Source organism: Dyella sp., assembly GCF_035503745.1.
Classification (GTDB): domain Bacteria; phylum Pseudomonadota; class Gammaproteobacteria; order Xanthomonadales; family Rhodanobacteraceae; genus Dyella_B.
On sequence record NZ_DATJTC010000028.1, the window covers coordinates 1 to 56,560 of the forward strand.

Genomic DNA, 56,560 nt, shown 5'->3' on the forward strand with positions numbered 1-56,560 from the left:
ACGCGGGACCTGGTTTCCAGGTTGGCGCAAAACCTGGCCCCTATTGAGCCCAATGCTGTAGCAAAGCGCATTGGCCGGGCCCTGATGCAGGGACTGGGCACAAGCACCCTTGTGCTTGTGGCGCTCTACGGCGTGCGCGGGGATATGCCGGCCATGATGGCCAAGCCGCTCTTCTGGCTCAAACTCCTGTTTCCCCTGGCCATCATCGTACCGGCGCTCAAACTGACGGAGCGGCTTGGGCAACCGGGTGTTCCAACCAAGCGAGCGTGGATAACGGTTCTCTTGCCTATCCTGACCTTGTGGATGACCGCAGCAATTGTTTTGCTGTTCACCCCCCGCGGTTACCGTTTGGAACTCATGCTGGGATCAACCTGGAGGGTGAGTACGGTCAATATCGTGCTTCTTTCGCTACCGCCATTGGGTGCGGCGATGAAGTCCATGCAGGGACTTGCGCCGACCCAACTCGCGCTGGCTGGCGCCGGCGTGGGTCTGCTGGCAGGTGCGGAAGGCGTACTGGTGTACACGCTTTATGGCGTGGAGATGTCAGTGCCTTTCTGGGGCATCTGGTACGTATTAGCGATCGGAATAACCACCATCATCGGCGCGCTTCTGGGTCCAAAGCTCCTGGATTGGTAGCCATACCCGCGCATGGCGTCGCGCTTGCGACCTAAGCCATCGGCGGGCGCTTCTCGACTTGGGCAATGGCACCGGCCATCAGAAGCGAGGAAACACAGTGGCCCAGATCCATGCCCGGTTCGCGCCCTAATGCCTGGTTGGCGGCCGATTCGAGATCGCACCCGTCGGCACACGCATCGAGGAACGCACAAGCGCCGATCGAAATGGGCTGCCAAACCACCTTGCTCGAAGGCCGTGCAAGCAGCGCCCCCTCGCCTTCCCAAACCAGATCGGCGGGAACGTCCACGCCCTCCCGATTCGCTCGCCAGATGGTGTAGGCCGGTTCATGCGCAAACCAACGCCAGCGGGCCGCCGGATGCACACGAAGCCTCGCCCGCTCCAGCTCTTGCGGCGATGCCGCCGCCAGATCGCCCACTGTCACATGCGCCTCATCGAGCGCGCTATGCGCCTCTACCCAGAAATAATCGAGTCGAGCGACGCCAGGCAGATAGGGCAAGGATTCGGCGGGTTCGAACGCGGCCAGAAAATCGGGAAACGTATTGCCGTAATGCAATAGCTGCGTCTGTGTCGGTGGCGATTGAGCCGCATACTCGGCAGCCGCCGCCCGAAACCACTCCTTGCCCACAAGGCGCATGACAGCGGGAAAATTCGCTTCCAACGCGTCCACGCACCCTTGGAAGACCGTGTTTCGGTACACCGCAAACCCTGGTTGGGCCGCCATGGCCGCCACGCGACTGTCATGCGGCGCTCGACCGTAGAGAGCATCCACAAACGCATCCTGAAACGAGGCCAGCGAAGGCGTCATGCCGCCACTCCCACCGATGCCCCATCAAGTACCGACTGCGCGCGCCTGCGTTCGTCCAGCAGGATAGGGAACTGCGGCACCTTGTCGTCCCGCTCGATCAGCACAGGACGCGGGCCGATCCGATCGATCAGGTACTGATAGAGGCTCCAAACGCCCTCGTTGATCGCCGCATCGTGAGAGTCGATCAACAGCATGCCATCGGCGTCGGCGCTGTGGCCGGCCAGGTGGATCTCCATGACGGCATCGGCCGCAATGGCGTCAAGGTAGCTCATCGGGTCGATGGTTAGATTGTGGGCGCTGACGAATACATTGTTGATATCCACCAGCAGGCCGCACCCCGTACGGCGCACGACTTCGCTTAAAAAGTCGGTTTCGCTCCAGTCGTGCCCCGGAATGGTCAGATAATGCGTGGGATTTTCAATCGCCATGCGACGACCCAGGGTATCCTGCGTCCGACCGATGTTTGCGCACACCCTCGACAACGCTTCCTGCGTACGCGGAAATGGCAAAAGGTCGGGGTGATACTGATCTCGCCATGCCGACCACGCCAGGTGTTCGGACACCAGCGCCGGTTCAACACGTTCTATTAAGGTCTTCAGACGCTGCAAATGCGCGGCATCGGGCTCCTTGTCTGCTGCGAGCGACAGCGATACCCCGTGCAGCGACAAAGGGTGGCGCGACCTGATCGTCTCAAGCCATGCAAGCCGGGGACCGCCGTCCACCATGTAGTTTTCGGGATGAACCTCGAACCACAAGCCGTGCTGCGCTACGGCATACGCGTCTTCATAGTGCTGCGGCTTCAGGCCGAGGCCGGCGCCGAGGGCACTGCTTGTGAGGTGTGGCAAGACCATGGCGATGCCTGCGATAGGGGCGGCGGTATCCGTCACCACGCGTCGGTGACCCAGCGTTTAATTCGTTTGCATGAACCCATCGGTTACACGGCGAAAAACACCGTAAACCCACGGCAAAACAGCCTCAACGCTGTAACCGACCGGCCCCCTACCCGAACTTAATGGCAACAGCGGCATGCTTGGGTCTTCCGGATGCCGCCGGCAAATGCCGGTGCGTGGCTCAAGCCACTCGCCGCTCGATCGCGAAATGATCCGACCTGCGGTAGGCGTTTGCTGCGCTTTGCTTGATCGCCAACATGAAGACAGTCACCTGAACCCGATGCCATGAACACTGACCTCCTCGTCTCGCTACTTGCCACGGACATCGCGCCCGCGCGCGGAGACATCGTTAAGCGCTATTTGAGCGCATCGCTGCTCGTGGCATACATCTGCGCCTGCACGCTTGCGCTCGTCGGCTACGGGCTGCGGCCGGACATGGCGGCCATGTTGGTGACGCCCCTCTTTTGGCTCAAACTCGCGCTGCCGCTGTCTCTGGCCGCTGGCGCATACATGATGCTTGAACGGCTGGTCAGGCCAGGCCAAGCCGTGGGACGGCGGTGGACCGGCATTGCGATACCCATCCTGTTTGTCTGGCTCGCGGCGTTGACCGTGCTCTGGGAAGCACCCGATGGCCTGCGCGCATCGCTGCTGATGGGCAAGACGTGGCGCACATGCCCGTTCAATATCGCGCTTCTATCCATGCCCTGCCTGTGCGCGGTGCTTTTCGCCGCCCGGCAACTCGCGCCCACGCATCGCACCCTCGCGGGCGCCGTCGCCGGGCTACTTGCCGGAGCACTTGGCACGCTTGCCTACTGCCTGCATTGTCCCGAAATGGGCGTGCCGTTCTGGGCCACCTGGTACCTGCTTGGCATGGCTATCCCCACCGTCACGGGAGCCTTCCTCGGCAGGCAGCTTTTGCGTTGGTGATACACGTCCGTGGAACCCAGCGCCGCGGGATCGTCGAGAACGTGGAGCAGACCCTCGCCATGCGTCCATGGCGAAGGCCCCGGACCGACGAAGTGAGCACCTTCGCGATAATCTGGTGGTGACGCGTTTCAGCTGTCCTACGGAGTAAGACACCATGCGTACCTTAGTCGCTTCGCGGATCGGTGCAGCCTGTTACGCTGCCTGGGGCATTTTCCACTGCAAGGTGGCCTACGACATTTATCGTTTGGGAACGCATCAGGCCGCGCTCGCGCAAGGCCGGCTTTACCAGCTCGCCGCCTACATGCTCAGTATTGCCGTGTTCGCCGTGGCGATCGCGGCACGATACAACTGGCGCAACGATCGACGCGGATACTGGTTGAACCTGTGCGTCGTGGGATGGGCCGATGCGATCTGGGTAGCGGTGGTGGTACTACCCGGCTACGTCGACCTTTTTCGCGGTCTTCTTCCGCCCGCCATCTATGTGGCGGGCGCTTTGCTGACGACCTACGCGCAGCATCGGCGGTCAGGGCCGGCCTGAGTCGCCGACCGGCTCCACCGACGCACTCAAGATATCTCCGCCATTTTGCACTTGAACGAGCACGGCGGTTTGAAGTCCCGCGAGTGAAGGCGCCGGCAGCGAAAACGCCGCATCGTCCCCACGCCACTCCCCGAGTCGCACCAGTTCGCGCACGACATTGCGCTGATCGAGCGTGCGACCGCCGTTTTCGCCGCCGCCAATGGGCACGTGCAGCGTGCGCGGATCATAGCGCACCAACCACACCTCGCTCGGCTCCAGAGGCCGCGTGGATGCCTTGATCTGGACATGATTGGCGGACGGCCAAACGATGGATGGCCCCGAACTCTGCGCTTCGCTTATGGCTTCATTCAATTCAAAGCGATTATTGCCAACAAGGTCCGCATGGCCATTCACATAGACCTGGGGTGTCCAAACGGTATCGCGGTGGCGGTAGTGGGCGTAGCGCCACTGTCGCTGTGTATAGGCATCCGTAGCGAAGGTGTCTTTCCACCCCAGATCATCCCAATAGGTGACACCAAAGGACAAGGCAAGCACGTGAGGGTTGCCCGCGACCGCGTTGAGGTTTTCTTCGGCCGGCGGGCACGAAGAACAGCCCTGGCTTTGGAAAAGCTCGACGACGGTGAGGTTGTTCGTGTCTACGCCCGAAGGGCTCTGCGCCCACGCAGAAGGATACAGAAACCACGCGCAGAGCGCCGCAGATAGGTAGTAAGGCCGTCTTTTCGTCATGGAACACCGCAGGTTTGTGTGGCACCGAGTCACGCGCGGCCGCAGCCGCCCGTAGGATGTTTCGTCGATTCATGCAGATAAGTTACAGGGTGCCTGCACCAAGCCGCCGATGCAGTGGTTTTGTCATGTGCAAATTTCGTGATGACGATACACGCATCACAAATAGCGCCATGAATCACTCCTCGATGTAACCGAGTTCGCCCATTCCCGAAGTGATCCACGGCCGACATGCACGGTCGTGGGAAGTAACCCTTCGCGGCAACACACGCTGCCGCAATTACTCACGTTTACAACGAGGAACAACCATGAAAATGGCAATCTATGGATCGGCGTTGCTCGCGTTGATGGTCGCAAGCGCAGTCAATGCACAGAGCAATGGTTGGAACGACGGTGATCTCATTGTCACCGCATCGAACACGGCCAGTAATCAGCTGCTGGTGTACAACACCCAGGGAACGCTGGTGGAGCAGTCAAAAACGGGCGGCGCCGGCGGCGTAACCGGCAATTCCGGCGGCATTGCGCAGAATCGCGATCTACTTGCCGTCGTCAACTTCGGATCGGGCAACGTCTCCATCTTCCAAAAAGGTGGCGATCGGGTGCCGCTGCAGCTGGAAAAGCTTGTCCCGGCGATTACCAACCCGGTAAGCGTCGCATTTGGCCGCAATCATCTTTATATTCTTACCACCACGCATATCGAATCGCATCTCATCGACCGCAATGGCGTAAGCGCCCAGGCCGACGGCGAAGCACAGCTTGTGATGGCGGACGGTTCGGCAGCGCAAGTAGGTGTACTCAGAGGGCAACTGATTCTTGCCGAAAAGAGCAACGCCATTGAAACGGTCAACCTGACCGATGATGGCGCGGTATCGGGCGCCACCCAACTGGTGGCCAACATCCCCGCTAACGTCAATACGCCATTTGGGCTTGCCACGCGCGGCAATGACGCTTACGTAAGCATCGCGCACGCCAACGAGATCAGCCTGGTTCGCAACGATGCAGTCTTGACGGTGACCGGATCGGGCACGCAGTTGGCGCCGTGCTGGGTGACGCTCGATGGCCCGTTCCTGTTCTCGGCCAACTCGCCGAGCCATTCGGTTTCCCGCTTCGCCGTTTACGGCCAGAAAATCATCCTGGATGCGGAAGTGGTGGCGACCTTCAACGGCAATCCGACCGACATCACCTACCGCGATGGCCTCGCCGCCGTCGTCGACGCCAACGGATCGGTCTCGCACGTATCCATCTTCAACGTTGATGGCGACGGAGATTTCAACCTCAAGAGCAGTGTCACTATCAACAATGTCGCTACCAACGGTATCGCCATTGTCCGGAACGACGGCCGCTTCAACTATTAGTCGCGTTTCGTGTCCATGCCGTACTGGGGAAGGCATACTCCCCAGTACGGCGCTCTCTTGCTTCGTCCAGGCAGCCCATCCTGGCGGGGCTTCCTATTGCCGTTTGTAACTTCTCGCCCGGCAAGACCGAACAAACCATACAGGCCACCCGGGGAAGCCATGTCCGATTTCAATTTCAGCTGCACGCAGTGCGGCAAGTGCTGCCACAACCTGAGGCTTCCCCTTACGCACTCGGAGGCCTCGGCCTGGTTGCAGCGCGGCGGAACCGTTGAGATCCTGTGCGAGGCGATTCCCTGGGTCACCGAGCCGGCTCTTTCAGACGCGCCCGCCATGCATAAGCGCCGTCGCTCCTTTCTCGCCTGCAGCGGGGAGTTGCCCATACGGGTCATCGTCATACTCACGGCAACGTTCGAGGGTGCCTGCCCTCACCTTGGCCGCGACATGCGGTGTGGCATCTATGACCATCGACCGCACGTTTGCCGCATCTACCCGGCCGAGGTCAACCCCTTTATCGCCCTCTCGCCCAGCCACAAGCAGTGCCCACCGGAGGCATGGGCATCCCCAACGCCCTTCATGCGCGCCAACCAGGTCGTGGACGCTCAGACACAGTTGCATATGTCGCTGCTACGCCATGGCGACCAGCTCGACACAGGCATCAAGGCGTGGATCTGCCGGGAATTGGGTATCCGCAGCACCAGCTTGTCGAATGAAGGCTTCATGGCTCATTGTCCTTCCCGTGAGGCACTCCTGTCCCTGCTGCAGAACATTCCACCTGACGTAGATGGCATGCCATCGCAGAATGATTGGTCGATGGTAACCAATCAAGCAGCAACCTTTGACGCGCTGGGCCGGGCCGGAGCCAAGCCCGTGTATGCGGGATCGCTCGCGAGCGGACCTTCGCAATACTTGGGCTTTCGCCCCGACGCGCCGCCGATGGAGGGGCCGGTTTAGCCGGTAATCAACCGAAACACATAGCATCCCGCAGATACGAAAAGTCATTCAAAGGAGTTTCCATGCGTCCCGTGCTCGCTCTTATGGTTTCCACGCTTTTTGCCTTCGGTGGCTTGGCGATGTCCAACCCCGCCAAGGCCGCCACGACTCCGGACGTTCACTCGGCAAGGACATCCGACGTGACCTTCAAGGCGGCCGATGGGGTGAAGATTTATGGCAGGTACTATCATGCCGCCTCACCCAAGGCACTTATTGTGCTCTTTCATCAAGCGCACTCCAGCAAGGATGAATATAAAACCATTGCACCGCGGCTTGTCGCAGCCGGATACAGCGCACTTGCCATCGATCAACGCTCCGGCGGCAACTTGTACGGCCCGAATCAAACTGTCCAGGCATTAGGCCGATCCGCCGATTATCTGGATGCGAAACGCGATCTTGAGGCGGCCCTTTCCTTCGCCGAAACGCAGAAGCTTCCCATCATTCTTTGGGGAAGCAGCTATTCCGCGTCGCTGACCGTGGTGGTGGCCTCCGAGCACGTCAACGAAATCCGCGGCCTGGCCGTGTTTTCACCTGGCGAGTACTTTGACCAATCGCCGACCATGATTCGCACCGCTGCGTCGAAAATCACCGTCCCCTTCTTTGTAACCTCTTCAAAAGACCCCGAAGAAGTGGCTGCGGCGAAGGCCATCCTGGCAGCGTCGCCTTCGACACTGAAGGTTCAGTACGTACCCGTCACCGGCGGTGTACATGGATCTTCCACCTTGATTCCAAGCCGCAATCCCGCCGGGGCCGAAGACAACTGGAAAGCCATCCTGGGGTTCCTTGGCCGGCTCAATCTCTAATTTGGGCGCAGATGCCCCATCGCGCACGCCGTAGCGATCGCCTACGGCGTGCGGCGAGCCAAACCCGTAGCACTTTTGGGTCACCTTGGCGAGCAAGGCGTGCCAGGCTGCTCACGCGCTGGCACAGTCGCATGAGCGTATTTAAGCGTTCTTCCGACGCCGGTCCAACCATGCATCCAGCGACCATGGGCCTGCTCCGCCAATGCATAGCGCCAGCAAGCCGGCGAGATAGAGCATATCCGTCTCGTAACCCGGTTGCCCAAAGTGCGCACCCGAGGCGTCGTAGGACATCAGCTTGATCGAGCTGAATCCGTTAGGCAGATGAACGGTAAAGGTCGCAACCAGTAGCACCGCGATCATCGGAACCGAGGCGACGGGGATCAACGCGCCGAGGAGAATCATCAAGCCACCCAGCACTTCGATTGCGATGGTTGCCCATCCGAGCAAGTCGGCAAATGGCATGCCGATGGCGTGGAGTATGCCGATGAACCCTTCCGGACCCCGGGCGAGCTTGGCATAGCCATGCTCCATGAAGCCATAACCCAAGATCAATCGCAAAGGGATGGCATACCACTCATAAGGAAGCGGCAACGGGGAAATGGCGTATTTGCCGAGAAAAGAGATTTTGTTCATGCCGGCCTTGTCAAGGAATGTCGCGCCAAGTGCGGATCTCGGCGCGTTTAAAGCGCCTGGTTTTTCACCTCGGGCCAATTGTCTTGCGCATGCTGAATGATTCCCGGCGTATCCTTTTTAAACAGCAAGGATGCCTTGGCGTTGTAGTTGAGGTAGAGCTTCCCATTCACCACCACGCCTGTCGTGGGGTCGGTGTCGACTTTCTTGCCATAGGCCGTTCCCACCGCGCAAAAGCCACCGAATTGCGGCAGATATTTTCCGGGATCGGACACAAATAGCTTTCGATCTGCTTCCGAGACGAATAAGTAATGCGCACCGGCATAAGTAGCCGAGATTTGCGCCTTGCCCTGCGTCGGCTTGCCCAACACAAAGTAGGCCACCGGGTCATAACCACGCAATGCCAGACCATGCTCATCGGTGTTCGTCGCCGATGTCGATCCGGGCACACCCGCGTGGACGACCGCCGCCGGCAGTACCGCCAGGGGTATCGCCATCGATAGCAGCATCAGGGCAGCGCTTTTCGGTAATGCACGGAACATGACGACTCCTCCAAGTGGTGGCTATAGGTGCCATGTTTCATTCGTCAATTTCGACGCAAGAGTTACAGCGATTCGTGCCCTGCATTTCAACGTGACGGCCCTAGCCTGCGCCAAAGAAGCGGGGATACCGCCAGTGCGCCCTGCAAGTCGCCCAACGATCCGCAACGCGTGGTTACTAGCGGCTTTAGCCGACGCCCTGGCATGGCCAGGCCCTTGACCCGGCCGCACACACCAACCGGAGGTAGCAAGAGACATTGCGTGTCGTATCACTCAATCGCGCCGACCATCCCTTCACTCATCCAGGTGGCCAGGAATTCGCCTGCCGCAGAGGCGCCGTGATCATCACCCAGCAGGTGCGCGAGGTTGCCACATAGCTCCGCAAACGAAGCGCCGTTGGCGACGGCGTTGATGGCGCGCATCTCAAGCTCATCGATCGTTTGAAAACGACAGCGATGCTCTTCGCGCCAAACCCGAATGGCAGCCGGATCGGTAAAGTACTCCACCGCGGGCGGAACCTTTTCCGAGGCCATCGCGGACCATAGCGCACCACAATTGCTTCGCACGGCAAACATGCGCAAGGTGGGTACAAAGCGGATCCTGGCGCTATCCCAGTCGATTTCCCCACTGATTGCCGCAACGGTTAACGCTTCACCATCGGGGCCGTCAAAGGCGCGGCGTAATGTCCAGTCCAACTGAGCCAGCTCGCCGACTTCCGGACTATCGGGATAAAGCACATCCAGCGCATCGGCGAAATGCTCGCCGTAGTCACTGATCGTCCAACTGCCCGGCGAGTGTTCCTCGATGTAGCGATGCACGGCCTCTTGGAAGGCATCATCTCCCAACCATGCCCAAGTGCGCTCAAACGTGTCACGCATGCACTCTTCCAATTGAGCGCGATAGGCGTGATGGTAGACAGCCAACCCCGGCGCAGCGCTATGGGGCACGTATTGGTCTAAAACGTGGGGGCCGTCCACCAAAAAGGCGCGAAATTGTCGCTGCATGTCCAGGAGGCTCATGCGATGGATTCCTCCACCTGGCGGGCCACGGACGCGACGGTACGCGCCATATCCAATTCATCCAGCAACTCACTAAGCGGCGGAATGTTGTCGTCACGCTCGATCATGCTCGCGACGGAACCGAATCGCTCGCACGCTGCGCGATAAACCGACCACACCGCATTGGGAACAGGCTGATCGTGGGTGTCGATGAGGCGATCCCGCCCCTGGCTGTGACCGGCCAGGTGCATCTGCCTTACGTAACCCTTAGGAATGGCAGACAGGTACTGGTAAGCATCAAAACCCTGATTGACTCCGCTCACATAAATATTGTTGACATCCAACAATAAGTAGCACCCCGTGCGTCGGCACAATTCGGCCAAAAACGCCGGCTCGCTGTAATCGGCCTGTGTGTAGTCCAGGTAAGTGGAAGGGTTTTCCAGCAGAATCGGCCGCCCCAGAAAATCCTGCACCTGATTGACGTTGGCGCAAACCAGATCCATGGCTTCCTTGGTGTAAGGAAGTGGAAGCAAGTCGTGAGAGTTGAAGCCCTCCACGCCCGTCCAACACAGGTGATCGGACACCCAAAGCGGGTCGATGCGTTCGGCCAGACTTTTCAATCGCTGCAGGTAATCGAGCTTTAGCCCATCGGCCGAGCCAATCGACAACGACACGCCATGCATAGCGATCCGATAGCGCGCCCTTACAGCCTCCAAGACAGCCAAAGGCTTGCCGCCTTGGACCATGAAATTCTCGGAAATCACCTCGACAAAATCGACGGAAACGTGAGTGTCGAGAAACTCCTGGTAGTGCACGGGGCGCAAACCCAGGCCAAATCCTTCGAAAGCAGGTAGATCACGCGTAGACATAACCAATTCCCAGAAAGAGAGCCCGACTGGAGGGAGCAGCCGGGCTCTGTCGATCACTTCGACGGAGGGGTGAGGCTGCCGCCCTGCGCCTGGCACTCGCTGGCGGTGATCTTCTTGAAGCCCTGTCCCTTGCAGGAGTTCTGGCCCTTACAAGCGTGATCGCCGGATTTGCAATCGGACTGTCCCTTACAGGCATTGACGCCGTAGCACGGCTGCGCCTGATCGCCCGCCGCGGGCGATGCATGAGCCGGGCTCACCTGAGCAAGGCTGGCGAAAGCGATGAACGCTGCGGCTGCGGCAAGGCTGGTACCACTGGAGAGCTTGATCATGGAACAACTCCTACGTTGAAAGAATGGATTGCCGTGATGGCATGAAGCAGTTCGCGATCGTTTCCAAAGAAGTTACACGGCATCCGCAAATGACATTTCACAAGGTAACGAAAACCCCACTTTCCTTGCGGCGCCGCAGCATTGAGTACGTACCCCACCGCCCTTAGGTCATTTGTCATGTAACAACCAGCAAGCGACGGACGAACCACTAACAACGACGCTGCTTCTTCAGATGAACCTTTAGAAGCAGTCGCGATCGCGGAGGTGGCATGAAACGCAGGCGCTTTCTCCAATGGGCAGGTGGCATGGCGATTGCAGTGTCATCGCCATGGCGGGCCATCGCCCAACCGGATGAAAACCCAGTTGACGTTTACGATCGGCTGAAACAGGCACTCGATCTTCATTTCGTCATAGCAGGCGGAAACATCAGCATCGCCATCGATGGCAATCCATCGACCTTGGACAAGAATCGCATCGAAGCCTGGGTCCGCCGAAGCGCAACGGCCATCGCGGCCTACTTCGGACGGTTTTCCGTCGAACAGTGGGGCCTGCTTGTCACACTCAACGACGGTGAACGCATTGGCCCTGCTACAACGTGGGGACATCCCACTTCCATCACGCACGTTGCACTAGGACGCAATATCAGCGATAGCGCCCTGCACCATGATTGGATCATGGTGCATGAAATGACGCACCTTGCACTTCCCACCGTCCCCCAGAGCAGCAAATGGTTCATGGAGGGCAACGCGACATACGTCGAGCCCATCGCACGCGCGCAAGTCGGTCAACTCACACCGCAGGAAGTGTGGCGTTGGGCGGTGGAGGATATGCCTAAAGGACAACCGCGCGATGGCGATGAAGGGCTCGATCACACCCATACCTGGGGCAGAACCTATTGGGGTGGCGCCATGTACTGGCTGCTCGCCGAAATCGCCATCTACAAGAACAGCCAGGGCCGATATCGGCTGCAAGATGCACTACGCGCCATCAATCGCAAAAGCGGCGGCAATACATCGTTCTGGAGCGTGAATCAAACCATCCATATCGGAGACAACGCCGTACGAGGCGACGCCCTTGCCTCACTTTACAAGCGGCTCAAGGACCGCCCCGTGACAATAGACCTTCAGGGCGCCCTCCAACAATTAGGCATTTCAGAGACCGATGGCGTGATTCGCTTCGACGATAACGCGCCGCTGGCCAACCTTCGCCGTTCCATTACAACCATGGAAGCACCCACCTGACCACGCGAAACAGTGCACGCAAAGCGGCACGTCGATCGAGTCGTACCACCACAAGACGTTCATGAGCCCGAACTCTTGTGTCTTTAATGGTTGCGCTTCGGACCTATACCTATCCCCTCGTAGGTTCGGAGCGCAACCATTCTTTTTGGAAGCGGTGTAGACGCATCGGCGTGCAAATTGCCCGCCCCCTTCCAGCGCCAAGCTGAAGCACGATGCCCGAATTTCTCAAACCACTGCGTACAAGCATCTCTCATGGGAGAGCCCCCATGAAACACGAAAATAAGAGCTTTGTTGCGGGAGTTCCCATGTTTAACGTGTGCCACCTCATGCGCGGCAGGTGCGATGAGATATACCCGGGAGGAAACTTCCACCACCTTCCACGAGAATGCGATCACAGCGTTCTTTTCGATAATGACCAATGCTTTCGTAAAAAAGCCGACACTCGAGCTGGCTTTTTCATGCCACTAACCAGCGTTATCCGCCCACCCCGATCCTGAGCGCGTCGCAAAACAAACTGCGAAAACTTCAGCACCCCAACCATCGGCGACCATTCGCCTCCGGCCCGCCATCGACGCTCAAGATCGAATATCAGGTGGATGCGGTTCTCACGCGAATGGTTGAACACCTCATGCGGCTTCTTGTTATCGAGGTGCATGACGTGGCCGTCGGACTCATGGCAAGAAAGCCTGGACGCCGGAACATAGGCAAGATCGAATGCTATGCACACCATAGCTGGTCCATGTTGATTCATGGATTCATCGGCGCCTGAAATGCCGGGTTGCCTACATAAACGGCTAATTTAAACCCGTTTTGCCGGCTGGTGATGCATGGCGACTTAACAGAACTTATCATGAAACCTTATCACTCTCCCGCGGCAGTCAAATCCCCTGCAGGGCGTACTGCAGCGGCGCCTTCCTGGACCATCGACCATCCACATATTGTGCTGGTGCTGCAAGGAGGAGGTGCACTCGGTGCCTATCAGGCCGGTGTCTATGAGGCGCTACACGAATCTGGAATTGAACCGCACTGGATCATCGGTACTTCTATTGGTGCAATTAATGGTGCGTTGATAGCCGGTAACGAGTCACACAATCGGCTAAGTCGGCTGCAAGCATTTTGGAAGTGCGTAACCCAGCAGCCATCCGCGGCACTGAAGACCATGGAGCAATGGCTTCGCTCCTTGGATGCATTCAGTCCGGCCTGGGAGGCTTTTGCCCATTGGCAACATAACAGCCAAGTAGTGATGCAAGGCATCCCGAAGTTTTTTACGCCAAACCCGCTGAGCTGCATGAATCCGTGGCTATCGCTCGGCGTGGAAAAAGCTGCTTACTACAGTACAACGCCCTTGCGCGAAACATTGTTGGAATTGGTGGATTTTGAGCAGCTAGGAGCGGGAGATGGCGGCCCCACGAGGCTTACCGTTGGGGCCGTAAACGTAAGAACTGGGCAGATGCGTTATTTCGACAGCCGCAGAGAAGTATTGGGAGTGGACCACGTTCTGGCTTCGGGTGCATTGGCACCGGTCTTCGGCGCGGTACGTATCGATGGTGACCCTTATTGGGATGGGGGACTGTATTCCAACACACCTATCGAAGCCGTACTCGACGATAAGCCGCGTCGTCATTCGTTGATCTTTTCGGCGCAGATGTGGAAGCCTCACGGACCTGAGCCTCACTCGATATGGGATATACAAGGCCGCATCAAGGATATCCAATACGCCAGCCGATCCGACAACCATATCGAGCGTCAACGTCAACTTCACCATTTGCGCCACGTCATTCGGGAATTGGCCATGCACATTCCGGAGAAATTGCGCGAAGATCCCGCTATTCAGGAGCTCGGCGCCTGGGGTTGCAGCACGGTCATGCACATAGTGCAACTCAACGCCGCGCCACTGCCCGGCCAGGATCAAACCAGGGACATTGACTTCACGGCCCAGAGCGTGGAGCTGCGTTACCAGGCAGGCTACGCCGACGCCATGCATGCCATTCAAGCCCAGCCATGGAAGTCGGAGCAACTGGATTCACTCGAAGGCGTGTTCGTACACGAGGTCAACCCATGAGCCACAAGAGGAATCTAATCCTGGTTGGTGCGGGCTTCGCGGGCCTGTCATTCGTGCGGAGACTTAGACGCTTATTGCCGCCGGACTGGACTTTGACACTTGTCAGCGAAGAAAGCTATACAACCTTCAATCCACTATTGCCCGAAGCGGTTGGTGCATCGATTTTTCCGGAACATGTGATCGCACCTGTGAGAGAGGTCATAAGACCCTCAAGCCAGTGGTGCTTCATCATGGGAAGGGTGAGTGCAATCGATTTACAAAGGCAACTACTGAACTGCGAAACGCTGGACGGTGAAAAAATGCTCCCGTATGACGGCTTGGTGCTGGCCTTTGGCAATCGCGCGCGCCTTGATTTCATGCCGGGAATGGAAGAATTCGCATTGCCCCTAAAGACCGTCGGCGATGCCATGGAAATCCGAAATTCGATCCTGCGCCGTCTCGCGAAGATGGAGTTGGTGACCGATCCAGAATTGCGCAAAGTGCTGGGATCATTCATTGTTATTGGCGGCGGATTTTCTGGCGTCGAAGTCGCCGGTGAAATGATCGACTGCCTCCACAGCATGCTTCGCTACTATCCCAAGGTGCGCAAGGAAGAAGTCCAGGTCACCGTGGTGCAGGATCAATCCAGGCTCCTGTTGGAATTGCCAGAGGGCCTGGCAAGCTCGGCGCAGCGATCGCTGGAACATCGCGGCGGCAAGGTGTTGCTCGGCGAACGGGTGCAGTGCATACATGCTGATGGCGTAACACTTGCCAGCGGGATGCGACTTATCGGGGCAAGTGTCATTTGCACCATCGGCACACGGCCGAATCTGCTTGCGGATAAATTGGCGCGGGATCTGGATATACCGTTAGAGAGAGGGCGCATTCCCGTCCGGGGCGACATGCGCGTGATGTCGTCCAAAGATCACTGCAAAGCGGGTATCTGGGCCATGGGAGATTGCGCACAGATTGAGAATGCGCGCGACCACTCTGTGTGTCCCCCGACCGCGCAGTTTGCGGTACGACAGGGAGCGTGCGTCGCAGACAACTTGATTGCGCACTTGCATGGCAGGAGCACTCGTCCTTTTCGCTACCGCGCGCGGGGAATGCTAGCCTCGATCGGACATAAAAAGGGCGTGGCACAAGTGTTTGGATGGCGTCTGTTCGGGTTGCCCGCCTGGCTGCTCTGGCGTGCTTACTATCTGTTATTGATGCCCACTGCCGGACGTAAAGTGCGGATATACGTTGAATGGACATGGGGCATGTTTTTCCCTCCCGACATCACGCATCTCCGCTATCTTCGGAGCAAGGATCTTTAATTCCAGGGAACCCGTCGCGCGATTCAGCGGTTTGGCGCCTGTGCACATAAAGAGCCGCGTACGTGGCGGAGCCAAGCGATCGACCGAGGATCAGCCTTTAAAGGCTTGATCCACAACATTTTGCTTTTCCAGCATAAACACTGGTTCCGGAAAAATTCAGCCGAACGGCTGTCATATTCGTCGACTAAGTGAGCGGGAAGTGGGGCTTAACAGACCTCTGGTTGTTGCAATCGGTTGAATTGGCGGTTGCAAGCGATCATGCAACTTGATTCAGCTCTGTCCACCTGCGGGTTTTATCACTGGAAAGTTTTATTTTTCGAACCAGCACGCTGCATCTTATCGCATGGCCACACGTCGTACAGCGCTAAGTAGACTTCGTCTTCTGCCGGGTATTGCCACTTTTCCGGATTGACGTCCACGTACTTCATGACCTCAACCGCTTCCTGCCCGATGACAACTCCTTGTGGCAGGCAAATTGAGCCACTCGCATTAGGTGCGTCAGCCACCCCATGCACGTACCCATACCCCATAGATCCAAAGCGACGAAGAATGGAAAGCTCTTGGAATATCCGGACCGATCCGAATAGACATCGATCAAGCCGCTCACTAAGAGTCTTATAATGACGCAGCAAATTCTTTTTTGGAGCCCAGTCAATGAATCCCATGATGGCGGTTCTGATCGTTGCCGGCGTTTTGTGTTGCGACACCATTTATTCGATTAATGACCTCAACAGCCCTATACGGTATGTTGATAAACAACAAGGCTATTTTATTGGTATTAAAAAAAATGAGTTCATAATAGGTACGGCGATCGCCGATATAAAAAATCTGGCCAACGATTTGCCGCAGGCCGATGGGCATGTTGAAAATTGTTCCTCCCACGGGTTCAGATGTCGATCCATCGGTTACTTCGTATTCGCCATCCCGAATGGAGAGCACCGTTCTGCAGAATATATAGCTGGGCCAAGGATATCAATTAAGCGACTTGCAAATGGCGGATGGCGTGGCTCTGCAACGTGCTCAATGATTACCCGAACAGGTTGCGCACGGCATGTTGACGTCAACAAGCTAGTTGTGGCCTATCAATATGACGTTAGTTCGACGGGTATTTTAAAGTCGGTAAAAATTCAGAATTGGAATGATAGCGGACAGTTATTGAATACCCAAAATTTAATTCTCGTAAGTGAGATTGGGCTTAAGTTGAATTAACAAAATGAGCGTGGATACTGGACTGCTGCCGGTTCGGTGGACACCCATCACCTTAAGCTAATTCCACCTGCTGGCCGCCGAATGGCTGCCTTCGGTCACTTGCTTGACCGCCGCGATCTTGAAATCATCCGTGTACGGCTTGCCACTTATGTTGGTCTTCCCAATAGGCCGGCCAGCTCACCCTTAAAAGTTGAACAAATCAAATGCCGACCAGCACAAAAGCCAAAGCTGGCAATCCAATGGCCAGCCGTATCCCAGTGCTCCATCTTCGTATCGACCTTGACCGAACCATGCCCTTGGTTTGGCGTCGAATCGAGATCCCCGCATCATCCACGTTCTGGGATTTGCACGTGGCCATCCAAGACGCCTTTGGCTGGCTGGACTACCATGCGCATGAATTTGAGGTCGGCCCCATTACCATTGGCGTACCCGACGAGTTTGCCGACAAGGACATGGCGCCGGGGTGGACGGTGCCACTATCGGTACATTTTGGGCGAATTAGAACTCTGACTTACCTTTACGACTTCGGGGATGACTGGCATCACACCATCCATCTTGAGGAAGTCAGGGATGCGGATGGCGGTCCTTATCCACGCTGTTTGACGGGGGAAAACGCGACGCCTCCAGAAGACTGCGGGGGCGTTTATGGCTTTGAGCAGCTCAAGGAAGCGCTTACCAAGCCGAAGAGCGCGAAATTTCGGGAAATGCGGGATTGGTTGAAAAACAACCACGCCAAGGTCTACTGGCCGTTTGATCCATTGGCATTCGACCCGACAAAAATCACTTTTCGAGATGCGGCCGAGCGGCTCAATGAACTTCTTCTGTAGGTGGAAGATTAAGCCAATTACCGGATCTCCTTCGTAAGTGGTTTTAATGCTTCCTTCCGAGCTTCCGAATTTCATGCAACCGACAGACGTGCGCGGTAGAAAATGAAAATTTGTCTGTCATTCGCTTGGAAAAATCACAGCTAAGTCGGTGCCACCCCACATCGCGAAAGAGACGTCTGACACGCGGTGCAGAATGCCTGGCATTGGATGACCGAACCAGGATCCAACTGACTTGCAGTTAGTGTTTGCAGCCAAACTTGTCAGAGCATTTGGCTTAGGAAATGATTTAGCCAAACAACTTCGTTTGAGATGCTATGCGTGACTGAAGCCGATAAATGCAAATCGCCACATTAGCGTTTGCGAACACTTCGGAAATTTCAGAGATCAAATGTGCTTATGCCCCACACTTCGCGCACCCTCGCATTAATCTTGGTCGTACTTGCCCTGGTGAGCCACCATTCAATAGTGTTGTGCCAAGCGGCTCCGGCTTTGTCATGGAGTGAGGCTAACTTAGTAGGCATGCACCTATCTTTAGTATCACCAAAAAAAATCGGGCTCATCGACGGATTTAAGATTTTCCGACAAATATCTTTCGATAGACCGCCGCGATCATGACTGGTGTACTGGGCCTTTGACTGTTTGGAAAATTGAGGGAAATCGGCTCAAGATCGGATACACCCCTGACAAGGGAGCGACCCTAATTGGTGCGTCTGCCTCTAGGCTTGTAATGCGCAGCAGTGACGGCACTGTTTATACTTATGCAATCGTGCACCCATAGGCGGCTACAAAATCTCTACTCCGGCCATCCCCACGAACTGCCCCCTGATATGAGGCCTGAATACTCATTTCACACTAAAGAACTTGACGTAACGCTCGTCGCCGACAGCGATCTGCGTGCCGTCTGGACTAACCGCAATCCCACCCTTACCGCCTTGAAAGCCGCTCAACAATTTCCCCGTCCTCGCGTCGACAATCAGATTGTCGTCGCCATCATTCGGACTGCTAGAGCCACCACCGAGATACAGGTAGCTTCCGTCGGGGCTCATTGCAAAATCTCTTGGTTGCAGCGCGGCCGGGACTTTGTGCGCACTTATGTCTTCGCTGGTTGCGTAGGTAAGCATTTCCAGCGTCGGCACATCGAGAATGTTGCCTAGCCCAATCGCAAGAGTCTTCCCTTCGGCATCACTCACTAAAAACATCGAACTCTGCTCCTGAGTCTGGTTATATGTGAGGTACCGCCCACCGCTTTGGACCGTGGTCGGCTTGGACGGAATCAGCAATTTCGTTCGACTTGCTACCACACCGGATGGATCAATCAGGCGCGCAATTACGTCATTTATCTTTAAACTTCGTAGCACGTCGCGATCACCGGATCCAATCGCGCCCGCTGCGCCATCGCCCACTTTTCGCCAAAGACCCACTGCCACAATTCGGCCTCCGGGAGCCCAAGCCAACTCCTGTACCGCCATGCCACCCTCATCGAACTCTTTGTAGCTCCAATTAGTCGTGTCGTAGACGCGAAACGTTAGACTTCCTCCGGCACCAGGGGACGCAAGCGCCTGAGTGCCCTGTCTGTTGAATCGCAGCGATGCAGCCACAACCGTGGAGGGTGCCTCTGAGACAACCTGTCCGGTCATGGCATCCCAAAACTTAATAGGACTGCCACCGCCACCGCGCCCGAACGTCAAGCGCTTTCCATCGGGGGTCCAGGTCAAAAGGGCGTAGGGATCAAGTGCAAAATTGGGAGTCAATCGTTCCGTGTGGGATTGCAATTTATTGCGCTTCAAGTCCCAGACAACGATGTGCGTCGCTCCCGCCCCTACCGCATCCACAATAGCCAAGTAATGGCCATCGGGGCTGTAGGTCATGCTCATCGCGGTGACTTTTGAATGGCCCTCCACGGTGGCAAGGTCAATCGAGTCTTTATCAGCGACCACAGTTACCGGGCCGGCCTTGACTAGATTGCCCACGACATGACGCGCTTGTGTACCGGACGCTTTGGCGGACCACGGCATGAAGCCCATAGCTAGAGCAATTGCGGCGACGATAACGGAAGTGCCAACGCCACGAGAAACTCGGCGGGCCGTCTTGTGCAGCAAGTGGCTAAACATATCTCCCCTTTTAATATAGTAAGCGCTACCAATCTGAAGCTGTTTAGCGCTGAACCACCAACTCATCGAAAAATCACGCCCGAATTTTCTGGGCCTGCGCAACCAAAGATCACCCAGGGTAGACAGGCATGTTGCTTACGTGGATCAGATGTTCTGCCGCATCCTGCTTAGGTAGGCTGTTTTTTGGCGCAAAGGCTACGAACGGTCGCCAGCGCAATGCGTTGCTAATTCTCCCTCATCACGGCCATTCCGGGATAGTTGACGTCAATGCGCTTGCGAATCACGTCATAGCAAACTGTAAAGCCGCAATGGCTAAGCTAAGCATGTGATGCATGCTGGTACCCGTGTCCTGTGGGCAACCTTGCGTGTTCACGTCGGGCCAACTGGTGAAACCGACGGGCTGGTCTACTTGCTTGCGTTGGCCGGTCTGAGAAGGTTTACCGCCCGATGGAGACACCTGTAGGTACATCCCCTTTTCGTCGTACAGCTGATATGGCTTATCGGCAAGCTTGGCCTGCTTGATGTCGAGGACGGTATGGGACATAGGGCATTCCTTCGCAAAGGACTGAGGCAATTTCTTGCATTACCCCAAGTCTGCTCTCACTGAGAGGATGGATTGCAATGGACGCCCCCCGGACTGATCCAGTCGATCGGGCAATAAAAAACCCGCCTAAGTGGCGGGTCTCTTTAGTCTTTTTGGTCTGTATTGGACCGTATCAGACTGCTTAATGGTGCCCAAGGGGGGACTCGAACCCCCACGACTTGCGTCGCTACCACCTCAAGGTAGTGCGTCTACCAATTCCGCCACCTGGGCAGGTGTCTTGCGTTTTTAGTGCTTGCTGGTCGATGCCGCCGCCGGGGCGGTGGCTGTCGGTACTTCGCCCTGCTGCGCCTTGGCCGGTGCCGGCTGCGCGGTCGGGACTTCCCCATTGGCCGGAGCGGCTGGCGCCGGGATGGCGGCCTGCGGCTGGGCCGGCACGACCGGGTGCGCATTCTGCGTCGCGGCGGGCTTGTTGCCAAGACTGCTCATTACGCCCAGGTCGTTGTTGGCGGCCTGCTGGCGCAGCGAGTTGCCGTTGTACTTGAGGTAAATGCCCATGCCGATGCTGAGCAGGAAGAACAGCGCGGCAAGTACGGCCGTGGAACGGGACAGGAAGTTGGCCGAACCGCGTGCGCCGAACACCGTTGCCGAGGCGCCGGCACCGAAGCCGGAACCCGCGTCGGCGCCTGCACCGCGCTGCATCAGGATCAGCACGATCATGGCCGCAGCGATCAGGATGTAGAACACACTGAAGATGACGAACATGGTGTCTCGCGTAGGATTCGATATGGCTCAGTGGGCGGCGTTGCAGATGGCCAGGAAGTCGGCCGCCACGAGCGCGGCGCCGCCGATCAAGCCACCATCCACGTCCGGCTGCGCAAAAAGCTCTGCAGCATTGGCCGCCTTGACGCTGCCGCCATAAAGCAGCCGGGTCAGACGGGCAATCATAGCATCCCCTTGGGCAAGTTGGCTACGGATGAATGCATGCACATCCTGTGCCTGCTGGGGGGTGGCGGTGCGCCCGGTGCCGATCGCCCAGACCGGCTCGTAAGCGACCACGGCGGTGTCGAAGCTGGCAATGCCGTTGAGGGCCAGCACGGCCTGCAGCTGGCGGCCGATGACGGCCTCGGTTTCGCCGGCCTCGCGCTGCGCCAGGGTTTCGCCCAGGCAGAGGATCGGGGTAAGCCCGGCGGCGCGGGCGGCGGCGAATTTGCGTGCGACCAGCTCGCTGCTTTCACCGTGGTATTGGCGGCGCTCGGAGTGCCCCACCAGGGTCCATCGGGCGCCGACATCGGCCACCATCGCGGCAGCCACTTCGCCGGTATAGGCCCCCTGCCCCTCGTGCTCGCTGACGTCCTGCGCGCCGAAGCCTATCCCCGAGCCGGCGTAGGCGGCGGCCAGGGGCTGCAAGTATGGAAACGGGGGAAACATCAGCACATCGATATCCGATGGCTTGCCTTGCGCGATTTCATGCACCAGGCCTTCCGCCATGGAACGGCTGCCGTGCATTTTCCAATTACCCGCCACGAGTTTTTTGCGCATAGCAGCACCCGCCCCAGAGAAAACGCGCAAGCTTAGCGACCCCGGCACAGCCCAGCAACGGCGTTTTTTCTGGGTAACTTGTCGGTGTTCAGCCGCCCTGCCGTGTAGGAAAACCGCCCGCCCTATTGTTAGCGTTAACCATTCGCACCGCATTGCAGACGAGCCATGCCGACGATCCGGCAAAACGCCCGGCTTGAAGAAATGGGGCAGTCACGTAGTGTGGTCACCATTCGCCACTGCCGCAGGGAAACCCCATCCATGACCCAGGCTCGTCCGCTCAGTTTGATCACCGGTGCCTCTGCCGGGATTGGCGCTGCCTTTGCCCGTGCCCTTGCCGCGCTCGGCCACGATGTAGTGCTGACGGCGCGCCGCACCGACCGCCTGGAGTTGCTGGCCACGGAACTGCGTGCGGCGCATGGCATCCAGGCGACCGTGCTGACTAACGACCTGGCCGACCCGCACGCCGTCGAACAGCTGTGCGCGGAACTGGATCGGCGCGGTCTGCAGGTGGATTGGCTGATCAACAACGCAGGCTACGGCGTGCCCGGACGTTTCGATGCGAACGCATGGGCCACGCATGCGGATTTCCTGCGCGTGCTGGTGACCGCGCCCACGGAACTGGCATGGCGCTTGATCGGCGCCATGCGCGAACGCGGCTACGGACGCATCGTCAACGTGGCGTCGTTGGCCGGGCATGTACCGGGTTCGGCGGGACACACGCTGTATGCGGCAAGTAAAAGCTTCTGGATTCGAACCAGCCAATCACTTGCCTTGGAAAACGCTGATAAGGGCGTGAATGTCTGTGCCCTGTGTCCGGGTTTTACCTGGTCGGAATTTCACGATGTCACGGGCACGCGAACACTGATGAACAAGTTGCCCAACTTCATGTGGCAAACAGCCGACGAAGTGGTAAAGGAAGGCATTGATGCCGTAGAACGTGGCGAAGCTGTGCGGGTCACGGGGCGTACCAATCGTTTCATCAAGACGGTATTTAAGCTCATGCCTGACAAGTTGGCATTGAAGATTTCGGCAAAGCAGTCCAAGCGATATCGGGCACAGGACAATCATTAAATATACGCTCAAATACCAGGCACGAACTTCGCCTAGCGTTACCAAGCCTCTTGACCCTGACGCAACGTCAGACCGTAGCTTGGCGATATTCGAAGCCAGTCGGGGAATAGCAAACAATGCGATTGAAGATAGGTGAACTGGCGCAACGTACAGGCCTGACCGTCCGTTCCCTGCACCACTACGACCACATTGGGTTGTTGAAACCGTCTGTGCGTTCGGATGCCGGCTATCGGTTATACACCCAAGAAGATATAGAGCGACTGTATCGCATCATCGCTTTGCGTCAGCTTGGACTGTCTCTGGCAGATATCGGCACCGCCCTGTCCGGCCCAGAAACGTCAATAAAAATCCTGATCAGCAAGCAGATTGGCGTGCTCGAAAAGACTATGGCACGCGATCGCATCCTGTATCACCAACTCTGCGAACTTCGTGATGAACTGGCAACCGGGCAGCCCATCGATCCATCCCGCTGGATGGATACATTGGAGCTATTCACCATGTACGAGCATTATTTTTCACCTGAAGAACTAAAAGAACTCCCGCTTTACAACAATCCCAGCGTTCAACCTGAATGGAATTCGCTGGTTCAACAAGTTCAAGCAGCCATCGACCGAGGGGCCAAACCCGGAGATGCTGACGTGGATTGGCTTGCATTCCAATGGATGCAGATGATTAGCCGGGATACCGGAGGAAATCCAGATTTTCTGATGCGCCTCCACACCATGAACAAGCAGGAACCAGAAATACGCCAGCGAACTGGCATCACGGAAGAACTCGAACACTTCGTCGAACGGGCTATTGTCCAAGCGCGACTGACCATCTTTGAACGCTATTTGTCGCCGGATGAAATGGTTCGCATGAGGGCAAATTACGGCAAACACATGTACGAATGGCCACCGTTGATTTCTGCCTTACTCAAGTCGAGAAACGCCGGCATATCTCCCGATGATCCCGAGGTTCGAAAACTTGCGCGCCGCTGGATGGAGCTCTTCACGGCATATGCGGGTGACGCCCCGACGACCCACAGTCGTATTCGGGAGGCTTATGCGAAGGAACCCCATCTTCGCAGTGGCTCTGCCGTCGATGAGAAACTATTCGCCTACGTAAGGTCATCTTTGGAAGGGATGACTCGATGAGAAAAAATCCACGTAGAAAACTATCTGAATAAACATTCGCTCGGGGGTTGGAAGCACCACCACCCCCCTGCACTTATAAGATCAATTAGAACAATCAGATAGGAATGCGTGGCACGCCCCCCAAAAGCCATAAAAGGCAAGGCGAACATGATCAAGTTCTCGCAGTCACTGGCGTTGAAAAACCAGGCCCATGGCGTGCACGTCTGCACACTGCGCCTCTCGGCGCGGCAATCGCATCGCTACCGCGCGCAGGATTGATCAACCACCGATCCAGCGCGCAAGCGCGAACGCGGCGGCGGAAGCGAGGCCGCCTACCAGCATGGTCTGCAATGCCCCGCGCAGCATGCCGATGCCGGTGAAGCGGCTTTTGGCCGCGCCAAACAAGCCCAGCGCGATCAATGTGCAAACCACCGATGCACGCAGCGCCGGCTGCAGGCCATCGATCAGCATGTACGGCGCCAGCGGCACCAGGCCGCCGACGATGTAGGCGCCGCCGATGGTGAGGGCGCTGCGCAGGGCGCGGCCGGGTTCGGGTTTTTCCAGGCCCAGTTCAAAGCGCATCATGAAATCCACCCAGGCATCGTGGTTCTGGTGGAAGTGTGCGAGCACCGGTTTGCATGCTTCGCGGTCGAGGCCGTACTGGGCGAAGATCTGCACGATCTCGCGTTCTTCCTCGCGTGCCAGCTCGCGCACCTCGCGCACTTCGCGGCGGCGCTCGGCATCGTAGTGATCGGCATCGCCGCGCGCGGCAAGGTAGCCGCCAAGGCCCATGGCGATGGCGCCGGCGGCGATTTCCGCCACGCCCGCCACCACCACGACACGGCTGGCGACAGCGGCACCGGAGAGGCCGGCGGCGAGCGCGAACGGCACCGTGAGGCCGTCAGCCATGCCGATGACCAGGTCGCGGACGACATCGGAAGCGGTGAAGTGCCGTTCGGTGTGATGGTGATGATGCTTGGCAGACATGGCGATTCCTTGCGGTGCACGCAACTTTAGCCGCACGCGGCGAAGGGTGCGGCAATGAGACGTACACGTATTGGCTTTTGCGATGCGGTGGTTACGGTGATGCGCCCGGGCGCGGCCGGCATGAAAGCGGGAGCGGCGGTCGCGTCGCGCCGAAGCGGCTTTTCGGGAAGATGGCCCCTCACCCCAGCGCTCTCCTTGAAGCGCAGAGGGCGTGTGTGAGAAGGCGATGGAAGGGGCGTTCGGCAAGACGCCCCTCGCCCCAACCCTCTCCCCCAAAGGCGAGAGGGCGACCATCGCGTCAGATCAGTTTGATTTCGCGCAGGCGTTGCATGAGGTAGTCGTGGGAGCTGATCGCGGTGTCGTAGCGGCGCGGGTTGTCGGGCGAAATGCACTGCGGCAGCGGATCGAGCATCACGTCGGGATTGGGATGCAGGAAGTAAGGCACCGAATAGCGCGGCTTGCGCGCGTTGGCGTTCTGCGGGTTCACCACGCGATGGGTGGTGGACGGATAAACGTGGTTGGTCAGGCGTTGCAGCATGTCGCCGATGTTTACCACGATGGCATCACCTTCGGTGGTGATCGGCAGCCAGTTGCCCTCGCGCGTGAGCACTTCCAGGCCTTCGGCGCTGGCGCCGACCAGCAGGGTGATGAAGTTGATGTCCTCATGCGCGCCGGCACGCACGTTTGGCAGGTTTTCCTCGGCGATGGGCGGGTAATGGATCGGGCGCAGGATGGAGTTGCCCTGGTCGATCTTGTCCTCGAAGTAGGTTTCCGGCAGGTCGATGTGCAGTGCCAGCGCGCGCAGCACGCGGCTGCCCAGGTGATCGAGCGCCTCGAACAGCTCGTAGCCCAACGCGTGGAAGCCGGGTACTTCGGCCGGCCAGATGTTGGGCGGCATCACGTCGGCGAAACGGGAGTCGCGGTCGATCTCGCGGCCGATGTGCCAGAACTCTTTCAGGTCCGGATAGCGGCTGTCCTTGGCCGTTTCGATCTTGAACGGGGTGTAGCCGCGCGCGCCGCCGGTCCCGGGCACGTGGTACTTCATCTTGGTTTCGGTGGGCAGCGCGAAGAAGCGCTGGAAGGCGTCGTAGGCGCCATCGATCAATGCCGGGGTGATGCCGTGGCCGCTGATGCAGCAGAAACCGAACTCGCGGTACGCCGCGCCCAGTTCGGCGACAAAAGCCGCGCGATCGGTGTCGTAACGGCGTATGTCGAGGGTCGGAACCTTCTTGATGGATGTGTCCATGATGTTTTCCACAGGTTGGCGTGCGGTCGATTTGTGTTCCGCCACCGCAGGGGCGGTGCACGTCGGGCCTGTTCCTTGGCGACCTGGGTGTGGAGCCGGCGCCGGTTAAGGCCGGCCAGCCCCACTTGGTTCACGAGCGTTCGGCTGAGGATTTTACGACGTCGGCGAGGCGCTGGGCCAATACCCTGACTTCGGCCGCGTCGGCGGCCTCCACGGTGACGCGTACCAACGGTTCGGTGCCCGAGGCGCGCAGCACCACGCGGCCGCGGCCGCGCAAGGCCTGCTCGGCCTCGGCCAGCGCCTGGCGTACGGCGTCGGTACCAAGCGCCTCGCGGGCGCCATCGGCGCGGACGTTGATCATCACCTGGGGCATCTTGTGCAGGCCCCGGCGCGCGCCAGCCAGGTCCTGTTCCAGGGATTTGAGCGCTTCGAGCACCGCAAGCGCGGCCACGATGCCGTCGCCGGTGGTGGCGCGATCCAGGCACAGCACGTGGCCGGAGGTTTCGCCGCCCAGCACGCCGTCGTGTTCTTTGAGTTTTTGCAGCACGAAGCGGTCGCCCACGTTGGCGCGGATCAGTTCGATGCCCTGCTCGCCCAGTGCCTGCTGCAAACCGAAGTTGCTCATCGAGGTGCCGACCACCGGCCCCTTGAGCACGCCGCGCGCGTGCCAGCTGCGCGCCAGCACGTAGAGGATGTCGTCGCCGTCGCCCAGCTCGCCGTTACGGTCGACCATCTGCACGCGATCGCCATCGCCATCGAAGGCGAAGCCGATATCGGCCTGCTGCTCCATCACGGCGCGTTGAAGCGCCTGCGGATGCATCGAGCCGACGTCACGGTTGATGTTGAAGCCATCGGGACGGTCGCCGATGACGAACACATCCGCGCCAAGTTCGCCGAATACTTTCGGGGCCACCTGATAAGTGGCCCCGTGCGCGCAGTCGAGCACGACTTTCATGCCGGCCAGGCTGAAATCTTCCGGCACGGTGGATTTGCAGAATTCGGCGTAGCGCGTAACCGCATCGGTGACGCGCACGACCTTGCCGAGGTTTTCCGAATCGACGGTGGTGAACTGGGCATCAGCCTCGCGTTCGATGGCCTCTTCGATTTCGTCGGAAAGTTTTTCGCCATGCGCGGAGAAAAACTTGATGCCGTTGTCGTGATGCGGATTGTGCGAAGCGCTGATCACGACGCCGGCATCGGCGCGCAGGCTGCGCGTGAGATAGGCGACGGCGGGCGTGGGCATGGGCCCGAGCAGGCGCACGTCGGCGCCGGCGGCGGCCAGGCCCGCTTCCAGTGCCGATTCGAACATGTAGCCGGACACGCGCGTGTCCTTGCCGATCAACACCAGCGGACGGCCCGCGGATTTCTTGCGCTGACGCAGCACCACGCCCAGCGCTCGCCCGAGGCGCAGCATGAAATCGGCACTGATCGGCCACTGCCCGACGCGGCCGCGGATGCCATCGGTACCGAAGTATTTGCGTTGGTTCATGGAAAGTCCTGCGTCAAAGCCATTTTTACTCCTTCCCCTGCTCGCCGGGGAAGGTCGCAGAGGGGTAACCCCATCGTGCCCAAAAGCCTGTGAAGAGCTTTACCCCCTCCTAGTGGGCCGTTGCAAGCAGCGGCAGGCGATAAGGCCTGCGCAACGGTAGAAGATGAAGTGCCGCGTATTCAGTCGTCGTCGGGCCAGCGCGGCGCCTTGGGCGTATCGCGCCGCTCGGGCTTGTCGCCCGCTTGCACGGCATGCCACACCTTCAGGGCATCCACGGTGGCGGCAACGTCGTGGACGCGCACCATGCGCGCCCCGCGCTGAACCGCGATCAACGCGGCGGCCACGGAGCCCGCGGCACGCTCGGCCGGCTCCTTGCGGCCGGTAAGCGTGCCGATCATCGACTTGCGTGACAGGCCCACGTACACGCCGCTGCCCAGATCGGCGAAACGCTCCAGCCGACGCAACAGCGCGAGGTTGTGTTCCAGGTCTTTGCCAAAGCCAAAACCGGGGTCGACCACCACCTTGCGCCGGTCGATGCCGGCCAGCTCGCAGGCAAACAGGCGATCGGTGAGAAAACGATGCACTTCGCCGACCACGTCTTCGTAATGCGGCGCATCCTGCATGCTGCGCGGCTCGCCCTGCATGTGCATCAGGCAGACCGGCACGCGCAGGTCCGCCGCCGCATCCAGCGCGCCGTCGCGACGCAGTGCGTAGACATCGTTGATCATGCCCGCACCGGCAGCCACCGCCGCGCGCATTACTTCCGGCTTGGAGGTGTCGATGGCGATGGGCAGCGAGATTCGCGCTGCCAGTTGCTCGATCACCGGCAACACGCGGCGCAGTTCGTCTTCGACGGACACATCCGCAGCGCCTGGCCGGGTGGATTCGCCGCCGATATCGAGCATGTCCGCGCCCTCTTCCACCAGGCGCACGCCGTGTGCCACGGCGGCGTCGAGATCGGCGAACTGGCCGCCGTCGGAAAACGAATCGGGCGTGACGTTGACGATGCCGACCACGCGCGGACGATCCAGCGTCAGCGCACGGCCGTTGCAATCGAGTACGGTGGCAAACAGATCCGTCGACATGCCGCCTTACTCCGCACCGCCCAGTGGGCCCATGTAGCGCCGGTAATAGCGCAGCTCGTCGATGGAGTCACGAATGTCCGACAAGGCCGTATGCGCCGACTCCTTGCTGAAGCCGCGGCCGATCATCGGTGCCCAGCGCCGCGCCAGCTCCTTGAGGGTGGACACGTCGAGGTTGCGGTAGTGGAAAAACCGTTCCAGCTGCGGCATCTGCCGGTGCAGGAAGCGGCGGTCCTGGCAGATGGAGTTGCCGCACATGGGCGACTTGCCCGGTATCACCCAGGGCTTGAGGAATTCCAGCGTGGCCCGTTCCGCATGGGCGTGGTCCACGGTGGAATCGACCACCTGGTCCCACAGGCCCGAACGGCGATGCTGATTGCGGTTCCAGGCGTCCATCGCCTCCAGCCGTTGCACCTCGTGGCGGATGGCGAAAACCGGCCCCTCGGCCAGGATGGCGAGGTCCTTGTCGGTGACGATGGTGGCTATTTCGAGGACCGAATCGTTGTCGGTGTCCAGACCGGTCATCTCCAGGTCGATCCAGATGAGGTTGTCTTCGTTGACTTGGCTCATGCGCCCTCCGTTGGACCAGTTTAACAGCTCATCATGCGATGATCCGGTGATGCAGACCCTCTTCTGGCACGACTACGAAACCTTCGGCACGGACAGCCGCCGCGACCGGCCGATCCAGTTCGCCGGTATCCGCACCAACATGGAGCTGGAAATCGTGGACGAGCCGGTGATGTTCTTCGCTCGGCCGCCGCGCGAGATGCCCCCTTCCCCGGAGTCCTGCCTGATCACCGGGATCACCCCCCAGCAGGCCGAAAGCGAGGGTATCGGCGAAGCGGACTTCGCCGCACGCGTGCACGAGCAACTGGCCGCCCCGGGCACCTGCGGCGTAGGCTACAACTCCTTGCGCTTCGACGATGAATTCACCCGGCAGCTGCTGTATCGCAATTTCTACGAACCGTATGCACGAGAGTGGGAAAACGGCAATTCGCGCTGGGACCTGATCGACCTGGTGCGCATGTGCGCGGCGCTGCGCCCCGAGGGCATCGTGTGGCCCACGCGCGAGGACGGCATGCCCAGCTTCAAGCTGGAGCATCTGGCCCAGGCCAACCATCTGCGGCAGGAACGCGCCCACGATGCCTTGTCCGACGTGCATGCGCTGATCGACCTGGCGCGCCTGATCCGGGTGCGCCAGCCACGCTTGTGGGATTGGCATTACGGGCTGCGGCGCAAGCAGCGCGTGTTCGAGTTGCTGGACGTGGCCAACATGACGCCGCTGGTGCATGTTTCCTCGCGCTACCCCGCCAGCCGCCACTGCCTGGCGGTGATCGTGCCGCTGGCCGTGCATCCCAGCCGCACCGGCGAAATCATCGTCTACGACCTGGCGCAGGACCCGGCGGATCTGCTCGCGCTGCCCGCCGATGAAATCGCCGACCGCATGTTCACCACGCGCGCCGATCTACCGGAAGACATCGAGCGCATACCTTTGCGCACCATTCACGCCAACCGCTCGCCGGCGCTGGCGCCGTTGTCGGCGCTCAAGGGCGTGGACATGCAACGGCTGCAACTGGACCTCGACCGCTGCCTTGCGCATGCCGACCGCTTGCGCGCCGCCAGCGGCTTGCGCGAAAAATTGCGCGAAGTGTTTGAGCACGCCAGCAGCCCGCCGCCGCCGGAAGATCCGGAGTTGGCCTTGTACGGCGGCTTTCTGCCTGATGCGGACAAGCGATTGCTGCGCGACGTACGCGCCACGCCACCCGACCAGCTTGCGCAGCGCCGCTTCGACTTTCGCGACACGCGCTATCCGGAGCTGCTGTTTCGCTACCGCGCGCGCAACTGGCCCCAGACACTGACCCCGGAAGAACGCGAACGCTGGGAAACCTTCCGGCTGCATCGCCTCACTCGCCCCACCGCGCTCACCGCCATGACGCTGGCCGATTACTTCGCCCGCCTGTCCGAGCTGCGCCACGATCCGGCGCACGCAGAAAAACACCAGCTGCTCGACCGGCTGCAGGCCTGGGGCGAGCAACTAGCCATCGAAGCCGGCATTACCGCCTGATCCACGGAACCATCGACACCATGCCACGCACTTATTTCACGCCCGCCACCTTCCGTTTTCTTCGCGCCTTGAATCGCAACAACAATCGCGAGTGGTTTCTTGCGCACAAAACCGATTACGAAAAAGACGTGCGCGATCCGTTCCTGCAACTGATTACCGATCTGCAGGCGCCACTGGCCAAGATCAGCAAGCATTACCGCGCCGATCCGCGCACGAACGGCGGCTCGCTATTTCGCATCTACCGCGACACGCGCTTCTCGGGCGACAAGGACCCGTACAAGCCCTGGGCCGGTGCGCGCTTCTTTCACGAACGCCGGCATGAAATTCCCGCACCTTCCTTTTACCTGCATGTGCAGCCGGGCGATTGCTTCGTCGGCGGCGGCATGTGGCATCCGCAAGCCGATGCCTTGAAGCGGATTCGCGCTTTCATCGCCGACAATCCGGCTGCGTGGAAGCGCGCCACGCAAAGCAAGGCGTTCCGCGATCATTTCGAGTTCTGGGGCGAATCGCTGACACGGCCACCGCGCGGGTTCGATCCGGAGCACGAGCTGATCGAGGATTTGAAGCGCAAGGATTTCGCGGCGGGCGAAGCGTTTGAGGAGGCCATGGCGTGCTCGGCGGAGCTGTTGCCGCATGTAGTGGAGCGCTTCAAGCGGGTGGCGCCGATGATCGATTACCTGTGTGCTTCACAGGAGTTGGATTTTTAGGATCGCCGCCGAATACAGGCCACCGCGGGAATGACGGCCGAGGGACACAAGCGCTTTCGTTTGGCATAAAAAAGCCCGCTTTCGCGGGCTTTTCTCAACCTCAGGCTTCCGGCCGCATGTACGGAAACAACAACACATCGCGTATCGACGACGAACCGGTCAACAACATCACCAGTCGATCGATGCCGATACCCAGGCCGCCGGTCGGCGGCAAGCCCACTTCCAGGGCACGGATATAGTCCGCGTCGAAGTGCATTGCCTCGTCGTCGCCCGAATCCTTGGCATCCACCTGCGCCTGGAAACGCGCGGCCTGGTCTTCCGGATCGTTCAATTCGGAGAAGCCGTTGGCGATCTCCTTGCCGTTGATGAACAGCTCGAAGCGATCGGTGATGCCCTTGTCGACATCGTTCTCGCGCGCCAGCGGCGACACCTCCACCGGATGGTCGATGATGAAGGTGGGCTGCACCAGCGTGTGCTCGACCGTTTTCTCGAAGATTTCCAGTAGCAGCTTGCCCCAGCCGTAACCCGGCTTGACCTGCACGCCCAGCCGCTTGGCATGGGCAGCCATCGCGTCGCGGTCACGCAGTTCCTCGCGCTTGATCTCGGGGTTGAGCTCAAGCACGGCATCTTCCATGCGCCAGCGGCGGAACGCGGGACCCACATCGATATCGGCGCCTTCCCAGCTGAGCTGAGTGGTGCCCAGCACCACTTGCGCCGTGTCGCGGATCACGGACTCGGTGAGGTCCATGATCTCGTGATACGTGGCGTAGGCCTGGTACAGCTCCAGCATGGTGAACTCGGGGTTGTGCCGGGTGGACACGCCCTCGTTGCGGAAATTGCGGTTGATCTCGTACACGCGATCGAAGCCGCCCACGACCAGGCGCTTCAAATACAGCTCCGGCGCCACGCGCAGGAACAGGTCGATGTCCAGCGCGTTGTGATGGGTAATGAACGGTCGCGCCGTGGCGCCGCCGGGGATGATATGCATCATCGGCGTTTCCACTTCCATGAAACGGCGCGGCTCCGCTTCCAGCCATTGGCGCATGTAGCCGATGATCTTCGAGCGCAGCGCGAAAGTGCGGCGCGCTTCCTCGGTGACGATCAAATCGACGTAACGCTGGCGATAGCGCTGCTCCACGTCGGCCAGGCCATGCCACTTGTCGGGCAGCGGGCGCAGGCTCTTGGTCAGCAGGCGCAAGGCATGCACCTTTACCGACAGCTCGCCGGTCTTGGTGCGCATCAGCACGCCTTCGGCGCCGACGATGTCGCCCACATCCCAGCCCTTGAAGGCCTTGTAGGTATCCTCGCCGACCGTGCCCTGGTGGATGAACAGCTGGATACGCCCGCTGAAATCCTGCATCTGCACGAACGCTACCTTGCCCTGGTCGCGCTTGAGCATGATGCGGCCGGCCACTTTCACATGGCGCCCCAGCGCTTCGATGGCTTCGGCGGTATGCGCATCCTTGTCAGCGAATTCCGCCTGCAGGTCGCCGGCGAAAGCATCGACCTTGAAGTCGTTCGGAAAGGCGATGCCGGTGTCGCGCAGCGCGCGCAGCTTTTCGCGGCGTTCGGCAATCAGCTTGTTTTCGTCGGTGGTTTCAGTCATGGATGGTCCGTGTTGTCCCGACGCCCGCGCGGGGCGCCGAATGCTTCTTTAATGTGTCGATGGCTACACCAGCGCAGCGCGGCTTGCTTGCGATAACCAACGTGCCGTCAGTGGCTTTTGTGAAACACCTGCTTGACCGCATGCGTAGTCGCGTTCCAGCCCTCGCGCGCGCCATGCGCAATGCCGTGGCCTACATCCGCCGCGCCGTGCCCGATCGACTTTGCCACATGGGCCGTTCCGTGGCCGACGGTCCTGGCTGCCTGCGCGGTGCCGTGGCCGATGTCGCGTGCTCCGTTGCCGATCCCGTGGCCGACGGTTTTCGCATCCTGCTTCATGTCCTGGCCGAAGCCCCCAGGCGCGGCGCTCGCCGTGCGCGCCGACAACGCCAGCAGCGCACAGGCTAGCAGCATGCCGGCGGCCTTCGCACCGGTCATGCAGCGGCTCCGCGGGCATCGATCAGGCGCATCGGTCCATCATGCGTCGACGCGCTTGGCGCCGGCGTCCAGGCCGGATTTGAGGCTGGCTTCGACGAACTCGTCCAGGTCGCCGTCCAGCACTTTCTGCGTATCGGTGCGTTCGATGCCGGTGCGCAGGTCCTTGATGCGGCTCTGGTCCAGCACGTAATTGCGGATCTGGCTGCCCCAGCCGATGTCCGATTTGGTCGCTTCCAACGCGTTTTTCTCGGCGTTGCGCTTTTGCATCTCGATTTCGTACAGCTTGGCGGCCAGCATTTTCATCGCGCGGTCGCGGTTGGCGTGCTGGCTGCGCTCGGTCTGGCAAGCCACCACCACGCCGCTGGGCATGTGCGTGATGCGCACGGCCGATTCGGTCTTGTTGACGTGCTGGCCGCCGGCGCCGGACGAGCGGTAGACGTCGGTCTTGAGGTCGGCCGGGTTGATCTCGATGTCGATGTCGTCGTCCACTTCGGGCGAGACGAATACCGAGGTGAAGCTGGTGTGGCGGCGGTTGTCCGAATCGAACGGGCTCTTGCGCACCAGGCGATGCACGCCGATTTCGGTTTTCAGCCAGCCGTAGGCGTAATCGCCTTCCACGCGGAACGTGGCGGACTTGATGCCGGCAACTTCGCCTGCGCTCACTTCCATCAACTCGGTTTTCCAGCCGCGCCACTCGCACCAGCGCAGGTACATGCGCAGCAGCATTTCGGCCCAGTCCTGCGCCTCGGTGCCGCCGGCACCGGCCTGGATGTCGACGAAGGCATTGGCCGAGTCCATCTTGCCGGAGAACATGCGCTGGAATTCCAGCTTGCCGACCTGCCCTTCGAGCTGGCCCACGTCGGCGACGACGGATTGGACGGTGGCGTCGTCGCCATCGGCGGCGGCCATCTCCAGCAGTTCGCCGGCGTCGTCCAGACCGGCGGTGATGCGGTCGATGCCGCTGACGATGGTGTCCAGGCGGGCGCGTTCGCGGCCCAGTTCCTGTGCGCGCGGCGGATCGTCCCAGACGTTGGGGCTTTCCAGTTCGCGGCTTACTTCTTCCAGGCGCTCACGCTTGGTGGCGTAGTCAAAGATACCCCCTAAGCGATTCGATGCGGCCCTTGAGGTCCGCGATCTGCGCGAGGATCGGATTGGTTTCGATCATGAGGTGGAGCCTGAAGGTGGTGCGCCATGGCGGCGCGAATCAATAGTTTATGGTAACAAATCCGCCGCTGGGGGCCTAGGCGATGGCACCGGAGCCTGATCCGCACAGGCAGCCGCGCCCACCGCCGCGCGCCCTTCCCGCATCGATTGGCCATAGCCTGGCACTGCAAGCGATCTTATTGCACACCCCCTATCGCCTACCTACACTCCGCCCCGGCACTGACGCAAACCTTATGCGCTACAAGGAGCTGTTCCGTGAAATTCCCATTCGCGACTTCGGCTGTTTTGTTCGCTGCCTTCATCGCCTGTGCCGCCTCGGCGCAATCGTCGATCACGGACGGGAGCGGTACCGGCGCTGTCTCCAGTGACACTATCAAGACCATCGTCACCGCGGTCGCCAAGGCCGACCTCGGGACGCTGGACGCGTTGCGCCAATCCTCCACCGACGACGCCACGCGACGGCTGGCGGCCATGGCCGCGGAACGCATCCAGGGCGACTTCGACAAATCGAGCGCGGACGCAGCGGTCTGCGCGAGAACGTACTTCGACAGCGCCGTGCAGACGGCCCTGTTCTGCGCGCGCTTTCGCATCGGCAACCTGCGCCTGGCCGGCCGGGAAAGCGACGCGGACCAGGCCGACCAGGACATGGTCAAGCGCTTCCAATCCAAACTGCCGGCGCAGCAGGCGCAAAACATCCAGAACGCCGCCTCGGCCTACGATGCCTTGCCGGTGCTCAGCGTGCAGCGCCCCGGTAACGGCTTTCGCATTCCCTTGCTCTACGCCGAGCACCTTGAACGCAACGGCGGCATCACCGAAACCAGCAAGCGCGACATCGCGGTAACCGCCAACGGGCAAACCGTAAACATGCGCTTCGCCACCGGCCCGGCTTATCTGCAACTGGATGAAGACACCGCCAGAAAACTGGGCGTGCGTATCCTCGATGCGCACGTCGCGGCCAGGACTGCGTTCAACGATAAGATCACGGCGCAGACCGGCGTGCTGGACAAGCTGAGCTTCGATGGCGTTACGGTAGAAAACGCTCCGGTCGTGGTCGTGCCCAGGACCGTGCCGACCATCGGCATCGGCATCATCAAATACCTGGGCGCGATGCGTATTACCAAGGACGCCATCATGGTCTACGGCCCCAACGATCCGCGCCCGGCCGGCAGCGATCCGATCCTGATCGGTAGCCGTATCAATGGCGGCAACATGCACATCGTTACCTCGCTGACGATCAACGGCGCGGCACACCTTACCGTGATCAACACCGCCGACCCGTTCTACCTTACCGGCAGCAAGGGCGCGATGGCGGATCTGGACACGCGCTTCGCCGGGCAATTGCAGCGGCGCAGCGCGAGCAACGTGAGGCACGGCGAAACGATCGACCGCACCCTGGCCGACGTGTTGATAGGCGGCCAGCCGATGCGGATGAAATTTGGCGTGCTTGCCGACGAGAACTCGCCCTGGAACTACCAGCTCGGGCGCAGCGCACTGCAGGATATGGACATCTATCTGGACTTCCAGCATCGCCGCCTGGCGCTGATCCCGCGCAGCGACATCCGCTGACGCACCAGGAGAGCCGGCCGCGCGGTGCAGCCAGCTCCCCTTGCAGAAACACCCCTCACACGGTTGCCTGCAGGGCGTGCGCGTGCACATCGCGGACAGCACGCCCGGAAGGATCGGCCATGGCCGCGAATGCGGGATCCCACGCCAGGGCCGCGGGCGAGGAGCAGGCAATCGACTTGCCGCCGGGCACCGTCGCGGCGCAGGCTTCGCCCGGAAAGTATTTTTCGAAGATGCGGCGATACAGGTAGGCCTCCTTGGTGGCCGGCGTGTTGAACGGATAACGTGATACCGCCGCCGCAAACTCGCGGTCGCTGATGGCCTGTTCGGCATGCGCTTTCAGTCCGTCGATCCAGCCATAGCCGACGCCATCGCTGAACTGCTCTTTCTGCCGCCACAGGATCGCTTCGGGCAACGCACCCTGGAAGGCTTCGCGCAGCACCGCTTTCTCGATGCGGCCCTTGCCGGCCATCTTATGCGTGGCATCCATGCTCATCGCCACTTCCAAGAAGTGCAGATCCAGGAACGGCACGCGCGCTTCCACACCCCAGGCCATCATCGATTTGTTGGCGCGCAGGCAGTCGTAGCTGTGCAGCGCATCGATCTTGAGTACGGTTTCTTCATGGAAGGCTTCGGCGGAGGGCGCCTTGTGGAAGTACAGATAGCCGCCGAAAATCTCATCCGAGCCCTCGCCCGAGAGCACCATCTTCACACCCATCGCCTTGATCCGACGTGCGAGCAGATACATCGGCGTGGAAGCGCGGATGGTGGTGACGTCGTAGGTTTCGATGTGCCGGATCACTTCCGGCAACGCATCCAGCCCTTCCCAGAAGGTGTAGACGAAGCCGTGATGCACGGTTCCCAGCGCATCGGCCACTACTTTCGCCGCCGCCAGATCGGGCGAACCGGCAAGGCCGATGGCGAAGGAATGCAGGCGCGGCCACCAGGCTTCGCTGCGGTCGTCATCCTCGATGCGCTCGCGTGCATAGCGTGCGGCGCACGCGGCCACCAGCGAGGAATCCAGGCCGCCGGACAGCAGCACACCGTACGGAACGTCAGTCATCAGCTGGCGGTGCACAGCCTGTTCGAACGCCTCACGCAGTCCGCCCGGCGTAAGCGATTTATCTTTGGTCGCCGCGTAATCGCGCCATGGACGGCTGTAGTAGCGCTGCAACTGACCGGTGGCGCTATCGTAGACATGCCCCGGCGGAAACGGCGCGACATCGGCGCAAATGCCTACCAGCGCCTTCATTTCCGAGGCCACGCACAATCTGCCGTGTGCATCATGGCCCCAGTACAGCGGGCACACGCCGATGGGGTCGCGCGCGATGAGATAGCGCTGGGCATCGCCGTCCCACAACGCGAAAGCGAAAATGCCGTTGAGCTTGCCCAGAAAATCGGCGCCGTGGTCGGCGTAGAGCGCGTTGATCACTTCGCAATCGGAGCCGGTGGTGAAGTCGTAGCCGCTCTTCGCGCGCAGCTCGCGATGGTTGTAGATCTCACCGTTCACCGCCAGCGCCAGCTTGCCGTCACGCGAACGCAAAGGCTGCGCGCCGCTGGCGGGGTCTACGATGGCCAAGCGCTCGTGCACCAGGATCACCCCGGCGTCCACGAACACCCCGCTCCAATCGGGCCCGCGATGGCGCTGGCGCTGCGACAGTTCCAGGGCCAGTAGGCGCAAGGCAGCGAGGTCGTCGCCCGGTTGCAGATCGAACATTCCGAAGATGGCGCACATGACACATTTCCTTTGCTTGGGTGGGTAAGGCGTAAAAACAAAAGGGCCCGCACTTGGCGGGCCCTTTTGCGTGTGTGTTTGGTCTCTTGCTGCTACACGCCGGCCCACCCGTGATGACGGGTATTGTTATTGGCGTTGTTATTGAGGCCGTTCGCAGCCACGCGCACCTGCGCCGGCAAGGCGGCGATCAAGGCGGGATGGCTAGTGCAGGAGGCGTTCATGACCCGACTACAGCACAAGGCTAGGCGGCGCGCAAGCTGTAACAGCTCCGAAACAGCATCCAGAACGTGCTTTTGCCAGAGCCATAGCGCGCCCGGCGCTGCCCTGCGCCCGCTAAAGGCTGCTCAGATCTGGGCGACCCAATGCAACGCGTCGTCCAGTTCGCTGTTGCCGAACAGCTTGAACTGCGTGGGCATGGCAAAGCCGAACATGCTGGACATCACGCGTACCCAGCCCACGTCGGTAACCAGGGCGGTGCGCTCCCAGCCGGAAATGTGACGAAAGCCGAGCTTGACGTCGTCCCACATCGCGCCGGGCGCAAAGCCAACAAAGTCCTCGCCCAGGTGGATCAGGATGCGTAGCCGGCGGTTGAGGGCGAAGGCCGCCTCGATATCGGGCACCATCACGCTTTCATAGTCGCTGGCGGTGACCATACCGTGCATGCGGAAGCCAAGGATGCCGGCGGGAAGGCTGGGAATCTGTTCGATCATGATGGCGCTCCTGCATGCTCGCTGCCCGGCTCTATCCAAGCGCCATTTGCGCCGCCGCACAAGCGCCGGAGTGTGAACGGGCACGGTACCGGCCGGGAAAGCGGATCAGGCCGGCTCGATGTGACGCAGCAGCAGGCGCGGCGATTCACGCCCTTGCCAGTCGTTGATGGTCAGCTCGTAGGCCGCGCGCAGCATGGCGGGCGGCGGCTGGCCGTGGTAGCCGTTGAACATCACCGCATCGTGTAGCGTATCGTCGCGCGGATCGCGCAGGCTCAGGCGCAGATGACGCTCGCCCATCGGGCGCCAGCTGAAGCATTCGAAGCGGTTGTCGAACACCGGCTCGGGAAACGCCTGCCCCCACGGGCCGGCAAAACGCAGGGTGCGTGCCAGGTCCAGGGTGAACATGCCGGCGGGCAGCTCGCCATCGGTGTAGAGCACGGCCTGAAGTTGTTCCTCGTTCAACCATTCGCGCGCCACCGCGTCGAACGCGGCGGCAAAACGCGCATAGCCGGCCGCCTTGAGGCTGAGCCCGGCGGCCATCGCATGGCCGCCGAAGCGCTCGATCAGGCCGGGATGGCGCGCATCGACGGCGGCCAGCGCGTCGCGTACGTGGAATCCGGCGATGGAGCGCGCGGAGCCACGCAACAGCTCGGGCTCATCCTCGCTTGCCGGGGCGAACGCGATCACCGGACGATGCAAGCGCTCCTTCAACTTGGACGCCACCAGGCCTACCACGCCGGCATGCCAGCCCGGCTCGAACAGGCAGACGCCGACCGATTGCGTATCGATGCCCGCGGCACCGGCGACCATCGCTTCGGCCTCGGCCACCATCGTCGCCTGCAGGTCGCGCCGTTCCTGGTTGATCGAGCTTAGCTGCTCGGCGTAACGGCGCGCCTGCAACAGATCGTCCGTGAGCAGGCTTTCCACGCCCAGGCGCATGTCTTCCAGGCGGCCGGCGGCATTCAGGCGTGGACCGACCGCATAACCGAGGTCGCTGGTGCACAGCGCCCAGACGCTGCGCTGGCTCGCTTCGATCAAGGCGGTAATCCCCGCGCAGGCGCGCTGGCTGCGTATGCGCTTCATGCCCGCTTCGACCAGCACGCGGTTGTTGAAATCCAGCGGCACCAGATCGGCGACCGTACCCAGCGCCACCAGATCCAGCAGCGTGGACAGATCCGGCTCCGCGTCCGCCGCAAAGCGTCCCTGCTCTCTCAAATGTGCGCGCAGCGCCAGCAGCACGTAAAACATCACACCCACGCCGGCCAGCGCCTTGCTGGGAAAACCGTCGCCGTGCACGTTGGGATTGACGATGGCGTCGGCCGCCGGCAACCGCTCGCCGGGCAAGTGATGATCGGTCACGATCACGCGCATGCCGCGTGCCTGCGCCGCCGCCACGCCGGCCACGCTGGCGATGCCGTTGTCGACGGTGACGACCAGTTGCGCGTGTGCGGGCAGCGAAGCGACCAGTTCCGGGGTGAGGCCGTAACCGTGCACGAAACGGTTAGGCACCACGTAATCCACACGGCGCGCGCCGAGCATGCGCAAGCCGCGCACGGCCACGGCGGTGCCGGTGGCACCATCGCAGTCGTAATCGCCGGCGATGATGATCGATGCATCGTCGGCCAGCGCCTGCCCCAGCAGCGCCACGGCCTCGCGCATGCCGCCCAGTTGCCGCGGCGGCAACAGGCGCGTCAGGCGATGCTCGGCGTGCTCAGGCCCAAACACGCCCCGTGCGGCGTAGACGCGCTGCAAGATGGCCGGTACCGCGTCGCTCCATCCAGCCGGCTCGCCCAGCAACGGCCGCCGTTGCAAGCGAATGCTGCTCATGGCGCGTTTCGCCGCCACAAACGCAGGCGATGCCAGGGACGATGCAGCCAGCGTTCGCCGCTGGCGAAAGCCAGCATGACCTGTTTTCGGCTGCACAAAGCCTGCAGCGACGGCAGCCACTGCCGCGCCACGTCGTCGGCGCTCTGATCCTGCAGGTCGACCAGCCAGCCCGCCTCGACCGTCGCGATCGACGGCGCGCTGCGATGCTGCATGGCGATCCCCGCACGACGCGCCAGCGCGAGCAACAGCAAGTCTTCGCCAATGACGCCTTCGAGCGTGGCCGTAACGTTAGAAGGCAACGCACCACCGCCCCAGAACCACACGCTGTTGATGGGCGGCAAGCCGCGCAGGCGCCGTTCGGCATTGACCGGATGCTGGTGCAACACCACTTGCGCGTCGTTGAACAGCGCCCGCCAGCGGCGTGCATGCAATCCGTGCGGAAGATGTTCGTAGAGATCTTCGCCCAGTGCCTGCTCCGGCGCTGCGAAGTCGGGCAGCGTGTCCGACGAGGGAAGACGAAGGTGCCAGCGATCCGGCGCGGAAACCTCCAGGCTCATGTCGGCTTCGGCGAAGATCGGTTTCAAGGGCTCGGCAAGCGAGCGCGCTTCATCCATGCTCAACGGCAGCTGGCCGCAGGCGAGCAAGCGTGCGCCGCTGAGGTCGGGCTGCACCCAGGCCGGATCGGCACTAAGCCATGCGGCGGCTTGCGCCGCATCACCGGCCAGATGATCGCGCGTGAGCGCCGCCGCGGGTAGCCCATGGCCGCAGTCGAAGTACGCGGCCAGGCCGCCCAGATAACCTTTTGCGCCCTCACCCATGCGATCGGCACGACCCAGCAACGCACGCAGGGGGTGCGAGGGCTCGAAACGCTGCAAATGGGGCAGCCAGCACTCCACGTGTCGCATCGACATATCCGCCATGGCTCAGGCTTCGAGCTGTTCGTACAGTTCAAGCCACTCCGCTTCCAGCGTTTCTTTCTCCTTGCGCAATTGGGTCTGGCGCAGACCAAGCTTCATCAGTTCCGCGGTGGAGCCGTTGTAGGTTTGCGGATCGGCCAGTTTCTGTTCGAGCGCGGTGAGATCCTGATCGATCGCCGCCACGCGCGCTTCGATTTTTTTCACGCGCTGACGCGCGGCTTTTTCGTTTTCGCGCTGGGCCGCCGCGGCGCGGCGCCGATCCGCCGCCGATTCGACCGGCACGGCCTGGGCGCTGACGTTTTTCTTCGGCGCATTGCCGCGCGCGCGTAGCCAGCGCGCATAATCGTCGAGATCGCCGTCGAACAGTTCGGCGTTGCCGTCGGCGACACGCCAGAAACTATCGCAGACCATACCCAGCAGATGGCGATCGTGCGAGACCAGCACCAGCGCGCCATCGAAATCGGCCAGCGCGTCGGCCAGCGCTTCGCGCATGTCCAAGTCCAGATGGTTGGTCGGTTCGTCAAGCAACAGCAGGTTTGGCTTGTCCCATGCAATCAGCGCGAGTGCAAGGCGCGCCCGCTCGCCGCCGGAAAAACCATCCACCGATTCAAACGCGCGGTCGCCGGCGAAATTCCAGCCGCCGAGAAAATCGCGCAGCATCTGTGCGGCGACGCCGGGCGCCTTGTCCTGCAGATGATCGAAGGGGCTGGCGCCTTCGCGCAGGCTTTCCACCGTGTGCTGCGCGAAGTAGCCAATTTTCAGGTCCTTGTGCGCCTTGCGCTCGCCCCCCAGCGGCGGGAGTTCGCCGACCAAGGTTTTCACCAGCGTGGATTTGCCCGCGCCGTTGGGCCCAAGCAGGCCGATGCGCTCGCCCGCCTCCAGGCGGAAACGGACGTCCTGAAGAATGGTGGCGGGCGGTTGCCCGGCCTCGCCCGCATAACCGGCGGCAACGTCTTCCAACTGCAGCATCGAATCGGGCAGGCGATCGGGTACCGCGAACTGGAAGTGGAAGGCCCGTTCCGCCCGCACCGCTTCGGTGCCGGCCATCTTTTCCAGCCGCTTCATGCGCGACTGCGCCTGCTTGGCCTTGCTGGCCTTGGCCTTGAAACGATCGATGAAAGATTGCAGGTGCGCACGCTCGGCCTGCTCGCGTTCATGGGCGATCTGCTGCAGGCGCAGTTGCTCGGCGCGTTGCAGTTCGAATGCGCTGTAGTTGCCGGCGTAAAGCTTGGCCCGGCCCTCGTTGAGGTGCAGCGTGTGAGTGATGACGCCGTCGAGGAATTCACGATCGTGCGAAATCACCAGCAGCGTGCCCTGGTAGCGACGCAGCCATTCTTCCAGCCACAGCACGGCATCGAGGTCGAGGTGGTTGGTGGGCTCGTCCAGCAGCAGCAATTCGGATGGCGCCATCAGCGCGCGCGCAAGGTTCAGGCGCACACGCCAGCCGCCGGAAAACTCGCACACGGCGCGCTCGTGGGTGTCGGCGCTGAAGCCCAGCCCGTGCAGCAAGCGGCCGGCCCGCGCCCGGGCGTCGTAGCCGTGCAGTTCCTCGATGCGATGATGCGCGCGCGCCATCGCCTCGGTGTCGCCGCGCGCCTGGGCGTCGAATTCGTCGCGCAGCGCCGTGGCCAGCTCGACGTCGCCGCCCATCACGTATTCGATGGCGGGATCCGGCAGCGCGGGGGTTTCCTGGGCCACCGAGGCCAGGCGCAGCCTGGCGGGCAGGTCCAGCTCGCCGCTGTCGGCCTCCAAGTGCCCTTGCAGGGCCGCGAACAGGCTCGATTTGCCGCAGCCGTTGCGGCCGACCACGCCCAGGCGCCAGCCGGACTGGATGACCAGGTCGATGTCCGAAAGCAGCAACCGGCTGCCGCGGCGCAGGGCGAAATGGCGAAACGCGATCATGGGTACTCGATGAAGATCCGGGGGGCCAGCGCCCGCAGCCGTGCATGATAGCGGCCAAGGCGCGCCCACGCCGAATGGCGCGGCGTCACATCTGCCCGTTTTGCTCGTGGCATGGCGCAAACAGTTCTGCTACAACGACGCGTCAACGCTTTACGCGGAGAGGGGACCCATGTTCAAGCACCGTACCAACCTGCCCTTGCTGGCCGCCATCGTGGTCGGCGCCGGCCTCGTCGCGGCCCAGGCCGCCCACGCCCAGGAAACCTTGACCCAGCGCGTGCAGGACGAAAAAAGCATGCATCTGCCGGCGCGCGGCTTGTCCATGGCGCAAGTGGAGAAGGCATACGGCGAGCCGCTGCGCAAGCTGTCTCCCCGTGGCGGCGATTCGTCCAGGCATCCCACGATCAACCGTTGGGAATATTCCAACTTCATCGTCTATTTCGAAAACACCCACGTGATCCACTCGGTGCTCAACACGCCGGCCGGCAATAACCGGAATCCCGCCGCGGTGAACTGATCGGCGGCGGCGCGGGGCGAGGGGGCGGCAGCTTCGCACCCGCCCCGTTACGGCCGGCTGCATCGCGATCTCGCTACTCGCCGCCCGCCCCTGCCTGTAAACTTGCGCATCTGTCGCGCCCGGCCCTGTTCCGGGCGCTTTCCCCCTGCGCGAGCGTCGTTCTCATGACCGATTCCAACTTGCGCCTGCCGGCCGAATGGGAGCCGCAGGCCGCCGTTCTGATTGCCTGGCCGCACGCCGGCACCGACTGGGCCGAACGGCTCGATGCGGTGGAATCCACGTACGTGGCGCTGGCCGCGGCGGTGACCCGCTTTGAGCCGTTGATCATCGTGGTGGCCGACGAAGCCCTTGAAGGTCACGTCGTTGCCAAACTGCAGCAAGCCGAGGCGGATCTCAAGCGCATCCGCTTCGTGCAACTGCCCTATGACGACACCTGGCTGCGCGATTCCGGCCCGATCACCCTGCGCGATGGCGACCGCTTCCAGCTCACCGATTTCCGCTTCACCGGCTGGGGCGGCAAGTTCGGCGCCGAGCAGGACGATGCCCTGATCGGCGGCCTGGTCGAAGCGGGCGTTTTCGGCAACGCCACGCACGAGCGCATCGACTGGGCGCTGGAAGGTGGCGGCATCGAGAGTGACGGCCAGGGTACCGTCCTCACCACCTGGCGCTGCCTGGTGCAGCGTCATCCGGAGCAGTCGCGCGATGAAATGAGCGCGATCCTGCGCAGGAGCCTGCACGCCGAACGCGTGTTGTGGCTCGACTACGGCTACCTCGAAGGCGACGACACGGACGCGCACATCGACACGCTGGCGCGTTTCGCGCCCGGTGACCGCATCGTGTTCCAGGCCTGCGGCGACCCCACCGACGCACACCATGACGAACTGCACCGCATGGGCGACGAACTGGCCGCGCTGCGCAACGCCCAGGGCAATCCTTACACGCTGTATCCGCTGCCGTGGGCACAGCCGGTCATGGATGAAGGTCGTCGCCTGGCGGCGTCTTACGCAAACTATCTGATCGTCAACGATGCGGTGCTGGTGCCCGCCTATGGCGATCGCGCCGATGACGTGGCCTCCCGCATCATCGGCCAGGCCCATCCTGGGCGCACGGTGGTGCAGGTGCCCTGCCGTCCGCTGATCTGGCAGAACGGCAGCCTGCATTGCATCACCATGCAATTGCCTGCCGGCCTTATCTAGGGATGCCCTGATCCACGCTTCGCCGGTGGCCCTGTGGCCTGCGAACAGACAGAGCCGGTGACACCTGCGAAGCATGGATCAGAGCATCCCTAAACATCCATTCAACACCCGTCCATTAAAATGGGACGGTTTTGCAGTCGTCAGGACATACTCATGATCCGCAAGCTTCTCAAAGTGGCTCTGTTGCAGGAAACCCACCGCGGCAGCCGCGATGCCAATCTCGACGCGATCGAAACCGGCCTGCGCGAGGCGGCCAAGACCGGCGCGGAACTGGTTCTGCTGCAGGAATTGCACAACGGGCCCTACTTCTGCCAGCACGAATCGGTAAACGAGTTCGATCTGGCCGAAAGCATCCCCGGCCACAGCACGGCGCGCATCGGCGCGCTGGCCCAGGAGCTGAAGCTGGTGGTGGTGGCATCCCTGTTCGAGAAGCGTGCGGCCGGCCTGTACCACAACACGGCGGTGGTGTTCGATCGCTCCGCCAGCATCGCGGGCAAGTATCGCAAAATGCATATCCCCGACGATCCGGCGTTCTACGAGAAGTTTTATTTCACGCCGGGGGACCTGGGTTTCGAACCCATCGATACGTCGGTCGGCCGGCTGGGCGTGCTGGTGTGCTGGGACCAGTGGTATCCGGAAGCGGCGCGACTGATGGCGCTGGCCGGCGCGGAGCTGTTGCTGTATCCCACCGCCATCGGCTGGGATCCGAATGACACGCAGGATGAAAAAAATCGCCAGCGCGATGCCTGGATCACCGTGCAGCGCGGCCACGCGGTCGCCAATGGCGTGCCGCTGCTGTCCTGCAACCGCACCGGCTATGAGGCCGATCCGGCGGGCGTGGGCGCGGGCATCCAGTTCTGGGGCAGCAGCTTCGTGGCCGGACCGCAAGGCGAATTCCTCGCCCAGGCCGGCACGGACGGCGGCCAGTTGCTCGTGGTCGAGATCGACATGGCGCGCAGCGAGCACGTGCGCCGCATCTGGCCGTTCCTGCGCGACCGCCGCATCGACGCCTACGGCGATCTTTTGCGTCGTTTTCGCGATTAATTGACATCGGGGACCCGGGCCGGTCCTCGGATTCACGTTTCAGCTTGCACTGTTGGCGGCTAATCCCCATGCTGGCTATCGTCCCTTCCCTCTTTCCCCAATCCATCGCATGAGCGTTACCGAAACCGATCCCCTCGTCCTGTCGGATCTGCACGACCAACCGATCGAACGCGTGCAGCGCGACGGCGTGGAGTACGTAGTGCTGGGAACGGCGCACGTATCGCGCAGCAGCGTGGAGGCCGTACAGACCTTGCTGGCCCGCGAGTCGTTCGATGCCGTGGCGGTGGAACTGTGCGAAAGCCGCGCCCAGGGCATGCGCGATCCGGAAGCGTTCAAGCAGATGGATCTGTTTCGCGTGATCCGTCAGGGCAAGGCCGGCATGGTTGCGGCCAGCCTGGTGCTATCCACGTTCCAGAAGCGGCTGGCCGATCAATACGGCATCCAGCCGGGCGCCGAGATGAAAGCGGCGATGGATGGCGCCGATCAACGGCACGTCCCCGTGTGGCTGATCGATCGCGAAGTGGGCACCACGCTCAAGCGCGCCTGGCACAGCGTGGGCTTCTGGCAGCGTTTCGGGCTGCTCGGTGGGTTGCTCGCCAGCGTGTTCGAGCGCGAGACGATCGACGAAAAGGAAATCGAGAAACTCAAGCAAGGCGACATGCTCGAAAGTGCGTTCAGCGAATTTGCCAGCGAATCCGAACCGCTTTACCGCAGCCTGATTGCCGAGCGCGATGCCTTCATGGCCGCGCGCCTGCGCGAGGAAGCGGCCAAGTCGGCGAGCACCGAGCCGCGCAAGGTGCTGGTGGTGATCGGCGCCGGCCACTTGAAAGGCATGTGCGAGAATCTGCGCACGCAAGCGGCCGATCCGGCCGCCACCGCGGCGACGCTTGCGCAAACGCCACCGAAGTCACAGTGGCCCAAGTGGCTGGCGATCGGGCTGGTGCTGCTGGTGTTCGTGGCGATCGGTTATGCGTTTCATCGCAACACCGCGCTGGGTGCGCAGGCGCTGCGCGACTGGGTGCTTTATACCGGCGGTTTCTCGGTACTCGGTGCCTTGATTGCGCGTGCGCACCCGCTGAGCGTGCTGGCCGCGTTCGTCGCCGCACCGATCAAACCGTTCCGGCCGGGTATTCCTTCCGGCGGCATCAGCGCGATGGTCGAAGCGTGGGTGCGGCGTCCGCGCGTGGCCGATTTTGAAAGCCTGCGCGAGGACATCGTGCATTGGAGCGGCTGGTGGACCAACCGCGTCGCGCGCACGCTGCTCAATTTTTTCCTGGTCAGCCTGGGCACGATCGTGGGCGAATACGCCGCCGGCATCCACATCCTCAAGAGCTTGTTCTAAGGGTCAGGCAAGCCCCGCCGCGGTGTCGGCACCCGGACGGGGAGCGGCCTTTTGTCACACTCCCCCGCCCCTTCCCCGCCCATTGTGACGCCTCCCGAGCAGCCTCTATACTCGGTTGAGTTGCACGCATCCGCTGGAATCGTGGGGATCCTCTTGATGACTCGATTGCAATCGTTCGGCGTGGCCGCCGCTGCCTTGATGCTTTTGGCGAACGCCGCCCATGCCACTGGCGACAAAGCCAATGGCCGCACACTGGTCTACACCTGCAATGGCTGCCACGGCATACCGGGCACCTACAATGCCTATCCGCAGTATCCGGTGCCGAAAATCGCCGGCCAGAACGAGCAGTACATCATCAGCGCGCTGCACGAATACAAATCGGGCGATCGCACGCATCCGACCATGATGGCCCAGGCGCAAAGCCTCTCCGACCAGGAGATCGAGGACATCGCCGCCTATCTTTCCAGCATCGCTGCAAAGTAATCAGCCAAGGATTCCCCCTGCATGAAACGTGCGCTTACGCTGCTTTCGTTCGGTATTGCCCTTGCGCTGGCTTCGGCCCCCTTGCTGGCTAGCGGCAACGCGGAAAACGGCAAGGCCAAGGCTGCCGCCTGCATCGCCTGCCACGGCGCCGACGGCAATGCGGTCGATCCGCAATATCCGCGCCTGGCCGGTCAGTACTACGGGTACATCAAGGAAGCCTTGCACGAATACAAGGACGGTCGCCGCAACAATCCCATCATGAAGGGTTTTGCCAGCACGCTGTCCGATCAGGATATCGAGGACATCGCCGCTTATTTCTCTTCGATGCCGTCGAAACTGGATACGCTCAAGGGGCATATCCAGGGCGACTGAAACCTGAGGCTGCGCCATCCATAAAAAAGCCCGCCCATTGGATTGCGGGCTTTTTTTGTGCCTGCGCGCAGGATCAGCCCATCGCCGACTGCCCTTCCTTCTTGCGGTAATACGGATTGTTGCCGCCGGCATGGTCGGTGGCATCACGCACCGCGGTAATTTCCGGCACGCGTTCGCGCAAGGTCTTCTCCACGCCATGCTTGAGCGTGACATCGACCATGCCGCAACCGTGGCAACCGCCGCCGAATTGCAGTAGCACCACGCCGTCGGCGTCGACCTCGAGCAGGCTGACGCGGCCACCGTGCGCGGCGATGCGCGGATTCACTTCGGCTTCGAGCACATAGCGCACGCGCTCGACCAGGCCCGCTTCCATGCCCGGCAATGCGCCCTTGATCTTCGGCGCGCGGATGTTCAACTGCCCACCGGTCTGGCTGGGTTCGAAGTCGATGTTGGCGCCTTCCAGCCAGGGCGCGCTATCGCCTTCGACATGGAAATCGAAACCCCTGCATTCGACCGTCCATTCGTTGCCGGTAAGCTCCTGCGGCTCGCAGAATTCCAGCTCGCAATCGGCGGCGGGCGTGCCGGCCGCGATGACGCGCACGCGGATGCCGAGCCCTTCGATGCCTTGCTGGGAAAGAAGGCGCAGGAAATGCTGCTGCGCGCGTTCGGAAATCTCGATCATGCCTGCTCCGCAACTGCCATCGGTGCCCGATTGGACGGGCCATACAGCACCATTTTAGTCCTGTTTAATCCAAAAATGTCCGACGGCGGTTTTTTCGCGTACAGTTTCGGCGCTTTGCCGCTTCAATCCCAGGAGATCGCCATGACCGCCCTTCCGCTTGCCGCCCAACACTGCCAACCCCGCAAGGGCAAGGAACACGCGCTGGACGAAGCGGCCGTCGCGGCGCTGCTGCCGCTGGTGCACGGGTGGAAACTCACCGAGCAACGCGATGCGCTGGTGAAGGATTTCCGTTTCGAAAATTTCCATCACACGCTTGGCTTTATCAATGCCGTCGGCTTCATGGCCAATCATGAAGACCACCACCCCGATATCGAGGCGGGCTACGGCCATTGCAAGCTGCACTGGTCCACTCACGATGTGGGCGGTTTGTCGCTGAACGACTTCATCTGCGCCGCGCGCGTCGACGCCCTGCTCGCCCGTTGAACCAGGCCAAGCGCGCGCAAGCGAGGTGGCCCTACGCAGGCTATGCGTTGGCTGCCATCATCGTCTATCTCGCGCTAGGCTGGCTGGCGGCACGCATCACCGCCGCGCACTTGTTGAATCAGGCGCAGTGGCAGCTGGCGCGTGTGGAGCATCACGAACCGCTGTGGGAATGGCGTCTGCGCAAGCCGCGCGACCTGATCGCAAGCCGCGCTTTCGGCAACGCCAAGGTGACCGGCGGCGAGGATGCGCTGGACATCACCAGCCTAGACGGCACGCCGTTCGAACTCGGCCTGCCGATTGCATGGTCGTTGGACCTGGCGCACTGGCCGGTGCTTCAGCTGCAATTGCAAAGCAGTGCGGCGGGTACGCTCGGGCTGGTCTGGCAAGGCCCCGGCCGTGCGCCCGCATGCCTTGCCGCGGCTGCCGGCTCGCTGACGCCCGACACCCGAACCCTGCGCATCGATTTGCGCGACCTGGTATGGCATTCGGCGGGCGATGGTTCCTGCCCGGCACCCGGCGTCGCGCAGCTGTTGCGCTTGCGTGTGCAGATACCGCGCAACGCGACGCTGCGCCTGAGCGCGGCGTCCCTGATGGCAACCCAGGCACTGCCGCCGCTGGCCGATACCCGCATCGATCTGCCGGCGCACGCCAACAGCGATGAACTAGCGCGTGCCACGGCGCCAGCCCAAGACTGGGCCATGCCCTTGTTCCGCCTGCCCGCGGGCATCGGCGCCGAAGCCATGCTGCGCCTGCGCGACCCACTGCGCGAGCGTTGGCCGGCGGCCTTGATCGTGCCGGCTGGCGCTACGCCGCAAGCGGCACCCCAGCACTCGTACCGAGCGCTGACGTGGCTCGCCTGCGTTCTTTACCTGGCGGCCCTGGCGTGGCTGCAGTGGAAACCGCTGCGGGGCCGGCTGCGACCCTGGCTTGAGATAGCCGGCTGCCTGCTCGGGCCGCTCTGGCTGGTGGCCGGCCTCCATTGGGGCTTGTATCCCACGCCGCTAGGGGTGACGGCATTCGCCGGCGGACTGGCCTTCGCCCTGATGATCGAGCGCCGCCACCTGCCGCGCCTGTGGCAATGGCCCCAAACCCGCGGCACATGGTTATGGCCGATGGCAGCCATGCCGGCCACATGCCTGCTGATCGCGCTTTATGGCCACGCCCCGCACGCGTTGCCATTCGGGCACGTGGTGGCTTACTTCGGCTGGGCGTGGCTGCAGCAATGGCTAATGCTGGTGGTGTTGCTGCGGCGCTTCGAACGGGCGCTGCCGCGACCGGAATGGGCCATGCTGGCGGTCGCCACCGTGTTCGGGCTGTTCCACACGCCCAATGGGCTGGTGATGCAACTGTGCTTCGCGGGCGAACTTTGGTGGGTGTGGTGTTTCCGGCGCTCGCGCTCGGTATTGCCCATCGCCCTGGCGCACGCGGTGTGCGCCTTGCTGATCGAATCGGCCCTGATCGGCGGTTGGCTGCGTTCGCTGGAAGTCAGCGCCCGCTTCTTCCTCTAGTCGCGGCAAGCGCATCGAGGAAGCTTTTAAGTTCTTCCGGCAATGGGGCCGAGAAGCCGTAGGCGCGCCCGTCCAGCTCGAAGGACATGTGTGAGGCATGCAGAAACAGCCGGTTGAGCCCAAGCTCGCGAAAACGCTTGTTGGCCTCGCGCTCCCCATACTTGCTGTCGCCGGCCAGCGGATGGCCGATATGGGCGGCATGCACGCGGATCTGGTGTGTACGGCCCGTGCCCAAGGTGGCCTGCATGAGCCGCGCACCGGGGTACTGCTCCATCTCCCGGAAGAAGGTCAGCGAGGGCTTGCCGCTTTCCGCGACCCGCACCATGCGCTCGCCGCCCTGCAGGATGGACTTCTGCAGGGGCGCGTTGACGTCGAAACGGGCCTTGGACGGATGTCCCACCATCAGGCACAGGTACTGCTTGGTGACCTCGCCGGCACGAATCGCCGCCTGCAGGCCGGTCAACCCGGCCCGGGTGCGGGCGAAGACCAGTACGCCGCTGGTATCGCGATCCAGCCGGTGAACCAGCTCCAGATGTTCTTTCGGACGTGCCTGCCTGAGTAGTTCGATCGCCCCGTGACTGACCCCGCTGCCGCCGTGGCTGGCCATGCCCGACGGTTTGTCGATCACCAGGAAATGCTTGTCTTCGAAAATCACCGCCTCGGCCGCCGCCGCGATGGCTCCCTGGGAGGCCCCCTGCTCGGCCGGCCGCTCGGCCACCCTCACTGGCGGAATGCGCAGCGTATCGCCCTGGCTGAGACGCGTATCCGGCTTGGCGCGCTTGCCGTTCACACGCACCTGTCCGGTGCGCAACAGTCGGTAAATCATGCTCTTGGGCACGCCTTTGAGCAGGGTCATCAGCGCGTTGTCGATGCGCTGCCCGTCTCGTTCCGGACCGATCTCGACTTGACGCACCCCGTGAGGAAGAGCAGGGGAAGTTACCGTCTGCATTGAAAAAAACCTGGGTAGAGAGGATACTCGCACAGCGCTTAGCCCGGTCCGAGACACAGATTTAAGGATCAGGCGCCCGCCTGTTGCGTAGGCGATGTTTGGGTCGGCCGCCCTCGCGGCAGCCGGTTGCAAACACCCTTTCATCGTAACGGTTCGGGTAGCCGCTTGTCCGGTCTCAATGAGTAGACAGACAAGTCGGCGTGCGTGCCACGAATCAACCCGGTATCGGGAACGTTACCGTTTATTTGCCGCTTTACCGCAGCGGCGCGATCCCCGGACAGGCCGCCACGCCAGGCGCCACCGCGGCGCGCGACGCGCGGCCAAGCCGAGGAATTACAATGAAAAGAATGTTGATCAACGCAACTCAGCGTGAAGAGTTGCGTGTGGCCATCGTGGATGGCCAGACTCTTTACGATCTCGATATCGAAATCCCTTCCCGCGAGCAAAAGAAAGCCAACATCTACAAAGGCCGCATCACTCGCGTCGAACAGTCCCTCGAAGCCTGCTTTGTCGATTACGGCGCCGAACGCCACGGTTTCTTGCCGCTGAAGGAAATCGCGCGCGAATACTTCACGCAGGGCCTGGACCCGTACAAGTCCAACATCCGCGAACTGGTCAAGGAAGGCCAGGAAGTCGTCGTCCAGGTGGAAAAGGAAGAACGCGGCAACAAGGGCGCCGCGCTTACCACCTTCATCAGCCTCGCCGGCCGCTACATGGTGCTGATGCCGAACAACCCCAAGGCCGGCGGCGTATCCCGCCGCATCGAGGGCGAAGACCGGCAGGCGCTCAAGGAAGCGCTGGACCATCTCACCGTACCGGACGACATGGGCCTGATCGTGCGCACCGCCGGCATGGGCCGCGACGCCGAAGAACTGCAATGGGACCTCGACTACCTCCTGCAGCTGTGGAAGGCCATTTCCGGCGCCGCCCAGGCGCAGAAGGCGCCGTTCCTGATCTACCAGGAATCGAAGCTGTTCATCCGCGCCCTGCGCGACTACCTGCGCAGCGACATCGGCGAAATCCTGATCGACGAGGAATCGCTTTATCAGGATGCGCGCGACTTCATGCAGCAGGTGATGCCCAACGCCCTGCGCAAGCTCAAGCTGTACAAGGACGACACCCCGCTGTTCTCGCGCTACCAGATCGAAACACAGATCGAGAGCGCGTTCGATCGCAGCGTGCGCCTGCCCTCCGGCGGCTCGATCGTCATCGACCAGACCGAGGCGCTCACCGCCATCGACATCAACTCCTCCAAGGCCACCAAGGGTGGCGACATCGAGGAGACCGCGTTCAACACCAACCTTGAAGCGGCGACGGAAATCGCCCGCCAGCTGCGCATCCGCGACGCCGGCGGCCTGATCGTCATCGACTTCATCGACATGGACAGCCCCAAGCACCAGCGCGAAGTCGAAGAACGCCTCAAAGATGCCGCCAAGCTCGACCGCGCGCGCATCCAGATCGGGCGCATCTCGCGCTTCGGCCTGCTGGAAATGTCGCGCCAGCGCCTGCGCCCGTCGCTGGGCGAAGCCACCCAGATCGTATGTCCGCGCTGCGAAGGCCATGGCCACATCCGCAGTGTGGAGTCGCTGTCGCTGTCCACGTTGCGATTGATCGAAGAGCACGCCATGAAGGACAACACCGGCCAGGTGTTGGTGCAGGCGCCCCAGAGCGTGGCCAACTTCATGCTCAACGAAAAGCGCGCCAGCGTGGTCGAGATCGAACTGCGCAACAAGGTGCACGTCGTCATCGTGGCGGACGACAAGCTGGAAACGCCGCACATCGAAATCCAGCGCATCCGCGAAGCGGACATGGGCGAGCACAGCAAGCCCAGCTACGAGCGCCTTACCACGCAGGAAGAAGCCCCGCTGCCGAAAATGGGCCAGATGCTCGGCAGCAGCGAGCAGCCGGCGGTGAGCGGAATCGTGCCCTCCAGCCCCGCTCCGGTGCGCGAGGAAGATGAACAACCCGTGGTAGCCCCCGCACCTGCGGCGAAGCGCTCGCCTGCGGTCGCGGCGGCGCCGGCTCCGGCTGCCAAAGCGAGCGGCGGTTTCTTCTCGCGCATGTTCGGCTCCCTGTTCGGCGGTGGCGCGGCACCCGCCCCTGCCCCGGCGCCCGCGCCGGCACCCACGCGCCAGGAATCGGCCCGCGGCAAGCCGCAGGACAATCGCCGCAACGACCGCACGCGCACCGATGGCCAGGCCACGCGGCAGGCGCAGCAGAGCGGCACTCGCGGCGGCGCACAGCAGCAAGGCAAGAACCCCAATCAGCGCCAGCGCGGCAACGAGCAACAGCAGGCTCGCCAGCAACAGGGCGGCGGCAAGCAGCAAGGCGGCAAACAGCCGCAGGAACCGCGCCAGGCCAAGCAACCCCAGGCAGCCGGCGATGCCGCCGCAACCGAGCGCAATAACAGGCAAAACGCGCCGGTCGCAAAACAGCAGCAGGAACCCCAGCAGCGCGCCCCGCAGGGTGAACGCCCCGCGCAAAGCGAACGTGCCCCGCAGGGTGAGCGTCCGCCGCAAGGCAATGCGCCCGCCGCGGCGCCCAAACAGCCTGAACCGGCAAAGCCGGCTGCCGAGACCACAGCCGTGGCCCTCGCCCAAGGCGCACCCGAGGTCGCGGCCGAAGCCGGCGCGGAGAGCGCGAGCCAGTCGCGCCGCCGTCGTGGCCGCCGTGGCGGTCGCCGCCGTCGCCGTCACGAAGGTGCCGCCGCCGACGCCACGGGACAGAACGACCAGATCATCACGGGATTGGACGACGAGGATCGGGACGACGACGCCGAGATGGAAGCAGGCGACGTTGAACACGCCTTGCCGGAAGCCGCGCCCAAACCGGTAACGGCGCACGCCGCCCCGGTTGTGCATGCCTCACCGGCAGCCGAAGCCGTGCCGGCGGCCTCCTCCCCGGATACATCAGAACCTGCGGCAGCGGCATCGTTCGAGCACGCACGGGAATCGTTCGCGGCCGAACCGCTGACGGAAACCAAGGCCGTCATCGCCGCCAACGATCACCCTGTCCAGATCACTGCACAGCCCGTTGAAGCCGTTGAAGAAACCACAACGCCGCTGATCGTCGCGCCCGCCCCCGTGCCCGCTTCGTTCAACTTGCCCGTATTGCCGCCGATCCCGGCCCACAGGGACGCTGCCGAAACGTCCGAACAGGCGCAGACGCACACTGCGGTGGCCGAAGCGACGCCTCACGTGCACGCGGAGGCGGTAACCGTCACGGTCCCCCACGATACCGCTCCCGCGGCAAACGAGGTGGGGATGACCACGCCGGCGGAATCGATCGTGATACCGCAGCCGCCAGCGCAAAGGGTTGAATTGACCGCCGAGCCGTCCGCTCCCGAGCCCGCGATCGTTTCACCCGCCCCACTGTTCCATCAGCCAGAACAAGGCGACTTGCTATCTACGCCTCTGCGCCAACACGCGTCGTCGATATCGACCAACCATGCCGCCGAAGCGCCAAAGGCACCCTTGCCCGAGGAAGACGAAAACCACACGGCACAGCGAGACGGCAAGCCCTCCTGACCGCCGCAGGCGATCGCTTCAAGCAAAAGGCCGGATCATGTCCGGCCTTTTTTTATGCGTGTTCGCAACGAGCTCAATTTCCGACCTGGTTGTTGTGGGTATCGAGCAAGCCGTGCACCGTCATCAGATGTGCAAGGCTGATCACATGATCCACCTGCAGTTTTTCCATCAGGCGCTGCTTGTAGGTGGAAACCGTTTTCGGGCTGAGATTCAGCTGCTCGCCGATGGCGGTCAACGGCCTGCCGCGCACCAGCATCATGGCCACCTCCAGCTCGCGGCTGGAAAGATGGTCGAACGGCGACCCCTCGCCATCGAGCGTGGCCAGGGCCAGCTGCTGGGCCACTGCCGGCGCCAGATAGCGCCGCCCGGCCGCCACCTGGCGTACCGCATTGAGCAATTCCTCGGCGGCGCAACTCTTGGTGAGGTATCCATGCGCGCCGGCATCCAGCAGGCGCTTGGGAAAGCGCGCATCGTCCACGACCGTTACGACGATCACATGTGTGGGCAGGTTCGCGCGCGCCACGCGCTCGGTCAGCTCGATGCCGCTCATGCCGGGCATGTGGACATCGACCAGCGCGATCCTCGGCCGGGTTGCCCGGATCAGGCGCAGCCCCTCCTCGGCCGTACCTGCTTCGCCGCAAATGCGGATGTCCGGTTGCTGCAGGATCATCCTGAAGCCGGTGCGAACCAACTCGTGGTCGTCCACGAGCACCACATCAATCATCGGTTACCCTCCCTGGAAGGAACTACCCCGCGCAAAGTAGGCGTCTTACCGGCACATTGCAAGCCCGTAACCCCTGGTCCAGAAAGGATTTTCCATATAACGCAAAGACTGACGCCATAAATCAGAATTTACCTACATACTCTCTCCAAAATCAGTGTCACAATTCGATTTGTAGTACCTGCACGTAGTTCGTATCGCACTCCCCAGCAAGGCTAGTCCGCACTAACCCGAATGGAGCGTAACGATGGTGATC

At 61.6% G+C, this 56,560-nt stretch carries 56 protein-coding genes and 1 tRNA gene (1 of these 57 cut by a window edge); 26 read left to right on the forward strand and 31 right to left on the reverse strand.

The features are described 5' to 3' along the window. Positions 1-636, forward strand: a 636-nt coding sequence (locus VME63_RS11110) for a DUF1109 domain-containing protein (RefSeq protein WP_325433246.1), incomplete at its 5' end; no start/stop codon positions are given. Between the two features lie 31 nt (positions 637-667). Here VME63_RS11110 and VME63_RS11115 read toward each other — a convergent pair. Together VME63_RS11115 and VME63_RS11120 are read right to left on the reverse strand one after the other, a co-directional pair. After that, on the reverse strand, positions 668-1,441 hold the full coding sequence (locus VME63_RS11115; RefSeq protein WP_325433248.1) for a DNA-binding domain-containing protein: 774 nt from the start codon (positions 1,439-1,441) through the stop codon (positions 668-670). Continuing rightward, positions 1,438-2,328 carry a DUF692 domain-containing protein gene (locus VME63_RS11120; protein ID WP_325433250.1) on the reverse strand — a complete coding sequence of 297 codons (891 nt, stop codon included), beginning with the start codon at positions 2,326-2,328 and terminating at the stop codon, positions 1,438-1,440. The genes VME63_RS11115 and VME63_RS11120 overlap by 4 nt, the downstream gene beginning before the upstream one ends. A gap of 288 nt (positions 2,329-2,616) precedes the next feature. Here VME63_RS11120 and VME63_RS11125 point away from each other — a divergent pair, with 288 nt between their 5' ends. Beyond that, entirely contained in the window at positions 2,617-3,258 is a 642-nt protein-coding gene (locus tag VME63_RS11125; protein WP_325433252.1) for a DUF1109 domain-containing protein, read from the forward strand. 154 nt (positions 3,259-3,412) lie between these two features. Continuing rightward, positions 3,413-3,796 (forward strand): hypothetical protein, encoded by a 384-nt coding sequence (locus VME63_RS11130; protein WP_325433254.1) that lies wholly within the window; start codon positions 3,413-3,415, stop codon positions 3,794-3,796. Here VME63_RS11130 and VME63_RS11135 read toward each other — a convergent pair. Next, entirely contained in the window at positions 3,782-4,522 is a 741-nt protein-coding gene (locus tag VME63_RS11135; RefSeq protein WP_325433256.1) for a DUF1223 domain-containing protein, read from the reverse strand. The two genes, VME63_RS11130 and VME63_RS11135, sit on opposite strands and share 15 nt — an antisense overlap. Positions 4,523-4,734: 212 nt before the next feature. Here VME63_RS11135 and VME63_RS11140 point away from each other — a divergent pair, with 212 nt between their 5' ends. The 3 genes from VME63_RS11140 to VME63_RS11150 all read left to right on the forward strand — a co-directional run bounded on the left by VME63_RS11140 (position 4,735) and on the right by VME63_RS11150 (position 7,667). After that, a complete protein-coding gene (locus VME63_RS11140; RefSeq protein WP_325433258.1) occupies positions 4,735-5,874 on the forward strand; it encodes a hypothetical protein in 1,140 nt (379 codons plus the stop codon). 159 nt (positions 5,875-6,033) lie between these two features. Then, positions 6,034-6,825, forward strand: a complete 792-nt coding sequence (locus VME63_RS11145; RefSeq protein WP_325433260.1) for a YkgJ family cysteine cluster protein — start codon at positions 6,034-6,036, stop codon at positions 6,823-6,825. Between the two features lie 62 nt (positions 6,826-6,887). Next, complete coding sequence (locus tag VME63_RS11150) at positions 6,888-7,667, forward strand: alpha/beta hydrolase (protein ID WP_325433262.1); 780 nt, start codon at positions 6,888-6,890, stop codon at positions 7,665-7,667. A 141-nt stretch (positions 7,668-7,808) separates the two neighbouring features. On the opposite strand, the gene VME63_RS11155 is transcribed toward VME63_RS11150, so the two are convergent. From VME63_RS11155 to VME63_RS11175, 5 genes are all read right to left on the reverse strand, one after another. Next, positions 7,809-8,300 carry a DoxX family protein gene (locus tag VME63_RS11155; protein ID WP_325433264.1) on the reverse strand — a complete coding sequence of 164 codons (492 nt, stop codon included), beginning with the start codon at positions 8,298-8,300 and terminating at the stop codon, positions 7,809-7,811. Positions 8,301-8,347: 47 nt separating this feature from the next. After that, positions 8,348-8,839 carry a YHS domain-containing (seleno)protein gene (locus VME63_RS11160; protein ID WP_325433266.1) on the reverse strand — a complete coding sequence of 164 codons (492 nt, stop codon included), beginning with the start codon at positions 8,837-8,839 and terminating at the stop codon, positions 8,348-8,350. Positions 8,840-9,105: 266 nt separating this feature from the next. Further along, the gene (locus VME63_RS11165; protein WP_325433268.1) at positions 9,106-9,855 is read right to left on the reverse strand and encodes a DNA-binding domain-containing protein; all 750 of its coding nucleotides are present in this window, start codon (positions 9,853-9,855) and stop codon (positions 9,106-9,108) included. Continuing rightward, positions 9,852-10,703 (reverse strand): DUF692 domain-containing protein, encoded by an 852-nt coding sequence (locus VME63_RS11170; RefSeq protein ID WP_325433270.1) that lies wholly within the window; start codon positions 10,701-10,703, stop codon positions 9,852-9,854. The genes VME63_RS11165 and VME63_RS11170 overlap by 4 nt, the downstream gene beginning before the upstream one ends. Positions 10,704-10,756: 53 nt before the next feature. Next, positions 10,757-11,032 carry a hypothetical protein gene (locus tag VME63_RS11175; protein ID WP_325433271.1) on the reverse strand — a complete coding sequence of 92 codons (276 nt, stop codon included), beginning with the start codon at positions 11,030-11,032 and terminating at the stop codon, positions 10,757-10,759. 269 nt (positions 11,033-11,301) lie between these two features. Between VME63_RS11175 and VME63_RS11180 the strand changes: the two genes are divergently transcribed. After that, positions 11,302-12,273: a hypothetical protein gene (locus VME63_RS11180; protein WP_325433273.1), complete on the forward strand. Its 972-nt coding sequence runs from the start codon at positions 11,302-11,304 to the stop codon at positions 12,271-12,273. A gap of 391 nt (positions 12,274-12,664) precedes the next feature. Here the strand turns inward: VME63_RS11180 and VME63_RS11185 are convergent, their stop codons facing one another. Next, entirely contained in the window at positions 12,665-13,024 is a 360-nt protein-coding gene (locus VME63_RS11185) for an aspartyl/asparaginyl beta-hydroxylase domain-containing protein (RefSeq protein WP_325433275.1), read from the reverse strand. Positions 13,025-13,123: 99 nt separating this feature from the next. Between VME63_RS11185 and VME63_RS11190 the strand changes: the two genes are divergently transcribed. Both VME63_RS11190 and VME63_RS11195 read left to right on the forward strand, forming a co-directional pair. Next, entirely contained in the window at positions 13,124-14,335 is a 1,212-nt protein-coding gene (locus VME63_RS11190; protein WP_325433276.1) for a patatin-like phospholipase family protein, read from the forward strand. Continuing rightward, positions 14,332-15,633, forward strand: a complete 1,302-nt coding sequence (locus VME63_RS11195; RefSeq protein ID WP_325433278.1) for an NAD(P)/FAD-dependent oxidoreductase — start codon at positions 14,332-14,334, stop codon at positions 15,631-15,633. Before VME63_RS11190 ends, VME63_RS11195 begins: the two co-directional genes overlap by 4 nt. 296 nt (positions 15,634-15,929) lie before the next feature. Here the strand turns inward: VME63_RS11195 and VME63_RS11200 are convergent, their stop codons facing one another. Next, positions 15,930-16,298 (reverse strand): Rap1a/Tai family immunity protein, encoded by a 369-nt coding sequence (locus tag VME63_RS11200; protein ID WP_325433280.1) that lies wholly within the window; start codon positions 16,296-16,298, stop codon positions 15,930-15,932. On the opposite strand from VME63_RS11200, the gene VME63_RS11205 reads away from it, so the two are divergent. Both VME63_RS11205 and VME63_RS11210 read left to right on the forward strand, forming a co-directional pair. After that, positions 16,288-16,842 (forward strand): hypothetical protein, encoded by a 555-nt coding sequence (locus VME63_RS11205; RefSeq protein ID WP_325433282.1) that lies wholly within the window; start codon positions 16,288-16,290, stop codon positions 16,840-16,842. The genes VME63_RS11200 and VME63_RS11205 overlap by 11 nt on opposite strands. Before the next feature lie 203 nt (positions 16,843-17,045). Continuing rightward, entirely contained in the window at positions 17,046-17,669 is a 624-nt protein-coding gene (locus tag VME63_RS11210) for a plasmid pRiA4b ORF-3 family protein (protein ID WP_325433284.1), read from the forward strand. A gap of 842 nt (positions 17,670-18,511) precedes the next feature. On the opposite strand, the gene VME63_RS11215 is transcribed toward VME63_RS11210, so the two are convergent. From VME63_RS11215 to tpiA, 5 genes are all read right to left on the reverse strand, one after another. Continuing rightward, complete coding sequence (locus VME63_RS11215) at positions 18,512-19,846, reverse strand: hypothetical protein (RefSeq protein ID WP_325433286.1); 1,335 nt, start codon at positions 19,844-19,846, stop codon at positions 18,512-18,514. A gap of 214 nt (positions 19,847-20,060) precedes the next feature. Further along, positions 20,061-20,324 carry a hypothetical protein gene (locus VME63_RS11220; RefSeq protein WP_325433288.1) on the reverse strand — a complete coding sequence of 88 codons (264 nt, stop codon included), beginning with the start codon at positions 20,322-20,324 and terminating at the stop codon, positions 20,061-20,063. A gap of 185 nt (positions 20,325-20,509) precedes the next feature. After that, positions 20,510-20,594, reverse strand: a tRNA-Leu gene (locus tag VME63_RS11225). 15 nt (positions 20,595-20,609) lie between these two features. Beyond that, positions 20,610-21,086 (reverse strand): preprotein translocase subunit SecG, encoded by a 477-nt coding sequence (secG, locus tag VME63_RS11230; RefSeq protein WP_325433290.1) that lies wholly within the window; start codon positions 21,084-21,086, stop codon positions 20,610-20,612. A 27-nt stretch (positions 21,087-21,113) separates the two neighbouring features. After that, positions 21,114-21,863: a triose-phosphate isomerase gene (gene tpiA, locus VME63_RS11235; RefSeq protein ID WP_325433292.1), complete on the reverse strand. Its 750-nt coding sequence runs from the start codon at positions 21,861-21,863 to the stop codon at positions 21,114-21,116. Between the two features lie 258 nt (positions 21,864-22,121). Between tpiA and VME63_RS11240 the strand changes: the two genes are divergently transcribed. Both VME63_RS11240 and VME63_RS11245 read left to right on the forward strand, forming a co-directional pair. After that, a complete protein-coding gene (locus tag VME63_RS11240; RefSeq protein ID WP_325433378.1) occupies positions 22,122-22,934 on the forward strand; it encodes an SDR family NAD(P)-dependent oxidoreductase in 813 nt (270 codons plus the stop codon). 116 nt (positions 22,935-23,050) lie between these two features. Continuing rightward, positions 23,051-24,070, forward strand: a complete 1,020-nt coding sequence (locus tag VME63_RS11245; RefSeq protein WP_325433294.1) for a MerR family transcriptional regulator — start codon at positions 23,051-23,053, stop codon at positions 24,068-24,070. A gap of 258 nt (positions 24,071-24,328) precedes the next feature. Here the strand turns inward: VME63_RS11245 and VME63_RS11250 are convergent, their stop codons facing one another. The 5 genes from VME63_RS11250 to orn form a co-directional block, all read right to left on the reverse strand. Further along, a complete protein-coding gene (locus VME63_RS11250; protein WP_325433296.1) occupies positions 24,329-25,036 on the reverse strand; it encodes a VIT1/CCC1 transporter family protein in 708 nt (235 codons plus the stop codon). Between the two features lie 298 nt (positions 25,037-25,334). Continuing rightward, positions 25,335-26,270, reverse strand: coding sequence for an isopenicillin N synthase family dioxygenase (locus tag VME63_RS11255; RefSeq protein ID WP_325433380.1), 936 nt, complete (start codon positions 26,268-26,270; stop codon positions 25,335-25,337). A 142-nt stretch (positions 26,271-26,412) separates the two neighbouring features. After that, positions 26,413-27,771 (reverse strand): phosphoglucosamine mutase, encoded by a 1,359-nt coding sequence (gene glmM / locus VME63_RS11260; RefSeq protein ID WP_325433298.1) that lies wholly within the window; start codon positions 27,769-27,771, stop codon positions 26,413-26,415. A 179-nt stretch (positions 27,772-27,950) separates the two neighbouring features. Continuing rightward, a complete protein-coding gene (gene folP / locus VME63_RS11265) occupies positions 27,951-28,856 on the reverse strand; it encodes a dihydropteroate synthase (protein WP_325433300.1) in 906 nt (301 codons plus the stop codon). Positions 28,857-28,862: 6 nt separating this feature from the next. Continuing rightward, on the reverse strand, positions 28,863-29,423 hold the full coding sequence (orn, locus tag VME63_RS11270; protein ID WP_325433302.1) for an oligoribonuclease: 561 nt from the start codon (positions 29,421-29,423) through the stop codon (positions 28,863-28,865). A gap of 49 nt (positions 29,424-29,472) precedes the next feature. Here orn and sbcB point away from each other — a divergent pair, with 49 nt between their 5' ends. Then, positions 29,473-30,918, forward strand: a complete 1,446-nt coding sequence (gene sbcB, locus VME63_RS11275; RefSeq protein ID WP_325433305.1) for an exodeoxyribonuclease I — start codon at positions 29,473-29,475, stop codon at positions 30,916-30,918. Between the two features lie 20 nt (positions 30,919-30,938). Then, positions 30,939-31,625: a DUF2461 domain-containing protein gene (locus VME63_RS11280; RefSeq protein WP_325433307.1), complete on the forward strand. Its 687-nt coding sequence runs from the start codon at positions 30,939-30,941 to the stop codon at positions 31,623-31,625. Positions 31,626-31,725: 100 nt separating this feature from the next. Here VME63_RS11280 and lysS read toward each other — a convergent pair whose 3' ends face one another. From lysS to prfB, 3 genes are all read right to left on the reverse strand, one after another. Beyond that, entirely contained in the window at positions 31,726-33,231 is a 1,506-nt protein-coding gene (lysS, locus tag VME63_RS11285) for a lysine--tRNA ligase (RefSeq protein WP_325433308.1), read from the reverse strand. A 107-nt stretch (positions 33,232-33,338) separates the two neighbouring features. Then, on the reverse strand, positions 33,339-33,665 hold the full coding sequence (locus VME63_RS11290) for a hypothetical protein (protein WP_325433310.1): 327 nt from the start codon (positions 33,663-33,665) through the stop codon (positions 33,339-33,341). A 39-nt stretch (positions 33,666-33,704) separates the two neighbouring features. Next, positions 33,705-34,830, reverse strand: a protein-coding gene (gene prfB, locus VME63_RS11295; RefSeq protein WP_325433311.1) for a peptide chain release factor 2 whose coding sequence is annotated in 2 segments (ribosomal slippage) — positions 33,705-34,754 and positions 34,756-34,830 — 1,125 coding nt in all. Because the reading frame shifts where the segments join, the coding sequence is not laid out codon by codon here. Positions 34,831-35,084: 254 nt separating this feature from the next. On the opposite strand from prfB, the gene VME63_RS11300 reads away from it, so the two are divergent. Next, entirely contained in the window at positions 35,085-36,395 is a 1,311-nt protein-coding gene (locus tag VME63_RS11300; RefSeq protein WP_325433312.1) for a retropepsin-like aspartic protease, read from the forward strand. 55 nt (positions 36,396-36,450) lie between these two features. On the opposite strand, the gene asnB is transcribed toward VME63_RS11300, so the two are convergent. The 5 genes from asnB to VME63_RS11325 form a co-directional block, all read right to left on the reverse strand. Next, entirely contained in the window at positions 36,451-38,127 is a 1,677-nt protein-coding gene (gene asnB / locus VME63_RS11305; RefSeq protein ID WP_325433314.1) for an asparagine synthase B, read from the reverse strand. Positions 38,128-38,471: 344 nt separating this feature from the next. Continuing rightward, complete coding sequence (locus VME63_RS11310) at positions 38,472-38,837, reverse strand: STAS/SEC14 domain-containing protein (protein ID WP_325433316.1); 366 nt, start codon at positions 38,835-38,837, stop codon at positions 38,472-38,474. Positions 38,838-38,942: 105 nt separating this feature from the next. Further along, positions 38,943-40,664 (reverse strand): single-stranded-DNA-specific exonuclease RecJ, encoded by a 1,722-nt coding sequence (gene recJ, locus VME63_RS11315; protein ID WP_325433318.1) that lies wholly within the window; start codon positions 40,662-40,664, stop codon positions 38,943-38,945. Next, a complete protein-coding gene (locus VME63_RS11320) occupies positions 40,661-41,584 on the reverse strand; it encodes a phosphoglycerate mutase (protein WP_325433320.1) in 924 nt (307 codons plus the stop codon). The genes recJ and VME63_RS11320 overlap by 4 nt, the downstream gene beginning before the upstream one ends. A gap of 3 nt (positions 41,585-41,587) precedes the next feature. Beyond that, positions 41,588-43,483 (reverse strand): ABC-F family ATP-binding cassette domain-containing protein, encoded by a 1,896-nt coding sequence (locus VME63_RS11325; RefSeq protein ID WP_325433321.1) that lies wholly within the window; start codon positions 43,481-43,483, stop codon positions 41,588-41,590. A gap of 169 nt (positions 43,484-43,652) precedes the next feature. Here VME63_RS11325 and VME63_RS11330 point away from each other — a divergent pair, with 169 nt between their 5' ends. The 6 genes from VME63_RS11330 (at position 43,653) to VME63_RS11355 (ending at position 48,434) form a co-directional block, all read left to right on the forward strand. After that, complete coding sequence (locus VME63_RS11330; RefSeq protein ID WP_325433324.1) at positions 43,653-43,997, forward strand: hypothetical protein; 345 nt, start codon at positions 43,653-43,655, stop codon at positions 43,995-43,997. A 164-nt stretch (positions 43,998-44,161) separates the two neighbouring features. Continuing rightward, positions 44,162-45,193, forward strand: coding sequence for an agmatine deiminase family protein (locus VME63_RS11335; RefSeq protein ID WP_325433326.1), 1,032 nt, complete (start codon positions 44,162-44,164; stop codon positions 45,191-45,193). 153 nt (positions 45,194-45,346) lie between these two features. Beyond that, positions 45,347-46,237, forward strand: a complete 891-nt coding sequence (locus VME63_RS11340; protein ID WP_325433328.1) for a carbon-nitrogen hydrolase — start codon at positions 45,347-45,349, stop codon at positions 46,235-46,237. A gap of 109 nt (positions 46,238-46,346) precedes the next feature. Next, complete coding sequence (locus VME63_RS11345; RefSeq protein ID WP_325433330.1) at positions 46,347-47,579, forward strand: TraB/GumN family protein; 1,233 nt, start codon at positions 46,347-46,349, stop codon at positions 47,577-47,579. A 156-nt stretch (positions 47,580-47,735) separates the two neighbouring features. Continuing rightward, entirely contained in the window at positions 47,736-48,062 is a 327-nt protein-coding gene (locus VME63_RS11350; RefSeq protein WP_325433332.1) for a cytochrome c, read from the forward strand. Between the two features lie 21 nt (positions 48,063-48,083). Next, complete coding sequence (locus VME63_RS11355; RefSeq protein WP_325433334.1) at positions 48,084-48,434, forward strand: cytochrome c; 351 nt, start codon at positions 48,084-48,086, stop codon at positions 48,432-48,434. 73 nt (positions 48,435-48,507) lie between these two features. Here the strand turns inward: VME63_RS11355 and VME63_RS11360 are convergent, their stop codons facing one another. Continuing rightward, positions 48,508-49,116: an NfuA family Fe-S biogenesis protein gene (locus VME63_RS11360; RefSeq protein WP_325433336.1), complete on the reverse strand. Its 609-nt coding sequence runs from the start codon at positions 49,114-49,116 to the stop codon at positions 48,508-48,510. Positions 49,117-49,257: 141 nt separating this feature from the next. On the opposite strand from VME63_RS11360, the gene VME63_RS11365 reads away from it, so the two are divergent. Both VME63_RS11365 and VME63_RS11370 read left to right on the forward strand, forming a co-directional pair. Then, positions 49,258-49,599, forward strand: coding sequence for a 4a-hydroxytetrahydrobiopterin dehydratase (locus VME63_RS11365; protein ID WP_325433383.1), 342 nt, complete (start codon positions 49,258-49,260; stop codon positions 49,597-49,599). 47 nt (positions 49,600-49,646) lie between these two features. After that, complete coding sequence (locus VME63_RS11370) at positions 49,647-51,107, forward strand: CPBP family intramembrane glutamic endopeptidase (protein ID WP_325433338.1); 1,461 nt, start codon at positions 49,647-49,649, stop codon at positions 51,105-51,107. Here VME63_RS11370 and VME63_RS11375 read toward each other — a convergent pair. Beyond that, entirely contained in the window at positions 51,085-52,056 is a 972-nt protein-coding gene (locus tag VME63_RS11375) for an RluA family pseudouridine synthase (RefSeq protein ID WP_414648246.1), read from the reverse strand. The genes VME63_RS11370 and VME63_RS11375 overlap by 23 nt on opposite strands. A 338-nt stretch (positions 52,057-52,394) precedes the next feature. On the opposite strand from VME63_RS11375, the gene rne reads away from it, so the two are divergent. Next, positions 52,395-55,583, forward strand: coding sequence for a ribonuclease E (rne, locus tag VME63_RS11380; RefSeq protein ID WP_325433340.1), 3,189 nt, complete (start codon positions 52,395-52,397; stop codon positions 55,581-55,583). A 73-nt stretch (positions 55,584-55,656) separates the two neighbouring features. On the opposite strand, the gene VME63_RS11385 is transcribed toward rne, so the two are convergent. Then, complete coding sequence (locus tag VME63_RS11385; protein ID WP_325433342.1) at positions 55,657-56,307, reverse strand: response regulator; 651 nt, start codon at positions 56,305-56,307, stop codon at positions 55,657-55,659. Positions 56,308-56,551: 244 nt separating this feature from the next. Here VME63_RS11385 and VME63_RS11390 point away from each other — a divergent pair, with 244 nt between their 5' ends. After that, positions 56,552-56,560 carry the 5' portion of a hypothetical protein gene (locus VME63_RS11390; protein WP_325433344.1) on the forward strand. 231 nt of this gene lie beyond the right edge of the window, so 9 of the gene's 240 nt are visible here — the first part of the coding sequence; its start codon is at positions 56,552-56,554; its stop codon lies off the right edge, out of view.

Excerpts from the sequence above, each read along its gene's own strand:
- VME63_RS11115 (WP_325433248.1), bottom strand. The coding sequence starts at position 1,441 with ATGACGCCTTCGCTGGCCTCGTTTCAGGATGCGTTTGTGGATGCTCTC.
- VME63_RS11125 (WP_325433252.1), top strand. The coding sequence starts at position 2,617 with ATGAACACTGACCTCCTCGTCTCGCTACTTGCCACGGACATCGCGCCC.
- VME63_RS11130 (WP_325433254.1), top strand. The coding sequence starts at position 3,413 with ATGCGTACCTTAGTCGCTTCGCGGATCGGTGCAGCCTGTTACGCTGCC.
- VME63_RS11135 (WP_325433256.1), bottom strand. The coding sequence starts at position 4,522 with ATGACGAAAAGACGGCCTTACTACCTATCTGCGGCGCTCTGCGCGTGG.
- VME63_RS11145 (WP_325433260.1), top strand. The coding sequence starts at position 6,034 with ATGTCCGATTTCAATTTCAGCTGCACGCAGTGCGGCAAGTGCTGCCAC.
- VME63_RS11150 (WP_325433262.1), top strand. The coding sequence starts at position 6,888 with ATGCGTCCCGTGCTCGCTCTTATGGTTTCCACGCTTTTTGCCTTCGGT.
- VME63_RS11155 (WP_325433264.1), bottom strand. The coding sequence starts at position 8,300 with ATGAACAAAATCTCTTTTCTCGGCAAATACGCCATTTCCCCGTTGCCG.
- VME63_RS11160 (WP_325433266.1), bottom strand. The coding sequence starts at position 8,839 with ATGTTCCGTGCATTACCGAAAAGCGCTGCCCTGATGCTGCTATCGATG.
- VME63_RS11165 (WP_325433268.1), bottom strand. The coding sequence starts at position 9,855 with ATGAGCCTCCTGGACATGCAGCGACAATTTCGCGCCTTTTTGGTGGAC.
- VME63_RS11170 (WP_325433270.1), bottom strand. The coding sequence starts at position 10,703 with ATGTCTACGCGTGATCTACCTGCTTTCGAAGGATTTGGCCTGGGTTTG.
- VME63_RS11175 (WP_325433271.1), bottom strand. The coding sequence starts at position 11,032 with ATGATCAAGCTCTCCAGTGGTACCAGCCTTGCCGCAGCCGCAGCGTTC.
- VME63_RS11180 (WP_325433273.1), top strand. The coding sequence starts at position 11,302 with ATGAAACGCAGGCGCTTTCTCCAATGGGCAGGTGGCATGGCGATTGCA.
- VME63_RS11185 (WP_325433275.1), bottom strand. The coding sequence starts at position 13,024 with ATGAATCAACATGGACCAGCTATGGTGTGCATAGCATTCGATCTTGCC.
- VME63_RS11190 (WP_325433276.1), top strand. The coding sequence starts at position 13,124 with ATGAAACCTTATCACTCTCCCGCGGCAGTCAAATCCCCTGCAGGGCGT.
- VME63_RS11195 (WP_325433278.1), top strand. The coding sequence starts at position 14,332 with ATGAGCCACAAGAGGAATCTAATCCTGGTTGGTGCGGGCTTCGCGGGC.
- VME63_RS11205 (WP_325433282.1), top strand. The coding sequence starts at position 16,288 with ATGAATCCCATGATGGCGGTTCTGATCGTTGCCGGCGTTTTGTGTTGC.
- VME63_RS11200 (WP_325433280.1), bottom strand. The coding sequence starts at position 16,298 with ATGGGATTCATTGACTGGGCTCCAAAAAAGAATTTGCTGCGTCATTAT.
- VME63_RS11210 (WP_325433284.1), top strand. The coding sequence starts at position 17,046 with ATGCCGACCAGCACAAAAGCCAAAGCTGGCAATCCAATGGCCAGCCGT.
- VME63_RS11215 (WP_325433286.1), bottom strand. The coding sequence starts at position 19,846 with ATGAGTTGGTGGTTCAGCGCTAAACAGCTTCAGATTGGTAGCGCTTAC.
- VME63_RS11220 (WP_325433288.1), bottom strand. The coding sequence starts at position 20,324 with ATGTCCCATACCGTCCTCGACATCAAGCAGGCCAAGCTTGCCGATAAG.
- secG (WP_325433290.1), bottom strand. The coding sequence starts at position 21,086 with ATGTTCGTCATCTTCAGTGTGTTCTACATCCTGATCGCTGCGGCCATG.
- tpiA (WP_325433292.1), bottom strand. The coding sequence starts at position 21,863 with ATGCGCAAAAAACTCGTGGCGGGTAATTGGAAAATGCACGGCAGCCGT.
- VME63_RS11240 (WP_325433378.1), top strand. The coding sequence starts at position 22,122 with ATGACCCAGGCTCGTCCGCTCAGTTTGATCACCGGTGCCTCTGCCGGG.
- VME63_RS11245 (WP_325433294.1), top strand. The coding sequence starts at position 23,051 with ATGCGATTGAAGATAGGTGAACTGGCGCAACGTACAGGCCTGACCGTC.
- VME63_RS11250 (WP_325433296.1), bottom strand. The coding sequence starts at position 25,036 with ATGTCTGCCAAGCATCATCACCATCACACCGAACGGCACTTCACCGCT.
- glmM (WP_325433298.1), bottom strand. The coding sequence starts at position 27,771 with ATGAACCAACGCAAATACTTCGGTACCGATGGCATCCGCGGCCGCGTC.
- folP (WP_325433300.1), bottom strand. The coding sequence starts at position 28,856 with ATGTCGACGGATCTGTTTGCCACCGTACTCGATTGCAACGGCCGTGCG.
- orn (WP_325433302.1), bottom strand. The coding sequence starts at position 29,423 with ATGAGCCAAGTCAACGAAGACAACCTCATCTGGATCGACCTGGAGATG.
- sbcB (WP_325433305.1), top strand. The coding sequence starts at position 29,473 with ATGCAGACCCTCTTCTGGCACGACTACGAAACCTTCGGCACGGACAGC.
- VME63_RS11280 (WP_325433307.1), top strand. The coding sequence starts at position 30,939 with ATGCCACGCACTTATTTCACGCCCGCCACCTTCCGTTTTCTTCGCGCC.
- lysS (WP_325433308.1), bottom strand. The coding sequence starts at position 33,231 with ATGACTGAAACCACCGACGAAAACAAGCTGATTGCCGAACGCCGCGAA.
- VME63_RS11290 (WP_325433310.1), bottom strand. The coding sequence starts at position 33,665 with ATGACCGGTGCGAAGGCCGCCGGCATGCTGCTAGCCTGTGCGCTGCTG.
- asnB (WP_325433314.1), bottom strand. The coding sequence starts at position 38,127 with ATGTGCGCCATCTTCGGAATGTTCGATCTGCAACCGGGCGACGACCTC.
- VME63_RS11310 (WP_325433316.1), bottom strand. The coding sequence starts at position 38,837 with ATGATCGAACAGATTCCCAGCCTTCCCGCCGGCATCCTTGGCTTCCGC.
- recJ (WP_325433318.1), bottom strand. The coding sequence starts at position 40,664 with ATGAGCAGCATTCGCTTGCAACGGCGGCCGTTGCTGGGCGAGCCGGCT.
- VME63_RS11320 (WP_325433320.1), bottom strand. The coding sequence starts at position 41,584 with ATGGCGGATATGTCGATGCGACACGTGGAGTGCTGGCTGCCCCATTTG.
- VME63_RS11325 (WP_325433321.1), bottom strand. The coding sequence starts at position 43,483 with ATGATCGCGTTTCGCCATTTCGCCCTGCGCCGCGGCAGCCGGTTGCTG.
- VME63_RS11330 (WP_325433324.1), top strand. The coding sequence starts at position 43,653 with ATGTTCAAGCACCGTACCAACCTGCCCTTGCTGGCCGCCATCGTGGTC.
- VME63_RS11335 (WP_325433326.1), top strand. The coding sequence starts at position 44,162 with ATGACCGATTCCAACTTGCGCCTGCCGGCCGAATGGGAGCCGCAGGCC.
- VME63_RS11340 (WP_325433328.1), top strand. The coding sequence starts at position 45,347 with ATGATCCGCAAGCTTCTCAAAGTGGCTCTGTTGCAGGAAACCCACCGC.
- VME63_RS11345 (WP_325433330.1), top strand. The coding sequence starts at position 46,347 with ATGAGCGTTACCGAAACCGATCCCCTCGTCCTGTCGGATCTGCACGAC.
- VME63_RS11350 (WP_325433332.1), top strand. The coding sequence starts at position 47,736 with ATGACTCGATTGCAATCGTTCGGCGTGGCCGCCGCTGCCTTGATGCTT.
- VME63_RS11355 (WP_325433334.1), top strand. The coding sequence starts at position 48,084 with ATGAAACGTGCGCTTACGCTGCTTTCGTTCGGTATTGCCCTTGCGCTG.
- VME63_RS11360 (WP_325433336.1), bottom strand. The coding sequence starts at position 49,116 with ATGATCGAGATTTCCGAACGCGCGCAGCAGCATTTCCTGCGCCTTCTT.
- VME63_RS11365 (WP_325433383.1), top strand. The coding sequence starts at position 49,258 with ATGACCGCCCTTCCGCTTGCCGCCCAACACTGCCAACCCCGCAAGGGC.
- VME63_RS11375 (WP_414648246.1), bottom strand. The coding sequence starts at position 52,056 with ATGCAGACGGTAACTTCCCCTGCTCTTCCTCACGGGGTGCGTCAAGTC.
- rne (WP_325433340.1), top strand. The coding sequence starts at position 52,395 with ATGAAAAGAATGTTGATCAACGCAACTCAGCGTGAAGAGTTGCGTGTG.
- VME63_RS11385 (WP_325433342.1), bottom strand. The coding sequence starts at position 56,307 with ATGATTGATGTGGTGCTCGTGGACGACCACGAGTTGGTTCGCACCGGC.